Source organism: Rhodococcus sp. P3_B8 (assembly GCF_056402775.1).
The window spans coordinates 1-57,671 of sequence record NZ_JBFUGT010000026.1 but is presented as its reverse complement, the minus strand read 5'-3'; the positions used below and the strand labels follow the sequence as shown (position 1 = coordinate 57,671).

At 64.5% G+C, this 57,671-nt stretch carries 47 protein-coding genes and 3 pseudogenes (1 of these 50 running past the window's edge); 24 read left to right on the top strand and 26 right to left on the bottom strand.

The window, feature by feature from the left end:
• The 5 genes from AC1D1G_RS12885 to AC1D1G_RS12865 form a co-directional block, all read right to left on the bottom strand.
• Positions 1-14: the 5' portion of an aldehyde dehydrogenase gene (locus AC1D1G_RS12885; protein ID WP_283351263.1), read on the bottom strand. 1,468 nt of this gene lie to the left of the window's left edge; the window shows 14 of its 1,482 coding nt (coding positions 1-14); it begins with the start codon at positions 12-14; its stop codon lies beyond the left edge, outside the window.
• A 48-nt stretch (positions 15-62) separates the two neighbouring features.
• Positions 63-1,505, bottom strand: a complete 1,443-nt coding sequence (locus AC1D1G_RS12880; protein WP_317568724.1) for an MFS transporter — start codon at positions 1,503-1,505, stop codon at positions 63-65.
• A gap of 899 nt (positions 1,506-2,404) precedes the next feature.
• Complete coding sequence (locus AC1D1G_RS12875; RefSeq protein WP_477952386.1) at positions 2,405-3,904, bottom strand: aldehyde dehydrogenase family protein; 1,500 nt, start codon at positions 3,902-3,904, stop codon at positions 2,405-2,407.
• Between the two features lie 32 nt (positions 3,905-3,936).
• Positions 3,937-4,965, bottom strand: coding sequence for a zinc-dependent alcohol dehydrogenase family protein (locus tag AC1D1G_RS12870; protein WP_283351260.1), 1,029 nt, complete (start codon positions 4,963-4,965; stop codon positions 3,937-3,939).
• Between the two features lie 18 nt (positions 4,966-4,983).
• The gene (locus AC1D1G_RS12865; RefSeq protein ID WP_477952384.1) at positions 4,984-6,441 is read right to left on the bottom strand and encodes an MFS transporter; all 1,458 of its coding nucleotides are present in this window, start codon (positions 6,439-6,441) and stop codon (positions 4,984-4,986) included.
• A gap of 850 nt (positions 6,442-7,291) precedes the next feature.
• Between AC1D1G_RS12865 and AC1D1G_RS12860 the strand changes: the two genes are divergently transcribed.
• Positions 7,292-7,525, top strand: coding sequence for a LysR substrate-binding domain-containing protein (locus AC1D1G_RS12860; protein ID WP_411194585.1), 234 nt, complete (start codon positions 7,292-7,294; stop codon positions 7,523-7,525).
• A gap of 64 nt (positions 7,526-7,589) precedes the next feature.
• Here AC1D1G_RS12860 and AC1D1G_RS12855 read toward each other — a convergent pair whose 3' ends face one another.
• Complete coding sequence (locus tag AC1D1G_RS12855; protein WP_283351257.1) at positions 7,590-8,009, bottom strand: roadblock/LC7 domain-containing protein; 420 nt, start codon at positions 8,007-8,009, stop codon at positions 7,590-7,592.
• A gap of 967 nt (positions 8,010-8,976) precedes the next feature.
• Positions 8,977-9,754 (bottom strand): annotated as a pseudogene (locus AC1D1G_RS12850) (IS4 family transposase); the annotation flags it as partial.
• Between the two features lie 103 nt (positions 9,755-9,857).
• Here AC1D1G_RS12850 and AC1D1G_RS12845 point away from each other — a divergent pair.
• The gene (locus AC1D1G_RS12845; protein WP_477952382.1) at positions 9,858-10,568 is read left to right on the top strand and encodes a LysR family substrate-binding domain-containing protein; all 711 of its coding nucleotides are present in this window, start codon (positions 9,858-9,860) and stop codon (positions 10,566-10,568) included.
• Between the two features lie 324 nt (positions 10,569-10,892).
• Here the strand turns inward: AC1D1G_RS12845 and AC1D1G_RS12840 are convergent, their stop codons facing one another.
• From AC1D1G_RS12840 to AC1D1G_RS12830, 3 genes are all read right to left on the bottom strand, one after another.
• Positions 10,893-12,020: an alkene reductase gene (locus tag AC1D1G_RS12840; RefSeq protein ID WP_477952380.1), complete on the bottom strand. Its 1,128-nt coding sequence runs from the start codon at positions 12,018-12,020 to the stop codon at positions 10,893-10,895.
• Entirely contained in the window at positions 12,017-13,012 is a 996-nt protein-coding gene (locus AC1D1G_RS12835; RefSeq protein WP_477952378.1) for an LLM class flavin-dependent oxidoreductase, read from the bottom strand. Before AC1D1G_RS12835 ends, AC1D1G_RS12840 begins: the two co-directional genes overlap by 4 nt.
• 101 nt (positions 13,013-13,113) lie before the next feature.
• Positions 13,114-14,358, bottom strand: a complete 1,245-nt coding sequence (locus tag AC1D1G_RS12830; protein ID WP_477952376.1) for an MFS transporter — start codon at positions 14,356-14,358, stop codon at positions 13,114-13,116.
• A 62-nt stretch (positions 14,359-14,420) separates the two neighbouring features.
• On the opposite strand from AC1D1G_RS12830, the gene AC1D1G_RS12825 reads away from it, so the two are divergent.
• From AC1D1G_RS12825 to AC1D1G_RS12810, 4 genes are all read left to right on the top strand, one after another.
• Entirely contained in the window at positions 14,421-14,798 is a 378-nt protein-coding gene (locus tag AC1D1G_RS12825; protein WP_442971705.1) for a MerR family transcriptional regulator, read from the top strand.
• Between the two features lie 126 nt (positions 14,799-14,924).
• Positions 14,925-15,956 carry a nuclear transport factor 2 family protein gene (locus tag AC1D1G_RS12820; RefSeq protein WP_477952375.1) on the top strand — a complete coding sequence of 344 codons (1,032 nt, stop codon included), beginning with the start codon at positions 14,925-14,927 and terminating at the stop codon, positions 15,954-15,956.
• Between the two features lie 297 nt (positions 15,957-16,253).
• The gene (locus AC1D1G_RS12815) at positions 16,254-17,270 is read left to right on the top strand and encodes an LLM class flavin-dependent oxidoreductase (protein WP_283351251.1); all 1,017 of its coding nucleotides are present in this window, start codon (positions 16,254-16,256) and stop codon (positions 17,268-17,270) included.
• 989 nt (positions 17,271-18,259) lie between these two features.
• A complete protein-coding gene (locus AC1D1G_RS12810) occupies positions 18,260-21,760 on the top strand; it encodes a protein kinase domain-containing protein (RefSeq protein WP_477952373.1) in 3,501 nt (1,166 codons plus the stop codon).
• A 261-nt stretch (positions 21,761-22,021) separates the two neighbouring features.
• Here AC1D1G_RS12810 and AC1D1G_RS12805 read toward each other — a convergent pair whose 3' ends face one another.
• The 7 genes and pseudogenes from AC1D1G_RS12805 to AC1D1G_RS12775 all read right to left on the bottom strand — a co-directional run bounded on the left by AC1D1G_RS12805 (position 22,022) and on the right by AC1D1G_RS12775 (position 29,858).
• A complete protein-coding gene (locus AC1D1G_RS12805; RefSeq protein WP_477952372.1) occupies positions 22,022-23,251 on the bottom strand; it encodes an MFS transporter in 1,230 nt (409 codons plus the stop codon).
• Positions 23,252-23,500: 249 nt separating this feature from the next.
• The gene (locus AC1D1G_RS12800) at positions 23,501-24,283 is read right to left on the bottom strand and encodes an SDR family NAD(P)-dependent oxidoreductase (protein WP_317568717.1); all 783 of its coding nucleotides are present in this window, start codon (positions 24,281-24,283) and stop codon (positions 23,501-23,503) included.
• A gap of 73 nt (positions 24,284-24,356) precedes the next feature.
• Positions 24,357-25,385: pseudogene (locus AC1D1G_RS12795) on the bottom strand (ABC transporter permease).
• Positions 25,385-26,287 carry an ABC transporter permease gene (locus AC1D1G_RS12790; RefSeq protein ID WP_477952371.1) on the bottom strand — a complete coding sequence of 301 codons (903 nt, stop codon included), beginning with the start codon at positions 26,285-26,287 and terminating at the stop codon, positions 25,385-25,387. The pseudogene AC1D1G_RS12795 and the gene AC1D1G_RS12790 overlap by 1 nt, the downstream one beginning before the upstream one ends.
• A 95-nt stretch (positions 26,288-26,382) precedes the next feature.
• Positions 26,383-27,906: a sugar ABC transporter ATP-binding protein gene (locus AC1D1G_RS12785; RefSeq protein ID WP_317568714.1), complete on the bottom strand. Its 1,524-nt coding sequence runs from the start codon at positions 27,904-27,906 to the stop codon at positions 26,383-26,385.
• Between the two features lie 66 nt (positions 27,907-27,972).
• Positions 27,973-29,103: a sugar ABC transporter substrate-binding protein gene (locus AC1D1G_RS12780; RefSeq protein WP_477952369.1), complete on the bottom strand. Its 1,131-nt coding sequence runs from the start codon at positions 29,101-29,103 to the stop codon at positions 27,973-27,975.
• A gap of 227 nt (positions 29,104-29,330) precedes the next feature.
• Positions 29,331-29,858, bottom strand: coding sequence for a nuclear transport factor 2 family protein (locus tag AC1D1G_RS12775; protein WP_317568711.1), 528 nt, complete (start codon positions 29,856-29,858; stop codon positions 29,331-29,333).
• A 786-nt stretch (positions 29,859-30,644) separates the two neighbouring features.
• On the opposite strand from AC1D1G_RS12775, the gene AC1D1G_RS12770 reads away from it, so the two are divergent.
• The gene (locus AC1D1G_RS12770; RefSeq protein ID WP_317568710.1) at positions 30,645-31,718 is read left to right on the top strand and encodes an alkene reductase; all 1,074 of its coding nucleotides are present in this window, start codon (positions 30,645-30,647) and stop codon (positions 31,716-31,718) included.
• A gap of 264 nt (positions 31,719-31,982) precedes the next feature.
• On the opposite strand, the gene AC1D1G_RS12765 is transcribed toward AC1D1G_RS12770, so the two are convergent.
• On the bottom strand, positions 31,983-34,178 hold the full coding sequence (locus tag AC1D1G_RS12765) for an ATP-binding protein (RefSeq protein WP_317568709.1): 2,196 nt from the start codon (positions 34,176-34,178) through the stop codon (positions 31,983-31,985).
• A 341-nt stretch (positions 34,179-34,519) separates the two neighbouring features.
• Here AC1D1G_RS12765 and AC1D1G_RS12760 point away from each other — a divergent pair, with 341 nt between their 5' ends.
• Positions 34,520-34,903: a helix-turn-helix domain-containing protein gene (locus AC1D1G_RS12760; RefSeq protein WP_317568708.1), complete on the top strand. Its 384-nt coding sequence runs from the start codon at positions 34,520-34,522 to the stop codon at positions 34,901-34,903.
• Between the two features lie 156 nt (positions 34,904-35,059).
• On the opposite strand, the gene AC1D1G_RS12755 is transcribed toward AC1D1G_RS12760, so the two are convergent.
• A complete protein-coding gene (locus AC1D1G_RS12755) occupies positions 35,060-35,506 on the bottom strand; it encodes a cupin domain-containing protein (protein ID WP_317568707.1) in 447 nt (148 codons plus the stop codon).
• 105 nt (positions 35,507-35,611) lie between these two features.
• On the bottom strand, positions 35,612-36,109 hold the full coding sequence (locus AC1D1G_RS12750) for a MaoC/PaaZ C-terminal domain-containing protein (protein WP_317568706.1): 498 nt from the start codon (positions 36,107-36,109) through the stop codon (positions 35,612-35,614).
• Between the two features lie 282 nt (positions 36,110-36,391).
• Here AC1D1G_RS12750 and AC1D1G_RS12745 point away from each other — a divergent pair, with 282 nt between their 5' ends.
• The 13 genes and pseudogenes from AC1D1G_RS12745 (at position 36,392) to AC1D1G_RS12685 (ending at position 47,907) form a co-directional block, all read left to right on the top strand.
• Positions 36,392-37,282: an HpcH/HpaI aldolase/citrate lyase family protein gene (locus AC1D1G_RS12745; protein ID WP_317568705.1), complete on the top strand. Its 891-nt coding sequence runs from the start codon at positions 36,392-36,394 to the stop codon at positions 37,280-37,282.
• Positions 37,283-37,309: 27 nt separating this feature from the next.
• Positions 37,310-37,777 carry a MaoC family dehydratase gene (locus AC1D1G_RS12740; RefSeq protein WP_005250675.1) on the top strand — a complete coding sequence of 156 codons (468 nt, stop codon included), beginning with the start codon at positions 37,310-37,312 and terminating at the stop codon, positions 37,775-37,777.
• Entirely contained in the window at positions 37,774-38,610 is an 837-nt protein-coding gene (locus AC1D1G_RS12735) for a fumarylacetoacetate hydrolase family protein (protein ID WP_317568704.1), read from the top strand. Before AC1D1G_RS12740 ends, AC1D1G_RS12735 begins: the two co-directional genes overlap by 4 nt.
• A gap of 393 nt (positions 38,611-39,003) precedes the next feature.
• Positions 39,004-40,128, top strand: coding sequence for a substrate-binding domain-containing protein (locus AC1D1G_RS12730; RefSeq protein ID WP_317568703.1), 1,125 nt, complete (start codon positions 39,004-39,006; stop codon positions 40,126-40,128).
• 62 nt (positions 40,129-40,190) lie between these two features.
• Positions 40,191-42,731: an ATP-binding cassette domain-containing protein gene (locus tag AC1D1G_RS12725; protein ID WP_411194587.1), complete on the top strand. Its 2,541-nt coding sequence runs from the start codon at positions 40,191-40,193 to the stop codon at positions 42,729-42,731.
• Positions 42,732-42,744: 13 nt separating this feature from the next.
• The gene (locus tag AC1D1G_RS12720; protein ID WP_317568773.1) at positions 42,745-43,761 is read left to right on the top strand and encodes an ABC transporter permease; all 1,017 of its coding nucleotides are present in this window, start codon (positions 42,745-42,747) and stop codon (positions 43,759-43,761) included.
• Positions 43,758-44,609 carry a mycofactocin-coupled SDR family oxidoreductase gene (locus tag AC1D1G_RS12715; protein ID WP_477952366.1) on the top strand — a complete coding sequence of 284 codons (852 nt, stop codon included), beginning with the start codon at positions 43,758-43,760 and terminating at the stop codon, positions 44,607-44,609. Before AC1D1G_RS12720 ends, AC1D1G_RS12715 begins: the two co-directional genes overlap by 4 nt.
• Positions 44,610-44,652: 43 nt before the next feature.
• Positions 44,653-45,006, top strand: a complete 354-nt coding sequence (locus tag AC1D1G_RS12710; RefSeq protein ID WP_283351247.1) for an EthD family reductase — start codon at positions 44,653-44,655, stop codon at positions 45,004-45,006.
• Positions 45,007-45,051: 45 nt separating this feature from the next.
• Complete coding sequence (locus AC1D1G_RS12705; RefSeq protein ID WP_025433368.1) at positions 45,052-45,912, top strand: LLM class F420-dependent oxidoreductase; 861 nt, start codon at positions 45,052-45,054, stop codon at positions 45,910-45,912.
• 42 nt (positions 45,913-45,954) lie between these two features.
• Positions 45,955-46,467: a nuclear transport factor 2 family protein gene (locus AC1D1G_RS12700; RefSeq protein WP_283351245.1), complete on the top strand. Its 513-nt coding sequence runs from the start codon at positions 45,955-45,957 to the stop codon at positions 46,465-46,467.
• 376 nt (positions 46,468-46,843) lie between these two features.
• Positions 46,844-47,029 (top strand): hypothetical protein, encoded by a 186-nt coding sequence (locus tag AC1D1G_RS12695; protein WP_283351244.1) that lies wholly within the window; start codon positions 46,844-46,846, stop codon positions 47,027-47,029.
• Positions 46,983-47,390, top strand: a pseudogene (locus tag AC1D1G_RS12690) (SDR family NAD(P)-dependent oxidoreductase); the annotation flags it as partial. The gene AC1D1G_RS12695 and the pseudogene AC1D1G_RS12690, both read left to right, overlap by 47 nt.
• Positions 47,391-47,424: 34 nt before the next feature.
• Positions 47,425-47,907: an SDR family oxidoreductase gene (locus AC1D1G_RS12685; RefSeq protein ID WP_477952364.1), complete on the top strand. Its 483-nt coding sequence runs from the start codon at positions 47,425-47,427 to the stop codon at positions 47,905-47,907.
• A 264-nt stretch (positions 47,908-48,171) separates the two neighbouring features.
• On the opposite strand, the gene AC1D1G_RS12680 is transcribed toward AC1D1G_RS12685, so the two are convergent.
• The 5 genes from AC1D1G_RS12680 to AC1D1G_RS12660 form a co-directional block, all read right to left on the bottom strand.
• Positions 48,172-49,455, bottom strand: a complete 1,284-nt coding sequence (locus AC1D1G_RS12680) for an MFS transporter (protein WP_477952362.1) — start codon at positions 49,453-49,455, stop codon at positions 48,172-48,174.
• A 337-nt stretch (positions 49,456-49,792) separates the two neighbouring features.
• On the bottom strand, positions 49,793-51,256 hold the full coding sequence (locus AC1D1G_RS12675) for an aldehyde dehydrogenase family protein (protein WP_317568699.1): 1,464 nt from the start codon (positions 51,254-51,256) through the stop codon (positions 49,793-49,795).
• Positions 51,257-51,443: 187 nt separating this feature from the next.
• Positions 51,444-52,547 (bottom strand): NADH:flavin oxidoreductase/NADH oxidase, encoded by a 1,104-nt coding sequence (locus tag AC1D1G_RS12670; RefSeq protein ID WP_283351241.1) that lies wholly within the window; start codon positions 52,545-52,547, stop codon positions 51,444-51,446.
• A 28-nt stretch (positions 52,548-52,575) separates the two neighbouring features.
• The gene (locus AC1D1G_RS12665; RefSeq protein ID WP_477952360.1) at positions 52,576-52,977 is read right to left on the bottom strand and encodes a cupin domain-containing protein; all 402 of its coding nucleotides are present in this window, start codon (positions 52,975-52,977) and stop codon (positions 52,576-52,578) included.
• Between the two features lie 41 nt (positions 52,978-53,018).
• Positions 53,019-54,191, bottom strand: coding sequence for an acyl-CoA dehydrogenase family protein (locus AC1D1G_RS12660; RefSeq protein WP_477952359.1), 1,173 nt, complete (start codon positions 54,189-54,191; stop codon positions 53,019-53,021).
• Positions 54,192-54,486: 295 nt separating this feature from the next.
• Between AC1D1G_RS12660 and AC1D1G_RS12655 the strand changes: the two genes are divergently transcribed.
• From AC1D1G_RS12655 to AC1D1G_RS12645, 3 genes are all read left to right on the top strand, one after another.
• Complete coding sequence (locus AC1D1G_RS12655) at positions 54,487-54,828, top strand: DUF485 domain-containing protein (protein ID WP_477952389.1); 342 nt, start codon at positions 54,487-54,489, stop codon at positions 54,826-54,828.
• A complete protein-coding gene (locus AC1D1G_RS12650; RefSeq protein ID WP_025433374.1) occupies positions 54,821-56,407 on the top strand; it encodes a solute symporter family protein in 1,587 nt (528 codons plus the stop codon). Before AC1D1G_RS12655 ends, AC1D1G_RS12650 begins: the two co-directional genes overlap by 8 nt.
• A 114-nt stretch (positions 56,408-56,521) precedes the next feature.
• Positions 56,522-56,839 (top strand): EthD family reductase, encoded by a 318-nt coding sequence (locus AC1D1G_RS12645; protein ID WP_005565859.1) that lies wholly within the window; start codon positions 56,522-56,524, stop codon positions 56,837-56,839.
• 15 nt (positions 56,840-56,854) lie between these two features.
• Here the strand turns inward: AC1D1G_RS12645 and AC1D1G_RS12640 are convergent, their stop codons facing one another.
• Positions 56,855-57,670 carry an acyl-CoA thioesterase gene (locus tag AC1D1G_RS12640; RefSeq protein WP_477952357.1) on the bottom strand — a complete coding sequence of 272 codons (816 nt, stop codon included), beginning with the start codon at positions 57,668-57,670 and terminating at the stop codon, positions 56,855-56,857.
• Position 57,671 lies beyond the last annotated feature (1 nt).

Genomic DNA, 57,671 nt, shown 5'->3' with positions numbered 1-57,671 from the left:
TGGTACTTCGTCACTAGACGTCCTTCTTCGTTCGTTTACGTTGTGCTGTAGTGAAAGCGGATCTATCGAGCGAGTGCTGCACCGGGCTTCTTCGTTGCGGGCAGAGCCTCGGTCGTGAAGTCGGCGAGGTCGAGGTGTCGCCCTTCCTGCATCGTGGAGACCGCGTAGGCGGAACCGATGATCACGACCAGGGTGAACACCAGAACCAAATTGGTACCTCCGACAGCAGCTAACGCTGCTGCGATGAACGGCGCAGGCGCAGAGAAGATCAGGTTCGCGAAGGTGTGTGACATGGCAGCACCCGAGAACCGAACCTCCGTCGGGAACTGCTCTGCGAACATCGCCGGCTGTGCGCCACTGAGGAACTGGATCGAGGACAGTACGAGAGTGATGATCGATCCGGTGAGCACGGGGTTGGGCCCGGGCAGGGTGAAGAACAGCAGCATGCCGGTGAAGCACCCAGCGAGCCCCAGGAGGAAGACCGGCTTGCGACCAATCCGGTCGCACACCACGCCTCCGGCAATGGCGAAGAATACCGATACTCCGTTAGCGACCATCAGGATCACCAGCGCTGTCTGAGACGACATGCCCGTCTCACGGGGCAGGTAGCTCAGTCCATATACCGCGACCAGGTAGAAGCTCAGCGACGAACCGCCCCATGCAAGGGTCAGCAAGGCAACTTTGCGAGGATGCGTGGCCAGGACTCGCAGGCCTGTGCTGCGAGGCTTCACGACGCGCTCTTCGATATCCTTGTTGACGACGAAGGCGGGTGTCTCCTCCAGCTTCAGCCGGATGAACACGGCGACAACGACAATGATGACGCTTCCGAGGAACGGCACACGCCAACCCCAGGATTCGAACTGGTCTTGCGTCAAAGTCGCACCCAGCACCACCAGCGCAAGATTCGCGAGAACCTGGCTGACGGGCGAGCCCATGACGATGAACGAACCCAGCAAACCTCGACGGCTCTTGTCGCCGTGTTCCATCGTCATCAGCTGATTGCCGATCGCCTCACCACCGAGTGAAAAGCCCTGTACAAAACGTAATCCGACGAGCAGAGCGGCGATACCGAAACCTTGTCCAGTCGGTAGTACGCCAATCAGAATCGACGAGCCACCCATCAGGACGAGCGTGGTGAACAGGATCGGTTTACGCCCGATGCGGTCACCGAGATGCCCGAACACGATGGCGCCCACGGGTCGAGCGACGAACCCGACTCCGAACGTGGCGAAGGATGCCAATAACGCACCAGTCGAACCCAACTCATGGAAGAAGAGGATCGGGAACAACGTGGCGGCAAGCGCCCCGTACACCGCGAAGTCGAAGTACTCCAGCGCCGACCCCAGCGCACCGCTCACAACGGCACGGATTTCCATGGGGCGGGAAGGCTTGCGCTTAGCGGCTTCCGCCGACTGCTCCGGCGGTAAGGCTGAGGTCATGTGGTGCTCCCAGATCTGTGTCGTCGAACCGAGGGACGGTGCAGTTTCAGATGCGACCAATTTCACAATATCTCGCAGTATGAGACTTGGTCAACAGCAAAAGGGATGGTTGCCGCGCAAAAGATCGACCCGGATCCGATATTCGGATCTGAGAGGCGAGACGAGGTTGGGTGTGGGGATTCGCAATTCGGAGCCGAGGCAGTCTGATCAGTTTGAATCGACGGAAACCGACGCGTCGAGGCGTCGATACCGCGTGTCTAGCACCCAACAGCTCAGGCCACAGTGGCGAACTGCCCTGCAAGTTGCTTCTCCACGAGGCGATCGGAAATAGTCGGGGCGTCTGCCTGACCACGGCGATCGCGAGTTCGACCTCGACATCCCGTCGAACATTTCGTCCCATGCGACGCCGACGCTGCCCAGTGCGGCCTTTTGATTTGGTGAGGATCGGAGCACTGTAGACGCGAGGGTTGAACTCCCCTGGGTCAGCACGTAGCCGTCTTCGCGTCGACGCGGGTAGACCGGCAGATGAGCCAGAATCAAGAGATCGGTCGACGAATCTGCACATTCATTTCGATGACTCGCGATCTCACCGAGTACTGTCCGGTGCGCACGGCTGTGAGCAAAGCATCATGCAGGGACTCGATGTTGCGATACCGGACGATCGTGAGGCCTCGAGCGCCTCCAGCGTCGCAGCTGTCGACCAGACAGGCTCGATCTCGGTGACCAGCTCGAGGAGAAGAGCATTTTGGACAGGCTGCTCGCTCCGGAGGCATTCTCACGTCGTCGACACCATTCGGTGAATGGGATCCTCCACATCCTTCTGTTCGCGACCGGCCGGGCCGACCTCTCGACGACGGGACGGTAACGACGTCCCGGCCGAGCACTTACGAGGTGGTCCCATCACGAAATGCAGACCGGCCCCGCGTGCGTGACGCACCCGGGGCCGGTCTGTATTTGTCTGATCGTCACAGTTCGATGTAGACGCTCTTGCTGTAGAGGTAGGTGTCCATATGTGCAGCACTCCCCTTGGAGCCGTACCCACTCAGCCTCGTTCCACCGAATCCGACCAACGGATCGATGTAGCCGTAACAGTTCACCCACATCGTGCCTGTGTGCACGCCGTGGACCACCCGAAGCGCAGAGGACAGATTTTGTGACCACACCGCTCCTCCGAGACCGTATTCGCTGTCGTTAGCGATGGCGATGGCCTCGTCCACGTCGTCGAACGGCAGAATCGACAGAACTGGGCCGAAGATCTCTTCGCGAGCGATTCGCATCTCGTTGGTCACGCCACCGAAGACGCTCGGCTCCAGGAAGTATCCGTTCTCGAGCTCCCCCTCGAGCCGTTGGCCGCCGCAGAGCAGTTCGGCCCCTTCGTCTCGGCCGACGTCGATGTAGGACAGGACCTTGTCCAGCTGGGGTTGGGAGATGACCGGGCCCAGCGTGGCGGCGGCGTCCAGGCTGTGCCCGACCCGCAAGGTTTTCATGAACGCCAGCAGCCGCTCGGTGAACTCGTCAACGATGGGCCGCTGAACCAGCACCCGAGTGCCGGCGAAACAGATCTGGCCGGAGTTGGCGAAGACCCCCATCGCGGCTCCCGGTACCGCTTTGTCCAGGTCCGCGTCCGCACACACGATGTCCGCCGACTTGCCGCCCAGTTCCAGCTGCAATTTCTTTATGTTGACGGTGGACGCCTCGATGATGCGGCGGCCGGTCTCGGTCGATCCGGTGAACGCGATGCGGTCGACGTCGGGGTGAGCCGCCAGCGCATGGCCGGCTTCCTTGCCCAGGCCGGTGACCACATTGACTACTCCCGCCGGCGTCCCGGCCTCGTGCAGGATCTCGGCGACCCGCAGCACCGACAGCGAAGCATCCTCGGACGGCTTCAGCACGGCGGTACACCCGCTGGCCAGAACCGCGCCGATGATCCAGAACTGACTGTTGAGTGGACCATTCCAGGGAATGATTCCGCCGATGACCCCGACCGGGGCCTTCAACGTCATCGTGGTGACATTGCCGGGGATGCCGTTCATCAGGGTCTCACCTGAGATGTTGGCTGCCTGTGAGGCGAAGAACGACAGCATCTTCATCAAGGCGGGCTTGGTGTTACGCAACCGCGAGACCGGCGCACCCATGTCCATGGCTTCGATGTGGATCAGTTCCTCGAATTTCTCGTCGAGGACCTGGGCGATACGCGTCAGTAAGGCCTGCCGCTGGTAGGGGGTCCAGGTGCTCCATGGACCATGGAATGCCTTGCGTGCAGCGAGGACCGCGCGATCGACGTCGGCTTGCTCGCCGGCAGCAAGCCGCGCCAAGACCTCACCGGTCGACGGATTGACGGTGGTCAGCGTCTGCCCGGACGCGGCCGGGACGCGCTGGCCGTCGATGACGAACTGCTGCACGTCGCGGGACAAAAAACCTTGGGCCTGCTCGCACAGCGCGAAGTTCTGCTGGGATATGGTCACTGCTTTCCTCTCACCTGACCTTCGACGATCCGTCAATCGAAGATGAAGACGCCTTTGCCGATCTGGCGTCGATCGAACAGCTCGTAGGCCCGCTCCGCCTCGTCCAGCCGGAACTCATTTGTGAACAGCGACTCCACGTCCAGGCCACGCTCGGCCACGAAGAGGGCACACTCCTCCTGCAGGTTCTTGCTGAAGGTGAGCGACCCGAGGACGGTCTTCTGCAATTGGATGAGTTCCTCGCTGTCCAACTCGATCGTGCCGAAGACTCCGACCATGCATGCGGTTCCCCAGCGGCGGAGTGCCTGGACCGCCTGACGACGTACGGTGGCGTTGGCGCTGCATTCGATGGACTTGTCTGCGCCTTCGCCGTTGCGGGTCAGCTCACGAACAGCGACCACGGGGTCCTGCTCTCGTGAGTTGACGATGTAGTCGGCGCCGAACTGTTGGGCCATCTGCAGCCGCGAGGGTTCGACGTCAAGGGCGATGACCCGAGCACCGAAGGCCTTGGCCAACATGGTGCAGCTCAGGCCTACGGGCCCCTGCCCAAAGATCGCCACGGTTTCGTCGGCGGACACACCGGCCCTCTTGATCGCCCCGAAGGCTGTCCCGGTGCCACACGAGATGGCCGCACCGGTCTTGAACGAGAGTGCGTCGGGCAATTTGATGAGCGTGTGGGCGGGAACCATCATGAAGTCCGCATGTCCACCGTCGCCATCCAGCCCGCCGTATACCGTGCGTGCGTTCGGACAGTACTGGGTCCAGCCTGAACGGCAGTACTGGCAGGTTCGGCACCCGTCGTAATGGTGGACCATGACCCGGTCTCCGACCTTGGCCTCACTGGGTCGTACGGCGTCACCGATATTTTCGACGACTCCACACGGCTCATGACCTTCGATCACCAGCTGGGATCCGGTGCGCAGCGGGCCGTGGAGGTGATTGAGGTCGCTTCCGCACATGCCGGAGGCCTTCATGCGGATCACCACTTCGTCCGGCCCGGGCTTCGGGTCGGGGTACTCCTGGATATCGAGCTTGCCTTCGCCCAGAAATACAACAGCTTTCATGTCAACGCTCCTCGGTGGTCAAGAGATGGACGGGCCAGAGAGCGACGGACCGGAGGACGAATCTAACTCTCGCTGCGGATTATTCGTCTCTCCGGGACCCTTCGGCCCATCATCGGTGTCACCGTTCGGGGCGATCTGCTCCAGAGCCTCACGGGAGGTGTCCACACGGGCGAGGGCGTAGAGCAGGGTGACGGCGACGTACATGCCCGAGACGGCCAGGATGACCCCGACGATGCCATAGTTGGAGAACAGCCACAGAACGATGAAGGGCGAGGCGATCAAGCCGACTCGACCGACGGTCTGAGCGAAGCCGCCGCCACGGAAGCGGAAGGCGGTGGGAAAGAACTCCGGCGCCGTTCCCGAACACAAGGTCAGGAACGATGCAGCCATAGCGACCAGGATGAAGCCGACGGCCATGATCAGAACAGGTTCTTTCATGAACGGATAGATGCCAGCGAAGATCGCCGCGAGCGTTCCGAACATCACGATGCTGTTGCGGCGTCCGAGGCGATCGGTGATGAACACGCACAGCAGCGGTCCCGCGACATAACCGGACATGATGGCCGCGTTGAACCCCAGGGACTTCGACACCGTCAGCCCCTGCTGCACGAAGAAGGTGGGCATCCAGCCGGTGACGGTGTAGGAACCGAACAGGCAAGTCACGGTCAAGATCAGAGCCATTAACGTCCGCCGAATGACCGGGCGCGAGAACAGCACCGTGATCGGCACCCACTCGGCCTTCTCGTCTGCGGTGCCGGCCGCCGGGTGCGCGTTCGGGGTCGGGGTGTCCTCCTGGCTCGAGACGCCGGACTCTCTTTCGATTCTTTGCAGGACTGCCTCGGCTTCCTCGTACCGCCCGCGCGACTCCAGCCACCGCGGCGACTCCGGCATTTTCCGGCGCAGCCACCAGGTGATCAGCGCGCCCACGCCCCCGATGATGAACATCGCGCGCCAGGACCACACTGGAATGACCACCCAGCCGATGAGCGAGGACAGCGAAACCCCGAGCCCGGCGAATATTCCGAGCAGACCCAGGTAACGGCCTCGGTGCCCACGCGGAATGAACTCGCTGATAATTCCCCAGCATATGACGTACTCGGCCCCCATCCCGATGCTCATCACAAATCGCAGGGTGATGAGCACCTCCATATTCGGTGCCACCGCCGCACACAGAGCGAGGACCCCGAAGAGCGCCAGATTGAATTGGAAGGCAAAGCCCCGTCCGAACCTATCGCTGAGCCAGCCAGCGAAGGCCGCTCCGATCGCGAGACCGGCGAACGTGAGCGAGAGAAAGAGCGAGTTCAACTCGAGCGTCGAGAAGCCGATCGGCAGCATCGATGCCAGCACGGCGGAGGACAGCGTGTTGTCGAACGAGTCGAAGAACATGCCGAGACCGACCAGCACCACCAACCGCCGGTGAAACTTGCCGATCGGGAGATCGTCAAGCCGCAGGCCCGCATTGACGTGCGTGTTCATCGGCCGACACCTCCCGCTTGTGCCGGGCCCGAGGCCTGACAGGAACTCGTGACGTCCGGGGTGCCGAGGGCGGGCAGGGCCCGTTCCGGGGTGCGGTCGGCCACGCTGCGTGTACGAGTTTCATACGCGTTCGATCGGCATTGTTCGGTCATGCGTCTTACTACCTTTGGGCTTGGTGTTCGGTGCGTAGTGGTGTGAACACGACGATGTATTGGGTGAATCGCTCCTTCTCCACGGGAGTGGACAGCTTCGATCAAGACGAACCACGCGGTCCGCTTTGACACGTCGGCGCGATAGGCCGGCGGTTAAACAGAGCCAGTGCCCAATCACTCGAAGTGATATTGACCATATCCCGCAATGTGAGACTTAGTCAACAGTCGGGTTTGTGAGTCGGGCAAGTCACCCAGGCCATCTTTTGATCCACTCATGACCATCGCTATCAGTCATATGAGTGTCGCCCTCGCCTACAACATCGCGTGCGGCGATCAAACCGGGGCGGGCGCGGTAGCACCGGTGTAGCCGCGGTCATTGAAATCAGACTGGGTCGATTCCGTGACGTTTAAGGGCTACGCTCGGCTCGTTAGTCGGCAGACGTCCGCTCTACTGCCTCGTCGGGAACGCAATAAAGCGGTGCGGCTTTCCGGGGGCCTACCCAGCCAAGGATCCGAACCCGGACAATTGCCCAACCCGGGAAAGGGGAGCGTCGCTGTAGGGCGCTTTGGTTCACTGGCACCTTTCGTGGTGCCAACACTGTTCGACGCGTTCGCTGCACGCCGTCCTTTTGATGTCATGATGCGTGCCTACACCGAGCCCGAGGAACGGCCCATGCAATTGCTGTCCTTCGGGTGAGATGGAGATCGCGATCGGGTACAACGCCCACCTAGACCGAGCTCTAAAGACCGCGGCCCTCTACGACACACGCATGCACGTGATCTTGTCAGTCAGTCATCCGCTGGCCCAGCAAGCATCGGTGTCGATCGAGGAACTCGTCGACGAACCGCTCATCCTTCTCGATACCCACCCAGGCCCGAGTCCGCGCTCGACTATTTCGTTCGGGACTGCCCCGTCATTGGTTGACATCTGATCGGTGAAAATTGCTCCTCACGGTGGAAGGATGTTCCCCTTCGCAGTCATCTACGTTATCTGAATCAATAATTGGATTGCAGCGCCTCGGGCCGCGACCTTGGCAGGGCCTGTATCTCTGGGACCGTCCGCTCGACGAGTAACGCCATTTCGTATCCGACCTGTCGTGAGTCGCAGTCGGCGACTGCAAGGACCGCGAGTTGCGAGCCGTCTCCGACACTCATGAGTAGCAGGTACCCGTTCGGCATTTCAACTACCGATTGGGCGACCATGCCGCGGTCGAACAGATCGGCTGCTCCAGCGGCCGGACTCGCGAGCCCCGCTGCCACGGCGGCGAGTTGGGTCGCCCGAGCGTCGGGAAGTCGGTCGTTTGCTGCCATGAGCAGACCGTCCGTCGATACCAGCACTGCGTGCACGACTCGAGGAACGTCGCGAACGAAGTTCGACACGAGCCAGTCCAGGGCACGATCTGGTGCTGGATGCATATGATCCGATCCTTTCAAATTTCATTCGGGAATGGCGTGTTTGGAGGTTTGGAGCGCAATCCGTCCAGCCTGGATACCTCTGTGGTGGGCGTCGAGATTCGCGCGGATCGAGTCAGGATTGCGTGATTTCTTCCCGGAAGGCGCCGGGCTGGGTATCGCGCCGGGAACCAGCCTTGCTCCCGGGACACGCTGTGGAAGTCCGACTTCGGTGACGCCGGTGACCGAACTCTCGGCGGCGTGGCGTGCTGCGGACCAGCCAAGGTCCGCTGTCGAGATCCACTCGCTGCTGTTATTTTCTGCGGGTGTGGTGGGGTCCGTCAGCCATTCCGACACCATCCCTAGGTCGATTGGGGTGGTTTCTGTGCCGTCCGGATCGGCGGGAAGAACTGGCGTTGCAGATGGAATCGGGTGTCTAGAAAGCAGGTGCTGTGCTGGCAGCGACAGCAGCGGATGTCCGATATCGTCGGATCCACGAGCAGGGGTATGCCAGGCTTCAAATAGAACTCTGCGTCGATTCCGGCTGCGTCGATGCCACCATCGTTCCAGCAATAGGGCCGAGGGATCGGACTGCGAGGATGAAGAAGCCTGCCCCGAAAAGCGATTGAATTCGGTTGTTCACTTGCGCAATTGATCGGCGTTCCCGAATGCGTCGCACAACTCGGTCCGGAACGGAAGCAACGCCGGGGTCTGTAGCAAAAGTATCGACCGCTCGGATGGCACGCTCGACACGCTTGATCGKCGTACTCGATCTACTTTAAGGGCAATACCGTTCAGTGAGTGAACAACGATGTTGCATTTCGGCGGTTGGGTAGGTTGTGGATGGTGTTGGTGGTGGGCGCGTTTGGCTGCCCATTTGAGAACTTTGCGTTTGACGACGCGGGGGTTGGCGCGGTGTCGGCGTACCGGGTTGATACGGCGCAGTAGTTTGGCGATGCCCTGATTCCACAATCTGGTGGCGGCGTTGTGGTTATGAGGGGGAAAAAGAGCTGTGGGACAGGGATCGTCGGGTGATCCGCAGGGCGGCGACGAAGGACATCCGGTCTTCGGTCGTGACTGCCGGCGGTCGCGGCGTCGCGCATCAGGGTGCGGATGGCGTAGTGGCAGCACAGGTGCCCCCAGATTTCCTGCTCGACCAGCGGTGGGGATTTCGACCGCAGGACCGCTCGCGGCCCGCGTTGGTGGGTTTTGAGTTCGTCGAAGGTGTTCTCGATCTCCCAGCGTTGGGCGTAGGTGAGGGCGAGTTCTTCCGCGGATGCGTCGGCGGGGTCGAGGATGGTGGTCAGCAGCCGGTACTGCTCGGGGTTTCCCCGCCCGTCGTCGAGGGTGTAGTCGATCACGCGCACCGTCAGTGGTGTGCGCTGCTGCCGATTCTTCCCGGAGGTGGGGACGATCTGTGCCAGCCAGGATCCGTCGTCGAGGGTCTCGAGGTGGCGAGGTGAGAGCGTCGATGTGACCCGCCACAGCAGGTCGGCGCCGGTGGCGGCGGCCCGGGTCCACATGTCGAATCCGTACAGGCCGCGGTCGGCGAGCAGCAGCATTCCCGGTTCGAGGGTGTCGAACAGATCGTGCGCGCGCTCCCGCTCGGAGGTGCTGCACGATCCGATCGCGGCGTCGAAGACCGCGTGGGTGCCGCATTCGGCGACCGCCACCAACCGTGCCTGCGGGAACGCGGACTTCTCGCCGCGACTCGATCCGGGCCGCCCGAAGTGCTCGGCGTTGGCCGGGGTGTCGGGCAGGTCGAGGCAGGGAAGCTCGAAAGGCTCATCGGTGGGCCGGGTGGAACGGACGACGCGGCGGAGCCGACTCACGACGGCCGGTGAGACCCTGGTCGAAGGATCCCGGCAGCTATTGGCAGATCTGATCCGCCTCGAGCAGGTCACCCGCGACGCGGCCGCCGGGCGTACCGCGGCGTTACGAATCGGTGCGGTCCACCCAGCAATGAGGCTGCTCATGCCTCGAATCCTGTCATCCGTTCGCGCCGGGGTCCCCGACGTTCGAATGACATTGCACCCCATAAACAGTCACACTCGACTCCGCCAGCTGATCGACGGACAACTCGAAGCCGGAATCCTCCGCAGCCGCAGCACCCCACCAGGTCTCGCGGTCGACACCCTCATGGACGAGCCGCTCTACGCGGCCGTCGCCAGCTCGCACCCGCTGGCAACTCGCGGCCTCGCCTCCATTGCAGACCTCAACGACGAGGACTTCATCATGGCTCCACGCGACCGGAACCCAGTCTTCTACGACGAACTACTGCGCCTCGTCACCGACAATCAGTGCTCCCCGAGAAGAATCGTCGAAGCTGACGATATGTGGGCTCAACTCCCGATGGTCGGCGCAGGTGCCGGGGTGGCTGTACTGCCACTACTGTTCGTCGATCACGCGCGGGACGACATCGTATTCCTCACCCTCGACAGGAAACTGGGACTAGGGCTCCCTCTGGTACTCGTCTACGCACCCAACTCACCGACGGCCGCACTCACCGCAGTTCGCCGGGCCGCTCGAGCAGAAGCAGAACACCTCCTCGAAGCCAGTTCGCGGCAGTCAACCGAACCGTAGGCCCGGCCTATGGCTTGCTCGGTAGCCGGGCGGCGTCATTGAGAGCAGGGTCGCGCCGCGTTGATCAAACACCACGCCTCACAGGTCGCAATCGCGAATAGGCCCTGTTCACAAGGGACCTCGCATTACACCAGAGAGAATGCGTTGTTTTCACAGCGTCGGGATACACCTCGAAGGCCCTTGGAGTGGGCCAAGAAGCACACGGCGGAGTGCTACTCCTACCTGCCGCGGACACTGCGAACTCACCGAAGTACCAAGCCTGAGAGAACTGCAGATGCTCCAGCAGAACACTGCGTTCCACGCAAACACCTGCGGCTTGCCGCGTCACGTACGAACCGTGTGTGCCTGTTCCAGGGTCGGGTAGTCCGTGTATCCGCGGTGGTCGCCGCCGTAGATCCCGATCGGTTCCGGGGCATTGAGCGGGGCGCCTCGGCGGATACGCTCCACGAAATCCGGGTTGGCAAGGAAGCCGCGGCCGAAGGCAATCAGGTCGGCCCCGCGTCGGAGCCAGGCATCTGCGGCACCGACCTTCGTGACATCGTCAGGCCGGCTGAGTGTCGGCGACACCACGAGAGCACTCGGCCACAGACCCCGGATTCGGTCGTCGAGGTCGGCGTTACCTGCCTCGACGAGGTGCAGGTAGGCCAGCTCCTCCTGTGCCAGCTCCTGAACCAGCGATGGGTAGGTGGTGTGCGGGTCGTGATCGATGACGTCACCGAATCGGTTGCCGGGGGAGATCCGCAGCCCCACTCGATGCGGGCCTATGGCCGCGGCGACCGCTCGTACGACGTCGACCGTCAGCCGGATGCGGCCCTCGTTGGATCCGCCCCAGTTGTCGTTGCGCAGATTGGTGTTCTCGGCGAGGAACTGGTGCAGAAGATAGCCGTTGGCGGCGTGGATCTCGACACCATCCAGTCCCGCTGCCATCGCCCGCTCGGCTGAGCGGGCGAAGTCCTCGACAATGGTCAGGGTCTGGGCTCCGGTGAGCTGCTGCGGGCGGACGGCCAGTCTCCTGCCGTCTGCGGTGTACACCTCCGCCCGGGCGGCGATGGCCGAGGGCGCCACGGGATACACCCCATCAGGCAGGAAGGAGGGGTGGGCGAGACGTCCCGCATGCATCAGCTGCACGAAGATCCGGCCCCCAGCGTCGTGCACCGCATCAGCTACACGAGACCAGCCGCGCCGGTGGGCGTCACTGTGCAGGCCTGGCACGCCGGGTACGAGTCGGCCGGCCGCGGTGGGGTGGGTGCCCTCGGCGATGATCAGTCCGGCGCTGGCGCGCTGTGCGTAGTAGGTGCTCATCAACGCGCTGGGCGTGCCATCCGAGGCGGCGCGGGATCGAGTCATCGGAGCCATCACGATGCGATTGGGCACGGTAAGGGCGCCCACTGTTGCGCTGTCGAAAAGCGGGGAGTTCACAGTGCCGGGCGCCGAGAGGGAGCCGGATGTCATGCGGTCTTCAGCTCGGCGAGGAGTTCGTAGCTGCGGATGCGGTCCTTGAACTCCCACGTCTCGGTGAGAACGATGAGTTCGTCGGCCTGCGTGTGCTTGACCAGTTCGTTGAGGCCGTCGCGGACCGTGGCGGGCGAGCCGACGCAGGACGCGCGGAGCATGGCCCCGACAGCTGAGGCTTCTTGCGGGGACCACAGCTGGTCGATGTCGTCGACGGGTGGCAGGTTCTGCAGTTCGCCGCGGATCAGGGTGAGGAACTTGCGCTGGAGGGTCGTGAAGATGTGCTCGGCGCTGCGGTCGGTGTCGGCTGCGATGACGTTCACGCCGACGACGGCATGCGGCTTGTCCAGGTTCTCGGAGGGGCGGAAGTTCGCACGGTAGATGTCCAGAGCAGCGGACAGCTGATTGGGAGCGAAGTGCGAGGCGAAGACGAAGGGCAGGCCTTCCTTCGCGGCCAGGGCCGCGCCGAAGGTGGAAGAACCGAGGATGTACAGCGGGACGTTGGTGCCCTCGCCGGGGATGGCGCGGACCCGTCGGGTGGTTTTGCCCGGCGCGAGGTAGCGGCGAACGTCGGCCACCTGGGCCGGAAAGTCATCGGCGGTGGCGTCACCGCGGCGCAGTGCCTGGGCGGTCCACGGGTCGGTGCCCGGTGCGCGTCCCAGACCGAGGTCGATGCGTCCTGGGTAGAGGGAGGCGAGGGTGCCGAACTGTTCTGCGACGACGTATGGGGCGTGGTTGGGGAGCATGATGCCGCCGGAGCCGACCTTGATCCGCTCGGTGGCAGCGGCCACCTGTCCGATCAGGACGGAGGTCGCCGCTGAGGCCACGGCGGCCATGTTGTGGTGCTCGGCGATCCAGTAGCGGTGGTAGCCGAACTCCTCTGCCTTGCGGGCAAGTTCGATGGTCTCGTGCAGCGCCTCGGTGGCGGTGCCGCCGTGCCGGATGGGGGCGAGGTTGAGAAGGGAGAGCGGGATATCGCGGAGGTGGTTCATGACTGTGCGAGATTGCCTTTCGCGTGCTGCGGGGAATGCATGGATTGATCGGCGCGGATGCGTGATCACGCCTGGATATGTGCGGGTGACGGTGGTGCAGGTCAGTGGTGCTGACTGAGCTCGGCGAGTTGGTGAGCAGGGGTGGGCTCGTCCTCGTTGCCGGGGCGGGCGATGACGGCCGACGTCGGGCGGCGGGGGAAGGCGGACGTGCGAGCGAATAGGGCGATGAGCAAGGCGACCGCGGTGAGTGCAGCGGCCGCACCGGGCACGGCGGCTACGCCGATGTGATCGAGGACCTGACCGCCGACCAAGGAACCGCCGCCGATGCCGAGGTTGAAGCCGATTATGAACAGCGCGGAGGCGGCGGCCGGCGCCGCGGGCGCTGCTTTGAGTGCGGCGGACTGCAGGAAGGTCGGTAGTGCCGCGTAGGCCAGTCCCCACAGCACAATCAGTGCGATCGTCGCAGGAGTGAACCAGCCGACTGCCCCCAATCCGGTCAGGGCCAGAACGACGATGCCCACGGCGCTCAGCAGGGCGCCCCGCGGGCGCCGGTCCACCAGCATTCCGGCGCACCACACCCCGGCGATGCCCGCGACGCCGAAGGCGAAAAGGACAGGGCTGACCGCGCTCTCGGAGATGCCGGCATCCTGCAGGAAGGGGGCGACATAGGTGTAGAGCGTGAAGTGACCCAGCATGACCACGGTGGTCGTGACGGCGATGGCCAGTACTCCGGGGATCCTGAATGCCTTGGCGGCCGACGAGTCGGCGGAGCGCGTGCCGGGAACCTGAGGCAACAGGGCGGGAGCCGCGGCCATCACGAGGACCGCCACCCCGGCCAGGACGACGAAGGCCGCTCGCCAGCTCAGGGCGTTACCCAGTGCCGTACCCAGGGGGACGCCCAGGGACAGGGCTGCGCTGTTACCGGCGTAGACCGTGGCGACGGCGCGGCCGGCGCGGCCGGGAGCGACCATCTGGGTGGCGTAAGCAGCCATCATCGACCAGAGCACACCGTGCACCAGCGCCGCGATGAGCCGGCCGATAATGGCCACGGGAAAGGTGGGGGCGAGGGCCATCAACAGGTTGCTCACGGCGAAGGCCGCCATGATCACCAGGAAGAGTCGACGGCGTGGCCAGTTGGCGGTCCTCGCGGTGACCGGCAAGGTCACGAGCATGACCACGAGGGCGTAGATCGCGACCAACAGTCCGACCTGCGACTCTGATGCCCCCAGGCCTTGGCCCATCTGCGGCAGCAGACCCATGGGCAGGGTCTCGGTGGTGATGGTCATGAAGGCGGCCACGAACAGGACGCCGAGGCCGCCCCGTTTTGTTCTGGAGGAGTCGTTCATTACGTCGGTCACGCCATTGACGCTAAACTTGTACATTGATGTCAAGGTCAAGCCGAAATGGAGTGAAGCACATCACCATGAAGATCGGTGAACTTTCCCATCGCACCGGAGTCGCCACTCGACTCCTGCGCTACTACGAACAGCAGGACTTGCTGCACCCCGACCGTCTGGCCAACGGTTACCGGGATTACCCCGAGAGCGCAGTGCAGCGCGTCCAGCAGATTCGTGATCTGCTCCAGGCGGGGCTGAGCACCGGGGTCATTCGCGAGATCGTGCCCTGCTTCCTCGGCGCCGGCGCCGCCTTGCGCCCGATGGTCGACGCGGAGTTGGCCGCCAATCTCGCCCGCGAGCTCGGCGAGATCGAGCGGCGCATCGACACTCTGACGCGCAATCGGGACGCCATCCGCGCCTACCTTACGGTCGCCAGCCCGGCCGCCTGAGAGGCGAGAGGGATGGCCCCCCGCCGCCGCCGACAGGGTGTGGATCTCAGGTTTCGAGTTCGGTCGAATTCCGTTCTGCGCGTTTGCGCCGCGCGTGGGTGGTGACGTGCTTCACTCCGGATTCGCTTGACCTTGACATCAATGTCATTGATTAGCGTCGACAACATGACCCGCAACAATGGATTGATCAAATCGGAGCGAGGCCGCCTCGACCCAGTATCAGGACAAAGGCCGATGACCCCGACGGCCGAGGGGGCACTCGCGGCGTTGGACACCTTCGTGGCAGGTTGGGCCTGCAGCGACCAGGACGCCCTGACTGCCGTCTTCGCCGACTCGAGCGTCCTGCACTCCAGTGCGCATGGCGAGGCCCGCGGAGCCAGAGACATCACGGCTCTGTTCAGCGCCGATTTCGATCCCGCCATGCCCCTAGACATAGTCACCACGAACCACTTCGTCGGCGGCGACGACGAGCGGGCCGTCCTTACCTCCTACCTGTACGGTTTCACACCGCAAACAGAACCGGCGCTTTCGACGTTCGGCGCGACACTCGTGGCCGACCTCGTCCGGACTGAGTCCGGTTGGCAATTCGAGGTCCTGCGGCTGTCCATCCCATGGATCGACGGGGACGAGGCTCGGTTCGCGAAATGGAGCATCCCCTCCCCCGAAGGATGGAAGATCGGCGACGCGACGCCCAGCATCGTGAGCGAATTGGACTCACCCTGGGCCCGCGGCATCCACGATCTCGACCCCCACGATGCCGTGCGGCAGGTCGCCGACTTCTACTCGCGCTATTCGTGGGCCATTGACCAAGGGGACATCACGCTCCTGCATGGCTGCTTCACCGAGGATGTCTTCGGGGCGTTCCCCCCGATGGGTGACCTCCAAGGACGCCATGAAGTTATCGGACAGATGAAGTCCTTCCGTCGCCTGTGGCCGTGGATGCAACATTTCGGCCGTCCGCTGCAGATCACGGTCGACGAAGCTCGCAACACCGCTCACCTTGTCGTCGGCCGCATCATCCCTCAGCGGCCGGCTACACCGAATGGGCAGGATCTCTACGGAGCCCACTATCAGTTCGATCTCCGCCGCGAAGACGACACCTGGAAGATCTCGCGTTTCGAATACATACCCGGCTGGATCACCGCGACGGGACGGTAGACCGCCCGTCGCCCGGCTCGACGGCCGCATCGAGATTGGGTGCAGCCGTCACGGCACCCGCCAGCGCATCCTCGGCCCGCCGTAGGAGGCCGTGGTAACACCGGCCGGGACTGCGGCCACCGCACCGCATCCCAGGTTTCTGTCCCCCGTCCCAGGCACCCSGGGTCCGGGCGCACCGCTGGAGCCGACTCTCGGGTGAGCAGGGGCGGCCGCTCTCGCCCTCCACATGGCGGCCCGGGTTCGCCGGCACCCCTGACGCACTCACTACCCACTCATAGACAAGAAACGGCACATGCGATGGATACCCTTTCCGCTCCTCAGGATCGTCCGGCACTCTCGCTTCTCGATCTCGCACCGATCCGTCACGGCCACACTGTCGGTGACGCATTGCACCGCACTGTCGAACTCGCCGCCCATGCCGAGCTCCTGGGCTTCCACCGGTACTGGCTTGCCGAGCACCACAACATGGCGCCGATGGCGAGCTCGGCCAACATCGTCCTGGCCGGCGCCGTCGCCGCCGGGACCCGAACCATTCGGGTCGGCACCGGCAGTCTCAATCTGTCCAACTACGCGCCGCTCGTCGTGGCCGAGCAGGTCGGCACGCTGACAGCCCTGCATCCCGGCCGCTTCGATCTCGGGCTGGGGCGCGCACCGGGAGCGGACCCGTGGACAGCGGCCGAAATCCGTCGCGGACGACCGGCGGATCAGGAGTTCACCGCGCAGTTCGCCGAACTCCTCGCCTACCTCCACGGCACACGACCCCGGGTGCGGGCCATCCCGGGAGAAGGCGCCCACATACCCATCTACCTGCTCGGTTCCGGTGTCTATAGCGCGGCCTTCGCAGCGCGTCTCGGGCTGCCGTTCGTCTTTGCCGCACATTTCGCCCCGACTCGGTTGCAGGAAGCGACGGATCTCTACCACTCCACATTCCGTCCTTCACAGATTCTTTCCGAGCCGTATGCGATGGTCTCCGTGAACGCGGTCCTCGCCGATGATGACCGAGAGGCGGCCCGGCTGTTCACCTCCGTCCAACAGCGGTTCCTCGCAACGGTGCGCGGCCGGATGCAGCCGCTGGCTCCACCGGTGGACGACATACATCGACTGTGGACCCGGGACGAAGCCGCAGCAGTGGCAGAGCAGCTGAGCCAGTCCTACATCGGTACGCCTGAGACCGTCCGTCCCCGACTCGAAGCGCTCGTGGCTCGGACGGGCGCCCGCGAGCTCATCTTCATGTCGGAGACCTACGACCAAGCAGCACGAATGCGCTCGTATGAGCTCATCGCCAGCCTCTGGAACCCAGTGACGGCACCGTAGCCGCACGCGCGAGGGCTGCCGCCTGGGCTGTTCGACGCAGTACCCTGGGTTGCCGCGATGGACGGCCCGCTGGACAGGGACATTCGCGTACGTGGTCCGGTGGAAGCGCACCCGAGATCGGACTTCGGCGGCAGCTGCGAGAAGCCACTCCATCTCGCAAACGAAATGCTTCTCGAAGTGCGCGCAAGATTGGACCCTGTCGATGTTTACCAGTGGTCGAAATGATTCGTCAGCTTTGCGTCCCGAACAGATCCTACTGTGGTGGCCACAAGTCCGAGAGTCCGTTTAACCTTTGCCCACGCCCACGCTCGGAGTGCACGACTAGATACACCTGATACCTCATTCGACGCACTTGATGCAGACAAATGATACGAATACCGTTGCGCGAAACGCCAATAAGCCCGGAAATCCGCATGCAGCGCTGGAGGTCTACACGATACGATTCCCGCGATGCCGCCAATAGTGTCAACCGAACGCGATTGGGCACAACGGCTCCCGAGTCTCGTGGTCCGGTCGGGAATAGCTCGGCCGCCCTGGTCTGCGTCACCGAGGATGACGGCGTCGCGGTCCGCGGGACCGACGAGGTAGTGTCTTCCCGCGAGCATTCGTGTCTACGACAACGAGACGGTCGTTCCGCGCGGGCCGGAAGCTTTGCTGCACTGCGGGTACGGGAAAATTTCAGTCGACGGCCGCAAGGTTTGGAGTGGCACTCGCCCGCAATCAGTTGCTCGTCGTGCTGCCGTGCCACAGCTGAGTCGTCTGGGCTGGCGCACTCACCGGATATCCGGGAGCTGGGAGCGCTACTCGATCTTGACCCAACGGACGACCGACCGTCGACCACGACCTCAGCTGATCACGCGAGCCGCTCGAACTGTTTACCTACCGACGATTCGAGCGTTCGGATTGGGGTTATGCTCGCATTGATGCTCGAGAGGTGATTTGCATGACACAGGGATTGTGGACACCGAGGCACGAGATCGAGGTCGGCCGTGGCCGAATACGATCCACTGGCGACGCAGCGTGATTTGACCTCGGGTATCGCCACGGAGTTGGCCGTGGCGGGGTTCGACGATGCCCAGGAGATCGGGCGGGGTGGCTTTGGTGTCGTCTACCGCTGCCTACAGCCATCCCTCGACCGCATCGTCGCGGTCAAGGTCCTCAGCGCCGATCTGGATCCGGACAATCTCGAGCGGTTCATTCGTGAGCAACGGGCCATGGGCCGGCTGTCCGGGCATCCGAACATCGCCAACATTTTGCAGGTCGGTGCCACGGCCAGCGGGCAGCCGTACATTGTGATGCACTACCACGCGCACGGTTCGCTGGCTTCCCGGATCCACCGCTCGGGGCCGATAGGTTGGGAGGAGGCGGTTCGACTCGGAGTAAAGGTCGCGGGCGCGCTCGAGACTGCGCACCGGGTCGGCACCGTGCATCGGGACGTCAAGCCCGCGAACATCCTGCTCACGGACTACGGTGAGCCGCAGCTGACCGATTTCGGAATCGCACGCATCGCGGGTGGCTTCGAGACCTCGACGCGCGCAGTGGTCGGCTCACCGGCGTTCACCGCACCCGAGGTGCTCAAAGGCCAGCCCCCCACCCCGGCATCGGACGTGTACGGCCTCGGGGCGACGCTGTTTTGCGCGATCACTGGGCATGCCGCGTTCGAGCGGCGCAGCGGCGAGCAGGTGGTGGCCCAATTCCTGCGGATCACCTCCCACCCGGTCCCGGAACTGCGTGGGGAGGACATCCCCGCCGACGTATGTGCCGCGATCGAGAAGGCGATGTCCCGGGAGCCAGACGATCGTGCGTCGACTGCGGCCGAGTTCGGGGAGGAACTGCGCGAAGCCCAGCTCCGGAACGGCCTGCCCGCCGACGAGATGGCCCTACCCGCCGACCTCGGCACGCAGACCCCCGATGAACCTCGCCGAGGCGCCTCGACCAGGACCGCGTCGGGCAGGTCCGGCCCGATGACGACGGCAGGCCGGAACGATGCAGCGACGACAGGGACGCCGCCCGCCCCCTCCACCCGATTCCGCCCGCCGACGCCGACCCGGCAACTGGTCGAGCGTAGACATCTGATCGACTTCCTACGCGCTGGACAGCGGCGCCGGTTGACGGTCATTCACGCTCCTGCCGGATTCGGCAAGAGCACCCTCGCCGCTCAATGGGGTGAAGTGCTGACCGAGGAGGGTGTGGCGGTCGCGTGGCTGACGGTCGATCACGATGACAACAACATGGTGTGGTTTCTCTCGCATCTGGTCGAGGCGATCCGGCGGGTCCGCCCGGCCTTGGCGCGCGACCTGGGGCAGGCGCTCGACGAGCACGGCGACGAGGCCGAGCAGTACGTCCTGTCGTCGCTGATCAACGAGATCCACGCCCGCGGTGAGCGGGTGGCGATCGTGATCGACGACTGGCACCGGGTCACCGACGCCGGGACACGCGGAGCCATGGGATTCCTTCTCGACAACGGCTGCCACCACATCCAGGTCGTCGTGGCAAGCCGCACCCGGGCCGGCCTTCCGATGAGTAGAATGCGCGTGCGTGATGAGCTTGTCGAAATCGATTACACAGCATTACGTTTCGATGACAATGAGGCACGCTCCTTCCTGGTCGACCTGGGCGGACTGGAGCTGGAGCAGGAGGATGTCGCGGACCTGCGGAACTCGACCGACGGGTGGGTGGCGGCGTTGCAATTGGCGTACCTGTCACTGCGTGGACGCGACGACCCCACCGAGCTGATCGGGCACCTGTCGGGTCGGCATCACGCCATCGGCGAGTTCCTCGCCGAGAACGTGCTCGACACGTTGGAACCGGAGATCCTCGATTTTCTTCTGGCAACGTCGGTTACCGAACGGATCAGCGGGAGCCTTGCGGGCGCGCTGGCGCACGTGTCGCGCGGGCAGGCGCTACTCGAAATAGTCGAGGAGCGGGATCTGTTCCTGCGACGGGTGGACGAGGACGGAGTCTGGTTCCGGTACAACCACGTGTTCGCCGAGTTCCTGCAACGACGACTCGAGCGTGATCAGCCCGAGCGGATCGACGAACTTCACCGCACGGCATCGACCTGGTTCGCCGATCATGAGCTGCTCGGCGAGGCCGTCGATCACGCGCTCATGGCTGGGGATCAGGTCCGGGCGGTCGAGCTCGTCGAGCGCGATGGGATGCACCTGATCGAGTACTCACACATGACAACCCTCCTCGGTATGGTCGCGAAACTCCCTCCCTCGCTGACAGATTCACGTCCGTGGTTGCAACTCGCCGTAGCCTGGGCCAACATCATGCTGCACCGAGCCGAACCTGCTCAGCGGGCGCTCGACCGCGTCGAATCAACGCTCGATCGTGTTCCCCCCACCGACGAGGTCGCCGACCTGCGGGTCGAGGCGGCTGTGATGCGAGGTGTTATCCGGTTCCGCGCGGACCGAGTCGACGGCGCGGACGAGTTGGTCCAGGCATGCTTGCCACGACTGGACACGTTGCGGCCGTGGGTCGTGTCGAGTGCCGCGAACATGGCAACCTATCGCGCGACATACCAGTTCGATTTCGACGAAGCGCGCCGACTGCAGGAATGGGCGTCCGCATTTCATGCGCGAACCAACGGCCCGTACCTGGTGATGCACGGGCACTGTTTCGCCGGCCTTGCCGCCTACGAACAACTCGATGTCGCCGCGGCGGAAAGCAGTTTTCGGGCGGGGGTGCGTGTGGCGAGGAAGTTGGGTGGTAAGCACTCAGAGGCCGCGCGCCTGGCCGATTCTCTCCTCGGCGTGTTGTTGTACGAACGGGGCGAGATCGACCAGGCCGAAATCTTGCTCGACGAAGGCTACGAGCTTGGGGGCGAGGGCGGTCTCGTGGAATTCAAAATCCCTCGGTATGTCCTCGGGGCGCGTATCAAGGCCCTGCGGGGCGACCGAATAACGGCAGCGCAGCGACTGGATGAGGGTGCGAGGATCGCTGTGACACTGTCTCTTCCGCGGTTGCGCGCCAACGTCGAGAACGAACGGATCAGGCTGGGACTTCCCCTGAGTCCCGCCATCCCGGTCTCTCGGCCCGCAGAATATTCCTCTCGTCGTCGACCGGTCGACGGTATCGAGGCACTGACGGCACAGATCGAGGAGGCAACAGCCATCAGACTGCTGCTCGACGAGCATTCACCGGACCAGGCCGAGCTCGCGTGCACATGGGCAAAGGAGTGGACGAACCGACTCGAGGGCCGCGGTGCACACCGACTGTTGATGCAGGCCAGAAGGTTGCTCACAGCCTGTCTGTCTGCCTCGGGTCGTATCGACGAAGCCAAGGAACTGCTCACCGCGATCGCGGCACAATGCGCCGAGCTGGGCATGATGCGTCACCTTCCCGATGGTGGACCACACATCGTCTCGCTCATCGCGGCGCTGCGGGAGGATCAGGTCGCCGGGACGTGGCGCAGCGATTGGGCGCAAGTCCCGGCCACATTCCTCGCGGACCTGGCGACTGCCGACGCGCCCCAAAGGATCTGAACCGTCACTGCACTCGGCTCCAGCAGCCGGCCAGCACGACAATCCTTGCGAAGACGACGCAATGTGAACTCGCCACATGTCATGTTGAAGCTCGGTGCCTGTCTCCTTCATATGGACTCGCCCACAAACCTGTTCAGCGACGATGTTATGTACATCGGGCGCAACGCAAACCATCCAACACACTTGGCCTACCAAACCGACCCGTGATGGTCGCGACCTGCATAAGGGCGGCGCCGCGTTTGACGTGGCGCATTGAGTAGCCTAAGGAGCACTGTGACAGTAGATTTCGCAGTGCCGATCGGTGAGGAAGTACGCGAGGGCGAGGGCGGATAGGACTACACCGGTGAGTGCGGCGGCACTCCATCCACTATGGGCGTATACGAAGCCCCCAACGGCGGACCCGAGCGCGCCGCCGGCGAAGAATGTGGCCATGTACAGGCCGTTGAGGCGGGAGCGCAGCTGAGGGCCGAGGGCGTAAATGGCGCGTTGTCCCAGGACCACGTTGGTCATGACGCCGAAGTCGAGCAGGATTGCCGCACCAACCAGGATGCCGACGCCGAGAGCGGTTCCGGTGGGGACGAATGCGGCAGCTAACAGGGAAATAAGTACAGCGAGGATGGCGATACATGTCCACGGTCGGGTCAGTCCGCGGTCGGCTAATCGGCCGGCGAGAGGTGATGCTGCGGCGCCGACGGCGCCGACTAGAGCGAACACGGCAAGTCCCAATTGGGACAGACCCAACGCCTCGCTGGTCAGAAGCAGGGGAACGGTTGTCCAGAAGACACTGAAGGATCCGAACAGACAGGCATGGTAGAGCGCGCGGCGCCGCAGCACCGGGGTTTCGCGCATGATGCCCGGAAGCGACCCCAGCAGCGCGCGGTAGCTCACCGTGTAGTCCGGGCGCCGAGTCGGCAACGTACATCGGATTGCGATGGCAATTGCCATGACGAGGAGCGCGGACATTGTGTAGACGGCTCGCCAGGACCAAACACTCGCGATGAGACTGGCGACCGGTCTGGCCAGCATGATTCCAAGGGTGAGTCCACTCATGACGGTGCCGATGACGCGGCCGCGCCGATGCTCGGGGGCATAGTGCGAAGTGAAGGGCACCAGCACTTGAACGGCTACCGCGGCGAGTCCGATCAGTCCCGAAATCATCAGGAACGGGATCGGCGCCCCACCGATGGCGGCAGCGACGAGGACCAGGGCTTCGATCGTCAGCAGAACCGAGATCAGGGCTCGGTTCTCGAACACATCGCCCAACGGTACGACGAGGAGAAGACCGAGACCGTAACCGATCTGGGTGAAGGTGACGATCAGCCCGGCGGTCTGCGGCGACATCCCGAGGGATGCGCCGATCTCGCCGAGAAGTGGCTGCGAGTAGTAGAGGTTGGCGACGACCACGCCGCAGGCCGTCGTGATCAGCACCATAAGCCATGCTGGCATTGCAGTGTTGGCGTTGTGAGCCGGGAGGTCGGTGACGCGGCTCATCGGATCTCCTCTCCACAATGAGCAGGTGGGCATCGCTTCGTGCGTCCGCACGCGGTGCACTCGGCACGGCCCGCACGTGAGCCCCGGCTACCTGAAATCGTCGTTCTGGCAAGGCCGAAGTCCGACTCGGACGCCGGTTGATGGGTATGGGCTCGTTGCGTCGCCCCGCAGGGTGGGGCCGTGGTGTCGGCGACTGAATCAGGCGCGGCGGCAGACCCCACCAAGTCGATTCTTAGGCGGCCGCACCGCCTACTGAATAGTCCAACCCCCGTCTGCCATGTATACCGCTCCGTGTACGAAGCTGGCTTCGTCGCTGGCCAGGAAGAGCGCTACGTTGGCTAGTTCCGAGGGTTGGGCGTGGCGTCCGGCGGGCGCCTTGCGCAGTGCCTCGACCACAGGCAACTCTTCATTGTTGAGGATGTCCTTCGTCATTTCGGTCTCCACCGCGCCGGGGGCAATGGCGTTGACCCGCACGTTTTGGTGGGCGTAGTCGAACGCCATTTGCTTGGTGAATCCGATAACCCCATGCTTGGAGGTGGTGTAAGCGATCCCGCCGCCACCTGCGATGAGCGCTGAGACGGAGGCGGTGTTGACGATCGCTCCGCCCCCGGCGGCCAACATCGAGGGCAGCAGAGCCCTGCTGACCAAGAACATTCCCTTCAGGTTTACTCCGACCACTTTGTCCCACAACGCGTCGTCCGTCTCGAGTGCGGTGGCGTAGCCATCGAGGATCCCGGCATTGTTCATGATCACGGTGACTTCACCGAGGATCCGGATCGACTCTTCGGCCGCCGCCTCTACGCTGGCCGTGTCAGAGATATCGACCTGTACACCGGCTGCATCGCCTCCGGAGTTCCGAATGAACTCGACAGTTTCGTCGATGCGCTCCTTGTTCAGATCCCAGATGACGACGCGTGCACCTTCCATCGCGAATCGGAGCGCGCTCGCGCGGCCGATCCCCGACGCCCCGCCGGTGACGACCGCCTTACGGTTGGCCAAACGTGTGCCCTGGACGAAGCCGGTTTCACTCATGAGTCATCTTCCTTCGATATATCGGTAGCGGACAGCATTCTCGAGGTGTAGTGGTCAACCCAGCTAAGGGAAGCTAGGGCACAGGGGTGGATGCAGATACCGTCGTCTGCGTGCGTGGTATGCGCGAGGACCGCCGTGCAATATGGAATCTGCGGAGCGACTGGCCGATCGGAGAGGATCCGTTCGCGATGTCCAGGACCAGAAATACGAGCAGGACCGCTCCGGTCGCAAGGCTTGCCGCCCAGAATGCGGCGCCGTGCAATGTCAGACCGGAGAGAAGGAACTGCAGGGTCAAAACGCCGACGAAGATGCCCGACATGCTTCCCCGGCCGCCGTACAGGCTGATCCCGCCGATCAAGGCTGCCGTGACGGCGGCGACAAGCAGCGTTTCGTGTCCACTTGGAGTGGCACTACCGGACCGCAGGGATGACAGCGAGCCCGCCAGAGCAGCCAGCCCCGCCGAGAGAGCGAAGGCCAGAATGAGGGGCTTTGAGGGTGAGATACCGGCCGCGCGGGATTCCTTGCGCGCACCACCTATTGCGTAGATCTCGCGGCCGATGCGGGTGTACCGGAGGACGTACCCGACCGCCACCACGAGGGCGATCATTGTCAGACTGAACGGGGAGAAGATGACGAACCGCTCGCGCAAGGCGGTTGTGATCGCAAGGTTGGACAGGTCCATCGTCACGGTCTGCTCGTGTGAGAGTACTTATGCCACACCGCGCAAGGCGATGAAAGTACCGAGTGTGAACACCAGTGAGGAGATGTTCAATCGGGCGATGAGGGCGCCTTGAACGACGCCGAAGGCGACCCCCGCGATAGTCGCCGCGGCAACCGCGACCACGACCCCGGATCCGGACATCTGGACTGCGACGATTCCGGCGCAGGCGGCGATCGAGCCCACCGACAGATCGAGTTCACCGGCCAGCATGGTGACACCGAGTCCGGCGGCGACGATGCCGACGAGGGCACAGGATTCCAAGATCGCATAGATGTTGCCGCTGCTTGCATAGCCTCCGGTGGTGAGGGCGAAGAAAAGAAACACCAGCACCGCCAACGCGATGCGCAGTATGAGGTCATGGTGAAGAATTCGAGACCGCATCATTTAGCTCCCGCTCTGCCACGAACCAGGTGGAAGGACACCACAACAACCAGGATGAAGGCACCCATGATGGTCGTCCTTATTCCGAAGGACCAGCCCAGCAACAACATGTAGTTTTGAAGCATCGCGATGAAGACCGCGCCCAGCGCCGTTCGAGTCGGCGAACCCTGCCCACCCTGAATCGCGGTGCCACCGATGAGAATCGCTGCGACAACGTCGAAGTCTAGGCCGCCGAACTCGCTGATCCGGGCCTGGCTGAACTGCGCGGCGCCGAATATCCCCACGATGCCCGCCGCTACGCTCGCGACGACGAAGACTACGGTCGTGACCTTCCAGACCGCGATTCCGGAACTGAGCGCAGTGGCCCGGTTGGCACCGGTGACCACCGTTTCCCGCCCGAATCGTGTCTTGCTCATCACGAACCACGCAACGACGATCAGGATCAGGAACGCCCAGGTCTGCGTCGGCACCCCGAGCGGACGAGCGTTCCCCCACCACTCAACTGAGGTGCTTTCGATACGGACGTTCTTACCGCCGGTCGCGAGACCAGCGAGACCCGCGAGTAGTGCCCCGGCCCCCAAGGTGGTGACGATCGGGTTGGCACCCATCGAGACCAAAGCGCCCTGCACGGCACCGAGTATCAGGGTTACGATCAGCGTCGCGACGACAGCGAGGGCAAACGGCGCACCGTGTGACATCAGCAGAGCAAAGGTCACTCCGCCGAATACCGCTGTCTGCCCAAGCGCCAGTGAGAAGAATCGGCCGGCGACGGTGATGAACGTGGCACCGAGGGCAACGATTCCGGTCAGGGCCGCGGACCTGAGGATGGCCAGCGCGTTCGCTGTGGTGAGGAATGCCTCGTTGGTCAGCCCCGCGACGATGATCGCCGTAGCCAGCGCCACGGCGGCCCCCGCCAGCGGGAGATATCTTCTCGCTGCCGGGGCGTCTGCCGACTTGGGCGGATCTGAGGATGTTACCGTAGTTGTGCCGACCGCGCTCATATCTGTGCCTCCTCGGGGTGAGTGATGTCCCGCAGCACTTCATGTGTGCTGATGGACGTGGCAGGAACCGTGCGAATGAGACGACCACGGAACATCGTGACGATGGTGTCGGCGAGGCCGTGAACCTCCTCGAGGTCTGACGAGGCGAACACGATCGCCAGGCCCTGCTCGGCGAGCGTCCGCAAGTGCTGGTAAATCTCGGCACGCGCACCGATGTCCACGCCGCGGGTCGGTTCCTGCACCAGCAGCACTTTCGGTGAGATACCCAGCCACTTTCCTAACGCGACCTTCTGCTGGTTTCCACCGCTGAGAGTGCCGGTCTTGTGGGGCATCCGGGTCGGGCTCAGAGCGACTTGCCCTGCGATCGCGTGGGTCAGTTCCCGGACCCGGCGTCGGCTGACGAGTCCGTTCGGCGAGATCGACTTGATGGCAGGAACCATCAAGTTGGTCGAGACGGTCAGGTCGGCGAAGATGCCATCCAGTTTCCGGTCACTCGAGCAGTACGCAATCCCGGACTTGATGGCGTCGGTGAGGGTGTGCGCCGGTGGTAGTAGCGCACCGTCGATCACGATTGACCCGGACTCGACCACGTCCACACCCGAAATCGCGCGCACCAACGCACCTGAGCCGGAGCCTAGCTGACCGGCCACCCCGATGATCTCCCCTGCGTGCAGTTGCATCGACACGGGATTGGGAAGCTCTCGGGTCGTGATGCCGGCAACGTCGAGGATGGCAGCTCTGAATGATTGGGCGCGTCTCGGGAACATGTCTTCGAGGGGACGACCGATCATCTTTTCGATGACCTTCTCGAGGGTGACGTCACTGACGTTGCAGGGAGGGTTGCTCCGGCCGCTGCGGAATATGGTGATGCGGTCGGCGATCTCGAAGACCTCACCGAGCCGGTGGGTCACGTACACGATGCTGTGCCCGGCGGCCGCGAGCCGCAGTACCGTACTTTTTACTCGTTCGATGTCGCTATCCGACAGTGCCGCAGTGGGTTCGTCGAGAATGAGGATCTTTGCATCACGAGCGAGCAGACGGCCGATTTCGATGAGTTGGCGCTCTGCCACCGACAGCGTCTCCACCGGGGTGCGTGGATCGATGTGCTCTAGACCCACGGCATCGAGATGCTTGCGCGCTTCCTTCGCGAGCCTCGCGGAGGTCCACGCGCCCTTGAACGGTACGCCGCCGAGGAAGATGTTCTCCGCGGCGCTCAGGGGGCCGATCACGCTCAGCTCCTGCTCGGCGACGGCGATACCGGCAGATCGTGAGCGCCGGGTGCTGCCGAGTTGAGTCGGTTCGCCGTCGACCAGGATCGTTCCCTCGTCCGCGGATTCGAGGCCTGCGAGAATTTTCACCAGGGTGCTCTTGCCCGCGCCGTTTTCGCCGAGGAGCGCCATCACTTCGCCCCTGCGCAGATTGAAGTCCACTCCGCGAAGGGCGTGCACCGACCCGTAGGACTTCTTGATGCTTCTCATTTCGAGGACCGGCGGCGCGGCGCCGTTGTCGACAGAACCCATCGTTCGCTCTTCCGTCTCTGATTGTGAGGCTCGAATAGTTACACCGCTGATCTGCGGGGGGGTAGTTCAGCTGTAGTTGCAGAGCTCCGATGCCGGCCTGCCCCAGATGGTCGTGCTGTCGAACGATGCTGCGGTGCCGTCGAGTTTGGTGTTGGGCATGAAGTTGCGCTTGTGCGGCGGGGTGTCGATCGACGGCGGTGCGTCCGCGGACAGGTCTGCATCGCCGTCGAGGACCGAGCCGTTGTTCAGGTAGGCCGCCAGCGCGTAGATCGCGGACTGCCCCTCGACGAGCGGAGATTGGATCGCCGAGCCGACGAGTTCACCATTTATTACCGCAGCATTGGTGTTGGCGTTCATGCAGGTGCCTCCGACGAAGAGCGCGTCTTTGCCGGGAAGGATGCCGTTCTCTTTTGCTGCGCGGATGGCGCCGAGCGCCAGGGCATCGTTGACTCCGTACACCCAGGTGAATTTTCCCTTGTTGGCTGGGATAACCTGGGAGCCGATGCTGTAGCCCTCGGCTTCGAGGAATCCGCCGGATGTCACATCGCTGAGAACCGCTGACGAGGGAGAGCTCTGCTTCAACTCGTCGGTGAATCCGGCGACTCGTTGCTGGGCGGCCGTGTGGCCGGCAACTGTGTTGACGATCAGACCGTCGCCGAGGGGGACGCCGGCCTTTTGGGCGCCAGCGATGAGCAACTGCGCTGCTGTTCGACCGCTGCCGTAGTCGTTGACGCCGGCGTACGCGTCGAACAAGGAGTCCTGCTCCTCGGTGGGAACCTGGTTGAGAATGACGAGCGGAATCCCTGCTGCTTTGATGACTTGTTCGGACGCTACTGCCGCTTCTCCGGAAATGGGGTTCAGCACAACGCCGACGGGCTTGGCGCCCTGAGCCAGCATCTGCTGGATTGCAGAGTCCTGTTCTTCCTGCGTCGACGCCTCGACATAGGAGACATCCCAGCCGTACGACTCTGCAACTTCACGTGCGCCGATCTCGTTCTGTCCGAAGTACGGATTCTCGCGGGACTGACCGAAGAACATCACCTCACCGGATGAGGGCATGCCGTCGGGCGCCGATGACGTGCTGCTTTGAGCGTTGCCGCACGCGGTGAGTACGAGTGTGGCGGCTGTGCAACCGGCGACGGCGGTGAGGTAGGCCCGTTTGCGCTGACGGTCTGCGCGAGGTGGGAATTTCGACATGTTGACTCCTGTTTGGGGACTTGCCGGGGGCACTGCCGGTGGGATGGATGGGGTGAGTACGCGATCCCGCCGAGCTGCGGCCTGGGGACCCTGCGATGTGCGCGAAGGATCGGACTTCGAGCAGCAATATCCGGCCGCCGGTATGACCGGATCGCCATGGGCAAGCGGGCCTCGATTTGTCCGGGGATCATCGTCACCCGGTCAGACAGGGCGCCGAATTACCGTGCCTATTTGTCGGACCAGACGACTCGAAGCCGGGTCAAGGTAAGCGCGGAGAACTTCCATTCCCCGTTCACGCGCTCATACTTCTCGTGGTAGTGACCGTAGCCGTGCATGACCTCGTCGCCGTACTCCAGACGGTCGTACATCGACCAGCGCCCCACAGCGCGATTCGGGCTGATCAGCTCAATTTGTGGGTCGTGTCCTTGATGAACCGAGATGACCTCGGAGACTGCACCCGCGATGACCCGCGCCGTCGCTTCGCCGCCACTGACGATCCAATCGTCAGGGTTGATGTCGGCTGCAGTCACCCCGTGATGCCCGATGTGATACTGACCTTCACCACCGAAATCGACGCGTGCGTCCGGGGTGAAGAGCCCCTCGATGCCTGCCCAGTCCTTCTCGTCGACGACCTGGAAGTATCGTGACTTCAGCTGGCGGATCTCCTCGATGGCGCACAACTTGTCGATAGGGCCTGGAACATAGCGACTCTTCACTTCTCGCGTGTCCGCAGTTGATGACTCTGAAACGATCACGGATCCTCCTCGCCTAGGGATACCTATCCGGTCCAATGGGAGCGCTTAGCTGGATCTGCCGCGGGCCGTCCGTGTTTTGCTGCGGATACGTCGCGCAGCCGGAAGGTCGGCCGACGATTCGAACGGCGCGTCAGGAACGACAAGTAGATGTAACGAACGGGGTAATGCCTACAAACGCTCGTTCGTTGGATGTAACGTAGATCATAGTTCGCGGGGGCGCAAGAGACTGCGCACACCGATCAAGCACCCCGCCGGCACCGTTCCGCTGCCGGACATCCGCGCCCTCACTGCGAGTGCGGCCGTTCGAGATGAACGACCCCCCCACCACAGCAGCCACATCAGGCCTGATTGCCACAGCCTGTGACACGCACCCGGCCATGCGTCCCCCTGTGAGGGTTGACACATCGACCGATACCACCAATACTTACGAACGTCCGTACGTTTTTGCACGGGAGAGGCACTTCGACCAATCATCGATCGCACACGGGTCAACCAAGACATCATGCGAGACACCAACCCCACCTGAGCATTACCGGATCCGACGATTCGTCCTACGACACCGTTCGATGAGTCCCGGACAGGGCTCTTTCGTCGCAACCTCGGGTCTCGCTGCGCCAACGAGACTGCGCTCTTGGGCTCGGCCGACGACGGCACCACCAAATTCACGCGCACCAGACACCGAAAGCGCGGTCGACAACCAACCGTGCAAATGGCAGTGCTTAGTACTGATGCAAGCCAAGCGATAACCGGCGGACAAACATCCCCACAGTAAGGAGATCTCAGGTCATGTTGTTCGAGACATACAAATTGGGTTCACTCGAGCTGTCGAATCGAGTCGTCATGGCGCCCATGACGCGGGTTCGCGCCTCCGAGACGGGACTGCCGTCCCAGAGTGCCGCGCTCTACTATGCGCAACGTGCCAGCGCAGGGCTCATCGTGAGCGAGGGCATTTCGCCGTCGAAGCAGGGACAGTCCGAGCCGAATATTCCCGGTCTCTACAACGATGAGCAGGAGGCTGCCTGGCGCCCGATCACCCAGTCTGTTCACGATGCCGGCGGCCGGATCTTCGCCCAGCTCATGCACGGCGGCCGCGTGGGGCACCCGGAGATCAACGGAATGCAGCCGCTCGGAGCCTCGCCCATCGCCGCCCAGGGCACGATCTTCAACTCCGGTGGTCGGCTCGCGTTCGTCACGCCCGTCGAGATGCCCGTCGAGCAGATTCGAGAGCAGGTCAACGTGTTTGTCGCGGCGGCGGAGCGTGCGATCGCCGCCGGCTTCGACGGTGTCGAGATCCACGGCGCCAACGGCTACCTGATTCAGCAGTTCCTGTCGGACAACAGCAATCATCGCACCGACCAGTACGGCGGGTCGCATGAGAACCGGGCACGCTTCGCGGTCGAGGTCGCTACCGCCGTCAGCGCCGCCATCGGCGCCGACCGGGTGGGGATCAGGTTCTCACCCGGCGGGAAGTTCCACGATATGAACGAGAGCGATCCCGAGGGCCTCTACACCACGCTTCTCAACGCTCTGAATCCGCTGGGGTTGGCGTACCTTCACATCCTCGAGACTGCGTCGGACGATATCAACGACCGGATCCGGGAGATCTGGACTGGTCCGCTGATCGTGAACCCTGCGATTGTCGGAAGTGCAGACTTCGTCGACAAGGCGAATGCCGATCGGTGGTTGTCGCGCGGCGGCGACCTGATCGCATTCGGCCGGTACTTCATCTCCAATCCGGACTTGGTACGTCGCCTGCGCGATGGCCTCGAACTGACCATGCCCGATCTCGACACCTTCTACTCGGGCGGGGACAAGGGCTACATCGACTACCCGGAGTGGTCGGACAGCGCCGTCAGCTGACAATGGTTGGGCGTGGCCGGGCCGGAGTTATTCCGGCCCGGCATGGCTTGCTGTGTTGAACTACCAATGGTAGTTGCACCGCCACAGATGCTGTCGGCGGTCATGTTGGGCCTCCAACGAGCGATGCCGGAGGGCGCGTGCGTTCGAGTTGCCTGCCGGTGTGCGCGATTCCACGACTCTGTAGGCCCCTCAAGACCCCGCCGCCCCGCGTTGTTGTGGCTCGAAAGCTTATCGTTCACCCGACGAACATCCACGTGATTGGGTCTACCGCCCGCGCCAGCCGACTTCCAAGACGGCCTCGGGGTCGACGGCTTCGCGCTCTGTCATCCAGGCGGCAACGTGGACTCGGGAGGTGAATCCGAGTTTGTTTAGTATCCGCTCGACGTGGCCTTGGGCTGTGCGCTGCGAAATGACCAGCGTCTCGGCGATCACCTTGTTGGTCGACCCCTGCCTGATCAGCTGGGCGACCTGCCACTCACGCGGGGTCAATAGATCACCGGATCGGGTGCAGCGCTCATCTCGGTCGGGTTGTTCACCGAGTGCGTACGCCACGGCCTGGTCGAGGCTGAAGCGTCGCCCTCGCTGCTGCGCTTGGGATTGCTCCCGCTCGCCGAGTCTCAGCGTGGTCCGTGCGCGCACATTGTCGAGGTTTGCCGGTGCGCCGGTGGGGATGCGGCCGACACGGTGTTGCCATGCAGCTGCGGCTTCGAACAACACAGCGGCGCGTTCGGCGTGGCGGTCGGCGGTGAGGGTCGCGGCGATATGCAGGAGGTCGGCTGCAAGGACAGGACTTCGCAGCTGCCGCGTCAGATGTAGAGCAACGTCGAGGTGATGAGCTGCCCGTGTGGGTGCACCCGTCTTGGAGATAGCAGCGAGGGCCGTATGAGCAACGGCCCGGTTCACCGATTCGCCGTGTGCGTCGGAGATTACGAGGGCTTCTTGGAGGTAAGTGGCTGCGCTCTCGAGGTCGCCGTTGTGACCGAGAGCGCGACCGAGTCCGGTCAGTGCTTCCAAGCGTGCGGTGTCGTCCCCGGACGCATCAATCGCCTCGAGCGTGATTTCAAAGAGCGCGGCCGCCGTCGTGGCATCGTCAGTCGCGAGCGAAACTTCGGCTTCCGCACGTAGAACGAGTTGCCCTACGCCCGGATCCAAGTTCAGGGCGGCGAATCGACGCGCCTCGGCGAGCAGATCGAAGGCCTCGCGAGATCGCCCCTGTAGGCCGGCGAGTGTGCTTTCGGCGCACAGCGCGGTGACCTGCACGAATGAGCGTCCCGGGAGTTGGTGGGCCCGGGCGTGGCTCAGCCAGTGTCGGCCCTCGTCGAGGAGACCGCGTGTCACCCAAAAACGCCGGAGAGCGATCGCGATGCGAAGTCCGCATGGTGCGTCGCGCGGCTCGTCGAGGCAGGCCGACATCACGGCATAGAGGTTGGCCCGTTCTCGGTCGAGGCGATCGATGAGTTCGACCTGCCGAGAGCCTAGCCAACAGGCGTCCGCGTGGAGGGCGAGTTTGATGAACCAGTCTCGATGCCTGTGGAGGACGGTCGTGTGCCGGTCGGTTGCCCGCAGCTTGTCGAGGCCGTAGTGGCGCACCGTCGCGAGCATGCGATATCGCACTAGACCGCGGGTCTGTTCGGGGGTGATGATCGACTTGTTGATCAGCGAGGTCAACACGTCGAGTAACTCGCCTGAGGTGGCGTAGCCGGCGCATACTGCTTCGGCGGCGTCGAGGTCGAATCCGTCTTCGAATATCGACAGCACCTCCCACAGACATCGCTCGGCCGCGGAGCACAGGTCGTAACTCCAGTCCAGGCTCGAGCGCAGGCTCTGCTGGCGGGCGGGCGCTCCCCGGCTGCCGAGGGTGAGGAAACAGCACGGGTCGTCGAGGTGTTCGAGGATCTGCTGTGCGGACAAGGCCCGCAGCCGCCGAGCCGCTAGCTCGATGGGTAGGGGAAGCCCCTCGAGACGCTGGCAAATCTTCGCGATGGCGAACTGATTGTCCTCGGTGATCCCGAACCCGGGCACGGCGGCGCTGGCGCGATCGGCGAACAGGGCGACCGCCTCGTAGCTGGGGAGCCCGCTCGGTGAACTCGGGCAGTGGCAGTCGGGGGTCGCCAACGGTCGCAGCGCCAGGGTGGCTTCGCCGCCGATGCCCAGACATTCCCGACTGGTGGCCAGGATGCGCAGATCCGGGCAGACCCGAAGCAGTTTGCCGACCACTACCGCAACGTCGTCGACCAGGTGCTCGCAGTTGTCGAACACGAGTAGTGCGCGTTGTGTCGCCAGGTATTCGGTCAGATCGTCGAGAGAGGGCGCTGTGATCTCGGGTGCCAGTGACGCGGCGAGGGTGCCGATCAGTTTCCTGGCGTCGTGCACGTCGCCGAGTTCGACGAGCCGGACACCGCCTGTGAACGTGTGCGCGACGTCTGCCGCCGCGCGCAACGCCAGACGTGTTTTCCCCACTCCCCCTATTCCGGTCACGGTGACCAACCGGTGAGTACCGAGGAGTCGTTTGGCGTCAGCGAGTTCGGTGCGCCTCCCGACAAAGCTGGTTAACTCGAGCGGGAGGTGCACTGTTCGATCCCCAATGGCAAGCGACATGGAACCGCTTCTTTCAGTGGAGTTGCTTCGGTACCCGACACTCGCTTAAGCTTACGAGTGTTTGTTTGCTTTAGCCTACGACTCTACCCGGCGGATGACAAGGATCTCCCTGTCGGCCAACCATTTCAGGCCGAGTTTCAGCAGGTCTCGAAATCCGCGTCGGAGCGTCCATGGCTCGGTTGGACCCGGAGGTTGCGGAATCGATGACGATGTATGCCGAGCTGAGCCTGATCCTCGACTTGCTTCACTCTCAGCACGTGGATGACCGGGCGGCACGCCTTCGTGCCGCATCGGCACTGGAGAGGGTCCTGCTCTCCGGCGGCCGCGCCGATTCGTGTGTTCACGCCGGACTCCCGGCCCGCGGCGATACCGCGCGCCCTTCCGATCACGATGAGCCGTTGACCGGTCGCGAGCACGAGATTCTGGGAATGATGGCCGATGGTGCGTCGAACGCCGAAATTGGTCGCGACCTGTACATTTCGAGGAATACGGTCCGCTTCCACGTCAGCAATATTCTGCGCAAGATGTCGGTGAACAATCGCACCGCGGCGGTGGCGAGAATGACAACCGGAATCGGCGCGCGCTGAACCTCTCCCCTGATTCGGCGAACCGAACAGCCGATGTGTGCTCCGCCGCCCGACACACGGAAGTCCTCCGGCCGTGATTCGGCCGGAGGACTTCCGTGGATGGAAACTATCGAGCCGCAGGAGAGGATTTCCTGCGATGAAACGGTGGCGGGAAAGTCAGTGCGCCTCGGCGTGGGTTCCGACACGGACGTATCCGGCGAGAGTGCTGTCGTCTACCTCGGGCAGATTGACGACGATGTTCTCGGGCGTGCGGGTGGTGAGCCAGATGAGTTCCTCGGTGGTGCTCATGTTGGCTTCGACGTGCGGCATGAAGGGCGGGACGAAGACGAAGTCCCCTTCCGACATGTCGATGTACTCGCTGAAGTTCTCGCCGAAGTAGATTCGCGCCTTGCCGGTGAGAACGTACCCGCCGGTCTCGGCCTCACCGTGATGATGCGGCAGGGACCTATATCCCGGCTCGTTGAAGACCTTCCCGAACCAAATCTTCGTCGCCGGCGTGTGCTGGACACTGACTCCGGACACACGCACCGCGCCACCCGATTGGCCCGTATTCTGCGCTTCCTCTCCTTGACGAGTGACTACCGGCTTGTCATGTTCGGCCATGCTCAATTCCTTTCAAGAACAAACGTTCGCTTGCGACGCAGCGTACGAGTGCGCCCGTGATCACACAAGAGTGCGCGAGGGTCGCAATCCGTCACCCGCATGTCGTCAGCAAAGCGCCTCGGGACGTCGGCGGATCATGAAGCTGCTCCGGAAGGTCATCACGGCTTCACCCCGCTGATTGAGCGCGCTGTAGGCGAAAGACCAGATGCCCTGGTCGGGCTTCTTGGTGGGGCGGGAGGCAATGAGTTCGGCTTCGGGATGCAGGGTGTCGCCGATGAGCACGGGACGCAAGGCGCGCACCTCGTCGAGGCCGAGCCAGGCGACGACGTTGTTGAAGTAGCCGGTCTGAGTCGTCAGTCCCAGGGCGAGCGAGAGCGTGAACGGCCCGTGCGCGATCCGCTGTCCGAACTGGGTGCCGGCGGCATACTCCTCGTCGAGGTGCAGCGAGACGATGTCGCAGGTCAGCCCTGCCCAGTGCACCAGGTGCGCGTCGGTGACGGTCATGCCGGGCCCGCGGAGCACGTCCCCGAGGTCGAGGTCTTCCCACCAGCGATCAGGCTGCCCGATCACTCGCGTGGCAGTGCTGACGTCGTTGATTGTCATCGAAACTCCTCATAGCGCCGGTGCCGCCGGCCGTGTTAACGTACGAGCGATTGTTCGTTTAACAGTACGGGCCACCAACCCGCTGGTCAATCATTTGGTCAAAGCCTGCACCACGATGTCTGGATGTGACGCGATGCCGCACACCACAAGGTCCCGCGCCTCCTTCGCGGTGGGCGCGGATTTCTCCGGATGGCCGGTCCGGCGATCGGCGGTATCACCCGGGACCGTGTGGGGAATCAGTGACGTCCCCGCACCGGCGGTGCCCTATCGAGTGAGGAAGTAATGCGACCCCTACGTTCCCTCCAGTTCGTGCCAGCCCATCGTGAGGGCTGGGCGCAGAAGGCAGTGCGTGCCGGCGCCGACGCCGTGATCCTCGATCTCGAGGATTCAGTCCCCGAGCCGAGTAAAGCCGATGCCCGTGCGCTGGCAGCCGAGACGATCGACACCCTGCGACGCGAGCACCCCGAGGTGACGGTGCTGGTGCGCCCGAACCCACTCGACACGGACCATTTCGGCCGAGATCTCGCGGCTGTGGTGCGCGCAGGACTCGACGGGTTGCTGTTGCCGAAGGTGTACGGAGCCCGTGAGGTCCTCGACTTCGCTGCGTTGCTCGAGCACTTCGAGATCGAGGCCGCCCTGATCCGGGGCAGCGTCGAGGTGATCCCCACCCTCGAGACCGCGAAGTCGCTGGTGAACTGCGAGGCGATCGCCGCCGCGCATCCGCGGGTCGCGTCGCTGATGGTGGCCGCCGCCCGCGATGCCGACGTCTCGCGCGAGGTCGGTTTCGAGTGGACCGCTGAGGGCCTCGAGACCTTGCATTACCGCAGCAAGGCGGTGCTCGCCTGCCGTGCCGCCGGATTGGCCCACCCCATCGTGGGGTTGTGGCAGGAGATCGCCGATCTGGACGGTTTGCGCCGATTCGCCGAGGGCAACCGTCGGCTCGGCTTTACCGGCCAGGTCCTCATCCACCCCTCGCACATCGAGACAGTCAACGACGTCTACGCCCCGGACCCGAAGGTCGTCGACCGCTTCCGGCGCATGATCGAGGCTTTCGAACAGGCCCAGGCGAAGGGCCAGGCCGCCGCCCTCTTCGAGGGCGAACACGTCGATATCGCGCACGTCAAGACCGCCCGCGGCGTGGTCGCCCTCGCCGAATCCATCAGTTCGCATTAACCGCAACAACCTCGTAAGGAATCGACAATGAGTGGACTGTACTTCGAAGAACTCGAGCCCGAGCTCGTCATCAAGCACGCGGTGACCAGAACTGTCACCGAGACCGACAATCTGCTGTTCACGACGCTCACCTTGAACGTCCAGCCCCTGCATCTCGACGCCGAGTTCGCCAAGAACAGCATGTACGGCGAGCGTATCGTCAATAGCGTCTTCACCCTCGGCGTCGTGGTCGGCATCCCGGTGCAGGAAACCACCCTCGGAACCACCCTGGGCAATCTCGGATTCGAGGAGATCGCCTTCCCGGCACCGGTGCTGATCGGTGACACCCTTCGGGTCGAGACCCAGATCCTGTCGCGACGTGAGTCGAAGTCGCGCCCGGACACCGGCATCGTCCGGTTTGAGCACCGCGGCTTCAACCAGAAGGACAAGTTGGTTTGCCGCGTGCAGCGGTCCGGTCTGATGCTCAAGAAGCCCGCCGAGGTCGCTGTCTCATGAGGCTGGCCACGCTGCGTGTGGGGGGATCGACCGCCGCCGCACGGATCGACGGCGGAACCGCGGTGCTGATCGAGCCCTATCCCAGCCTCTCGGATCTGCTGCGCGACCCGCACTGGCAGCGCATCGCCACCGAGGCCTCCGGGCAGGTTGTCGACCTTGGTGCCGTGGAGTACGCGCCCGTGGTTCCGCATCCGACGAAGATCGTGTGCGTGGGCCTGAACTATGCGAATCACATCGAGGAGATGGGACGCGAACTCCCCCGCTACCCGACCTTGTTCGCCAAGTTCCCCGAAGCACTCATCGGCGCCTACGACGACATCCACGTCCCGGCCTACGCCGATCAACAGGTCGACTGGGAGGGGGAGCTCGCCGTAGTCATCGGCAAGACGGCAAGAACGGTACTGGCCGACGACGCCGGCGAGTACATCGCCGGCTTCGCGGTCGCGAACGATGTCACCATGCGCGACTACCAGTATCGAACGCAGCAGTGGCTGCAGGGCAAGACCTTCGAAGGAACCTGTCCGCTCGGTCCAATGCTGGTGACCCCGGACGAGTTTTCGCTCGGCGCCCCACTGACCACCCACGTCGACGGCGCCGCCGTCCAGTCGGACTCGACCGGCGACCTGGTGTTCACCCCCGCCCGGTTGATCGAGTACATCTCCAACATCGTCACCCTGCAGGCCGGGGACGTGATCTTGACCGGAACTCCCGGCGGGGTGGGCCACCCGACCGGAACACATCTGTCCGACGGCCAGGCGCTCACCACGGAGATCACCGGCCTGGGCACACTGCACAACACTGTGCGCGTTGCCGCTCCGGTCGCGATCGGCTGACAGCCGCTCTGCACTCCACAATCGAATACGACACGGCCACTAGCCCTCCCCGTCCGCCACGGACCGGGAGGGCTAGTGGCCGTGCTCCCCTCGCGTCCTCCGATCCCTGCTGCACAGATCGCGCACGTTGGTTTCGGGTGTTTGCACGCGACAGCGAACTCCACGGCCGCAAGGTCCACGAGCGGTTATTCACCGACGCAACAGGGTTGGTGAATCGACGATGGGGCGGGCCAGGCGCGGCACAGTCCCATTGACGTGTGACGGCTACGAAGTAGCCAATCTCCCCTGGTAGCAGCATGCCGTAGATCACCCGTTGACGAATGATGTGCTCTACGCCACAATACAAAGAAACGAGCAAACGTTCGTCAGTATCTGGCAGAAGAAGGAAAATCCATGAACGCTCTTTCTTGTCGTCGCGCAGCCCTTGCCGGAGTTGCCCTCAGCGCAGTCCTCAGCGTCGCGGCGTGCACGGCTAGCGCCCCGGCCGAATCGAGCGGTACTTCCGGGGGTTCGACGAGCGACGGCGGCCAGGCCCTGCCGGTCGAACAACTCTGCGGCGATCGCCCGCTGAAGATCGCGCATGTCGCTGGCTTCGGCGCCAACTCCTGGCGCAAGATCACGCAGGCCGAACTCACCGACGAGCTCTCCGCGTGCCCGAACGTGACCCTCGAGTACACCCAGGCCGACAACGACCTGCAGAAGTACATCACCGCGATCAACTCGTACACCGCACAGGGCTTCGATGCGATTGTCACCTACGACGACTTCGGCAGCCAGGCGCTGAGCGCCCTGAAGAACGCTCATGACTCCGGTGTCGTCGTCGTGCCCTATATCGCCGATCCCGGTGGGGAGGTCGGTGTCGACTACGACGGATACGTCCAGTACAACTTCGATGTCGAGGGCGACGCGATGGCCAAGTGGCTGGGCGGCCAGGTCCAGCCGGGCAGCAAGATGCTCTTCAGCGGCGGCCTGCCGGGTGGCAGCCCCTCGACCGTGGCGCTGTGGGACGGAATCAACGAGACCTCCAAGGAGCTCGGTGATCCCTTCACCCCGCTGACCAACGAGCCGCAGCCGTCGAGCTGGGACGCGGCATACGAGCAGCGCGCGATGGCCGGGGCGCTGACCAAGTACCCCGAGATCGACGCTCTGGCATCGGATTACGGTGTCGCGTCGAAGGGCGGGCTGCGAGCGTTCATCAACGCCGGCCGGCCAATCCCGCCGCTGGCGACGTCGGCGACCGACAACGAGCTCGGCTGCATGTGGTTGCAGTACCACCAGGCCAACCCGGATTTCCAGTTGCTGACCCTCGACGGCACCACGACCGTCGTGCGCATCGCAGCCCGCAAGGCATTGGCCGCGCTCAACGGACAGCCCGATAACGAGCCGGAGAACTTCAAACTTCCGACATTCGTCGACACCCTGGGCGGCAAGCTCCCGACCTGCCGCGAGGACCTGCCGCCGGACGCCGACCTGTCCTCGGCGCTCTCGCCCGAGCAGCTCTCGGCCGTCTTCCAGTAGCGGCTGGCGCGAGGGACGAGGAGTGGTCAACAATGACTCAGCAAGAGATCGTCGAGGATGTGATGTACGTGAGTGACGTACAGGTTCAGGAAGATCCGGTCCACGAGATCGCCGATCAGGACGTCGTCCTGCGGCTGGACGCGGTGGACAAGAAGTACCCGGGCGTCCACGCGATCAAGGGTGTCTCGCTCACCGTGCGGCGCGGCGAGATCCATGCGCTGGTCGGCCAGAACGGGGCGGGGAAGTCCACCCTCGTCGGCATTGCGGCCGGTTCGATCACCGCCGATTCGGGGACGGTGGAGATCGGTGGCGTCGCCGCCACCGACCCGTCCCCGGCCTGGTGCCGGGAGCAGGGGCTCGCCATCGTCTACCAGGAGCCGGCGCTTCTTCCGGATCTGACGGTGGCCGAGAACATGCGCCTGAGCATGCCCGAGGACCGCCGCCCTTCGGTCGGCGAGCAGGTCGGCTGGGCGGAAGGCATCCTCTCGCGGTGGAGCAGCGTGGCCTCGATCGATCCGCGCACTCCGGTGCGCGAGTTGCAGCCCGACGCGCGGTTCGTCGTCGAGATTGCGAAGGCCATGGCGGAAGAGCCCAAGGTCATCGTCCTGGACGAACCCACCGAGCATCTGCTGCCGCCCGCGGTGGCGGAGTTGTTCCGCCTGGTGTCGGAGTTGATCGACGCCGGTGGGGCCGTCGTGTACATCTCGCATCGGCTCAACGAGGTCAAGCAGATCGCCCACACCGTGTCCGTGCTCCGGGACGGCGCGCTGGTCGGGACGTTCGATGGCGCCGAGGTGACCGAGCAGGACGTGGTCAACCTCGTCGTCGGCCGTGAGCTCACCCGCGCGCACACCCGGGCCGAGACCCGCACGACCGCACTCGGTGACACCTTGCTCGAGGTCACCGGATTCTCCGGTACAGGGTTCGACGACCTGGACCTAACGGTCCATGTCGGCGAGATCGTCGGGTTCGCCGGTGTCGAGGGTCAAGGACAGCGCGAGGTCCTGCGTGCGCTCGGCGGCTTGGTCGCCGGGCGCGGCACCATCGAACTCGGCGGTCGGGCGGTCAAGACGTCGAGTCCGACCGCCGCGTTGGCCGGAGGAATCGCCTACCTTCCGCAYGACCGGCACCACGAGGGCATTCTTCCGGGCCTGAGTCTGCGGGAGAACGCCTCGCTGTCGTCGCTGGGGCGGTTGTCTCGCCTCGGCGTGCTCTCGCGCCTGCGCGAGCGCAAGGCCACGTCCGAGACGTTCGCGTCGATGCGGGTCAAGGCGCCCTCCGCCGAGGTCGATGTCGCCACTCTCTCGGGCGGAAACCAGCAGAAGGTCGTGCTCAGCCGAGTTCTGATGACCGAGTCGAAGCTTATTCTGGCCGACGAGCCCACCCAGGGTGTCGACATCGGCGCCCGCGAGGAGATCTACACCATCCTGCGGGAGGCGGCGACCCGCGGCGCGGCGATCATCGTGCTTTCCTCCTCTGCTGCTGAACTCGAGCAGCTCTGCGATCGGGTCATCGTCTTCTCCCGTGGCAAGGCCGCGAAGGAACTCGTCGGCGACGACCTGTCCGAGCACGGCATCGCCCAGGCCGCACTCAGTGCCACCGGCAGTCGCAGTCGCGTCGGTACCGCGCTGCGGAAAGTTACTTTCGGTCGGAAGCTGGCCCGCAACGACCTCACTCCCGCGGCGATTCTCGCGATCGCGACCATCCTGCTCGCGGGTGTGGCGATCAGCCAGAGCGAGTTCTATCTCACCGCACGCAATTTCGGGCTGATCTTGCCACTGCTGGCCACCTTGGCGTTCTTCGCGATGGCCCAGCAGGTGGTGATGATGGTCGGGGGCATCGACCTGTCGGTCGGGCCGCTGGCGGGCCTGCTGGTCGTGGTCGGCTCGTTCGTCCTGTCTGCGTACAAGACGCCGATCGGGATGATCATCGGCCTGATCGTGCTCGCACTCGTGGCCGCGGTCGTCGGTCTGGTCAACTGGACCTTGGCGGTGGTCGTCAAGATCAACCCTCTGATCGCCACCCTGGTGACCTATACCGCGATCCAGGGCATCGCATACCTGCTACGACCACTGCCGGCGGGCAAGATCGACCCGATCTTCCTTTCGTACGCGTCCACCAAACTCGGATTCATCCCGATCATGATCGTCTTGGCGATCGTCGTCGCGGTGCTGCTCGAGTTCGCGATGTACCGGACTCTATTCGGTATCCGCCTGCGCGCCACCGGATCCGCGCATGCAACCGCAGATCGAATCGGTGTGCGCACCAAGCGGATCACTCTCATCGCATATGTAGGATGCTCGGTGCTGGTCGTCCCGGCGGCCGTGCTGCTGATGGCGCAGGCCGGTACCGGAAATGCCAGCATCGGTGACAGCTACACCCTCGCCAGCATCGGTGCCGCGGTACTCGGTGGCGCCTCGATCTTCGGCGGCCGTGGCTCGTTCATCGGTGCCTGTCTCGGCGCGGTGCTCGTGATCCAGATCAATACGGTTGTGCAGTTCATCGGCTTGCCGCTGTACTGGCAGCAGTGGCTGCTCGGCGGTCTGACCATCGCCGCGGCCGCCTTCTACTCCAAGTCCCGAACCCTCGCAGAGCGGAGCTGACGCCGTGAGCGCAATGCACGCACCACAAGCACTCCCGGACACCGAACCGAAGGACTCCGGTTCTCGCCGCTGGACGCCGACCTGGAACAGCACCAGCTCGGTCATCGCGATCACCGTGGCCCTGTTCGGTTTCAGCTGGCTCATCGCACCCGGCAGCGTCTCCGGCAGCGCGATCGACTCGCTGCTGCCCTTCGCCGGGATCCTGGCGATCGCCGCGATCGGGCAGACCATCGTGGTCATGCTCAAGGGCATCGACCTGTCACTGCCCGGCATGATGACGATGGCCGCCCTGGTCAGCAGCCAGTACGCCCAGGACCACGGCAGCATCCTCACCGCGTTGCTCATCGTCGCCGCCATCGCCGTCGTCGTCGGCCTGGTCAACGGCATCGTCGTCTCGGCCTTCTCGGTGACCCCGCTGGTGGCCACCCTCGCAGTCAACGCCGTCCTGATGGGCGCCGCCCTCGCGTACTCCGGAGGAACCCCGACCCGCGCCCCTCAGAGCGTGTCCGACTTCGCACTGGAAAAGACGATCGGTGTCTCCAATACGGTGTGGCTCGCGATCGCGCTGATGATCGTGACCGTCTTCGCGACTGGCCGCACCGCCTGGGGACGCCGGGTGATCGCCGTCGGGTCGAACGAGCGCACCGCCCACGCCGCGGGCGTGCGCACCGCGCGGATCAAGATCAGCGGGTACGTCGCCGCGGCGCTGTGCTACAGCGGTGCCGGGGTATTGCTGGCCGGGTACGTGAGCACACCGAACACCAACGCCGGCACCAGCTACCTTCTGCCGGCCATCGCGGCAGTCGTCGTCGGCGGCACCGCGCTGACCGGTGGCCGCGGCAACATCATCGGCACGGCTGTCGGGGCCCTGTTCCTGAGCCAGCTCACCCAGCTGGTGCTCTCCCTCGGCGCACCGTCCTCCACCCAGTTCCTCGTCCAGGCCGTGGTCATCGCCGTCGCGGTGGGAGCACAGCAATTGGACCTGCGCCACATCCTCCACCGTCTGATTCCCGGAAAGGAACATTCATGACACACATCGGTCAGCGACTGAACAGCAAGGTGGCGTTCGTGACCGGCGCCGCCCGCGGCCAAGGCCGGTCGCACGCTCTCACCCTCGCGGACGAAGGCGCGGACCTCATCCTGCTCGACTCGGTACGCCCGATCGACCAGGTCAGCTACGCAATGCCCGAGCATGCCGACCTGAAGGAAACCGCACGCCTGGTCGAGGAACGGGGGCGCAAGGCGGTCGTGATCGAAGCCGACGTCCGCGACGAGTCGATGATCGACGCGGTCGCCGACGCCGCCACCCAACTCGGTCGACTCGACATCGTCGTCGCCAACGCCGGCGTGCTCGGAGCAGCCAAACCCTCCTGGGAGCTCACTCGCGTCGAATGGGACACCCTGATCGACATCAACCTCACCGGTGTCTGGCAGACGATGAAGGCGGCGTTGCCGCACATCATTGCCGGTGGCCATGGCGGTTCAATCATCGCGATCAGTTCCATCGCCGGTATACGCGGAGTCCCGCACGTGGCGCACTACAGCGCCGCCAAGCACGCCCTGGTCGGACTGGTCGGCTCGGTCGCGAACGAGGTTGCTCCGCACAACATCCGCGTCAACACAGTGCATCCGACCAACGTTCGCACCGACATGATCGACAACCCGACGGCGGCGAAGATCTTCCGGCCGGACCTCGAGGACCCGACCCTCGACGACGGGATCGACGTTCTCGGGCGGATCAACMTGCTTCCGGTGCCGTGGGTGGACTCCTCCGACATCTCCGAGGCCGTCCTGTGGCTGGCCAGCGACGAGTCCCGGTACGTGACCGGCACCGCGCTTCCCGTCGATGCCGGAATGCTCGCAAAGTACCCCGGCTGACAACACACTTCCCTCCAAAGACCCCAACAGAGAGAGAAAATCAATGACAGTCAATGGTGGACCGGTCCGCACGATCGCACTGATCGGACGCAAGCCGGGTATGTCGTTCGCCCAGTTCGACGAGTACTGGCGAGAAAAGCACGCCCCGCTCGCCGCGCAGGTGCCCGGCGTGATCCGCTACGTGCAGCGGCACGTCGTTCCGCAGGAAGGTGCCACCGAACCCGACAACGGATTCGGGATCGACGGTCTGGCCGTTCTCGACTACGAGAGCGCCGAGGCGATGGAGGCCGGTTGGGCATCCGAGGACGGTCAGGCGGCACTCGCGGATGTCGAGAACTTCATCGGCAAGCACTACGTCGTGGTCCTCGAGGACCACGTCGTCGTCGACGACGCCTGAAGCCGTCGGCGTCCCTTACACGCAGACACTAGTTAGGAGCCCGTCATGGATGTGGGCGTCGTTTACTTCTTCACCGATCAGGGTCCGGACCCCATTGAGTTCGGGCAGGCCGCGGAAGGGTACGGATTCGAGTCCCTGTTCGTGCCCGAACACACACATTTCCCGGTGTCCCGTAAAACCGACTACCCGATCCCCTATGGCGGGCCCGAACTACCCGGGTTCTACCTACGCACCTACGACCAAATCGTCACGATGTCGATGATCGCCGCACACACGCAGACGATCATGCTCGGGACCGGCATCTGCCTCCTCGCCCAACACGATCCGATCGCCAAAGCCAAGCAGATCGCCACCCTCGACCACCTCTCCGGCGGCCGCGTCATCTGCGGCGTCGGCATGGGGTGGAACGTCGAGGAGGCCGAGGCACACGGCGTCGTGTGGAAGCAGCGCTATTCGACCGTCCGCGACAAGCTCAAGGTCATGCAGGCACTGTGGACCCAGGAGGAGGCGAGTTACGACGGGCAGCGGGCGTCCCTCGCCCCCTCCTGGGCGTGGCCCAAACCCGCGCAACCGAATGGTCCACGCACCTACCTCGGCGGCGCCGGTCCGACCACGATGCGGCACGCCGCCGAGTGGGCCGACGCCTGGTACGTCGTGCCCTCGGCGGAGGATCCGACTCTGTCGAAGACGGTGCCCGAGTTTCGTAGGGTCGTCGAGGAGTCCGGTCGTGATCCCGAGTCCGTGGGTATCGCGGTGGCCTCGGCGCCGCCGGATCCTGCAGCACTCGAGAGCTATCGAGAATTGGGGATCGAACGGGCAGTGCTGTGGGTCGATCCGGCAGATGACCCGGGCGAGGGCATGCGCAACCTCGAGACGGTCTCCAAGGTCCTCGCACAGATCTCCTGACAAACCTTCCAGAACTCACCCCTCACAGGAGGACTCGAAACCATGAACACCACTACCGCGGATGTGAGCATCGCCGAGGTCGCCGAGCGACTGATACGACTCGAAGACGTCCGCGCAATCGAACAGCTCAAGTACCGCTACGCCGGCTTCTGCGACAACGGCTACGACCCGGAGGGCATCGCCGGCCTGTTCGTCGACGACGGCCGGTGGGTCGTGGACGGCGAGGGTGGATCCATGACCGGCCACGAGGAGATCAAGGCGCACTTCCGGGCGTTGTCGGACAAGATCACCTGGGCTCTGCACTACATGATCGCCCCACGTGTGGAGCTCGCCGACGACGGCCAGAGCGCAACCGGATACTTCTACCTGCTGTGCCTGTGCACCATCGAGAACAGCCAGGACGCCACCAAGAAGGACCCGGTCATCCTGACGATCAACTACACCGATCAGTTCGTCAAGCGCGACGGCACCTGGTATTTCCAGGAACTGCGCGGACGCACCCACCAGGTGTCCAATTGGGACCAGGGCTGGGTCAAGCAGCCCTTCCGCGACTGAGGCTGCGGCAGCACCCATTCGGCCGCTCCGGCCATCCCGAGCGAGGCCGAGTTGTCAACTGCGGGGCTACGGGGTCACCTCCGTCGCCCCGCACAGCGGGGCATCCCATCCGCGACGGAAGTGGCACAACACCTATCCGCCGGTCCGCTCCTTTCAATTGTTCGACGGGTGGGCCTCACGCTTTGCTGTGGGCCGCGATCCAGGAATCACGCAGTGCAGCGCATTTGGAAGTTATCGCCATGCAGCCCAGCCGATTCGGAAAGATAGCGTCTACTGATGTAGACGCTCATGTCGAGCGTTATAAGCGACTGCGGCGCAAGAAGCGGGACGGCGCAGTAGGAGGTCGCGTCCTCCGGCGGAGACCGATGCGCACGCGATGGTTCGTGTGGCGCTGGCCTGGCTGCCCTACGGCGGCGTTCCGTCCGACGAACTGCTGGTGCACTTCGCACTGACGGAAGATCAGTTCGTCGCCGCACTCTGGCAGATCGTGGCCGACGGTCACTGTGCTCGAGAGGATGCGCGGGACATTGCCGAGCATTACCCGCGGTCGACGAACAACTGAGGAGCGCCGAGTTCGCACCGATCCGGTGCGTGGCGGCATGGGCGGCCGGTGCGATAAGTGGCCGTGTATTCATCATCAACGTTTCAGGGAGGAAATTGTGATCGAAACTGCCAGTGGAACCGGGACTCGTCTTGCCGATCGGACGGCGGTGATCACCGGCGGCGCGTCGGGGATCGGCCGGGCCAGCGCTCTACGATTCGCGTCCGAAGGCGCTGAGGTCGTCGTATGGGACCTCGATCCGGTCGGGATCGATGCGGTGGTCACCGAGATCCGCCGGGCGGGCGGCCGGGCTCACGGGGTGGCGGTCGATATCTCCGACGCGTCGGCGGTGGCAGCGGCGGCCGCCGAGACCGCGGGTGTGGCGGGTGAGGTGACGGTGCTGATGAACAACGCCGGTGTGCTCCGATTATGCCCCGCTCCTCGACACCGACGAGGCGCTGTGGGACCGCATCATCGGCGTCAATCTCAAGGGCATGTTCTTGGTGACCCGCGCGGTGTTGCCGTCGATGATTGCTGCTGGCGGTGGGTCGATCGTTAACACCGCCTCGGTCGCCGCGTTCATCGCCGGTGGGGGCGGTGCTGCGTACACCAGTTCCAAGCATGGTGTGGTCGGGTTCACCCGGCAGATGTCGTTCGACTACGCGCACCAGAATGTGCGGGTGAACGCGATCGCGCCCGGTGCGGTGGAAACCGGGATGTCCAAGGATATCTTGTACAACGAGGATCTGCCGGTCGTGGAGGCGCTGCGTAGTGCACCGGCGGGCCGGCACGCGCAGCCAGAGGAGTTGGCGAACGTCGCGCTGTTCCTGGTCAGCGACGAGGCGAGCTTTGTGCACGGCGCGGTCTACGTCGCGGACGGCGGTTGGACCATCCGCTGACTTCCCTACTTCGACGACAAAGGGGGCTCGGACCGGATCGCGGTCCGAGCCCCCTTTGTCAGTGCTCGTCCCGTCATGCAAGGCATCTCGGGTGTTGTCGAGCACGACCCGCAGAGTGCGCGGGAGTGCTCTCCGGCTCCGGACTCGCGACGCCGTCGTGTGAACCGCCCGGAACCGGAGAGCGTTTGGGAGCCGACCCGCAAGGATGACGCAACGGCTGGTATGCGGTCTCGCGGTCGGCGATCAGGGGGGTTGAGTGTGGGTCTACAGCCGGGAGCGGCGGGCGCACTCCACGCTCAGCAGGCCGAGGACTCCGATAGTGACCATGGCGTAGGTGGCGCTGCCGGTGGCGTCGATGATCAACCCCAGCATCGGGGCGGCCAGGACTGCTCCGACGTTGCTGRCGGTGACAATGAGTCCGCTCGTCTGGTAGTTCGCCTGCGGCTGAGACAGTTCCGCCRCCCATGCCCAGTAGGTGCCACCGTAGAGCGATGCTGCCAGGAACATCATGCACAGGTAGATCCCGAGAGTGCTCGCGGGAATCCCGGGCAGGGCGACCACCATGATGCCGGCCAGACCGGCACCGATCATGTTCGTCTGGAATCGCTCGCCGCGGAAGAGCCGGTCCGACATCAGCCCGCCGACGGGAGCCGCGACGAGTTTGAACATGAAGGTGACGCCGATGATCGCCGAGGCTTCGAGCAGCGTCATGCCGCGGTCTTGTTCGAGGAACAAAGGCAGGGCGTAGGAAAGCCCGTAAAGGGTGATCGCCGTGCCTGCCCCGTACAGCGAGGACCACCACACACGGGAGCTGCGCAGCGCCTCGGCGAGTGATCCCGGTTTGGGGAGCGCGTCGAAACGGGTCGAGTGCGGGCGCCGGCGTCCGACAGGTTCGGCAACGAGGGCGTCCATCGAGGGCACACCGGGGTGGGCCTTATGGAAGTCCTTGACAGTGAGCACGAACAACGCACCGCAGGCGACGCTCGGGACCACGGTCAGCCACATCGAGGCGACCTCCCACGACATGCCGCTGTCGGTCAGCAGCGGTCCGGCGAACGAGGTGATCGAGAAGCCGACACCCAGGAAGCCCATCAGCAGACCGGTCGCGAAACCGCGACGGTTCTTCGGGAACCACAAGGATGCATGGGTGGCCAGGGACGCATTCATCACGCCGCCGCAGCAGCCCAGGAGCAGACGCAGCACGAGCATCCCGGTATAGGACTCACCGACCACCGGGATCAAAAGCGCCGAAACGGCGTTGCACAGCAGGCCGATGACGACGATCTTCTTCACCCCGATACGGGCGGCCCACTTGCCGGCGAAGACCGGAACCACGCAGAACGTGAGCATCGATGCGGTGGTGAGCAACGACAGTTGGGTGGCGTTGATTCCCCAGTCGTCCTGGATGACCGTGCCGAACACGGCGACGGTGTTCAGGCCGATGAAGCAGCACATGAAGCACAGCAGGCTGACCAGCAGGACCCACCAACTGTAGAGGGGTGCACGTGTGTAGGTCACACGCGCGCCGGTGAGCGTCGAGGTTGTCATGACGTGCTCCTGTGTCTGGGGCGCCGCCGACGAGGCAGGAGGCGCAGTCGGGACGAGCGCGACGGACCGGAGTGCACACGGCGCGTTGTGAATTCGACCGTGAATCGCATCCGGAATGGAAGGCATGCGGTAGCTCGGAATAGAACCGCCACAGAAAAACGAACGTACGTATGCTAGTGCGGCATCGCTTGTCGTGTCAACGGTCACAACGAGGATGCCGGACCGGCCGCGCGCACAGCGTTCGAGTGGTGAGTGACCACCGGGATTCGGTCGCGGAACGCGCAAAACGCCCGGCTGGTGCACCAGCCGGGCGTTTACGGGGGGTCGACGAACAGTGTCAGGCGAGCGAGACGGTGACCGCCTTGCTCTGCAGGTAGCCGTCGAGGGCTTCGCCGCCCATCTCCTTGCCCCAGCCGGACTGCTTGAAGCCGCCGAACGGCAGCGCGGCGTCGAAGACGTTGTAGCAGTTGACCCATACCGCGCCGGCGTTGACCGCCTCGGCGAAGCGGTGAGCGCGACCGACGTTGCTCGTCCACACACCGGCCGCCAGACCGTAGGTGGTGTCGTTCGCGCGGCGCAACACTTCGGCTTCGTCGTCGAACGGCATCAGCGAAACCACCGGGCCGAAGATCTCCTCCCGGGCGATGGTCATGTCGTCGACGACTCCGCCGAGCACGGTCGGCTCGAGGTAGTAGCCGGGCTCGCGGGTCTGGGCACCACCGGCGATGATCTCCGCCCCGTCACTGAGCGCGCCCTCGACGAAGGTCTTGACCTTGGAGCGGTGCTGGTCGGAGATCATCGGGCCGACCAGGACGCCGCGCTCGGCACTGGGGCCGATCTTGATCTCCGGCACCCTGGCGGCGATACGAGTCTGAACCTCGTCGTAGACGTTGCGCTGCACATACAGTCGCGACCCGGCAGTGCAGGCCTCACCCTGGGCATAGAGGACGGCACCGAGCACTCCGTCGACGGCGATGTCGAGATCGGCGTCGTCGTAGATGACATTGGGGGATTTGCCGCCGAGTTCGAGCGTCAGCTTGCTCAGGTTCGATGCCGCCGCGACGACGATCCTCTTGCCGGTCTCGACCGAGCCGGTGAACGCGACCTTGTCGACCTGCGGGTGACCGGCCAACGGAGCACCGGCGTCCGCACCTGTTCCGGTGATCACGTTGACCACTCCGTCGGGCACACCGGCTTCGACGGCCAACTCTGCCAGGCGCAGCGGGGCCAGGGAGGCGAGTTCGGCGGGTTTGAGCACCACGGTGCATCCGGCGGCGAGCGCCGGAGCCAGCTTCCAGACCGCGGCGAGCGCAGCTCCGTTCCAGGGGATGATCTGCGCGACGACGCCGACCGGCTGCCGCCGGGTGTAGGAGAAGAAGTCTCCGGGGTTCTGCCGCGACAGCGGGATGGTGCGTCCCTCGAGCTTGGTGGTCCACCCGGCCATGTAGCGCAGCAGGTCGGCCATGTTCGGCAGGTCGATGTCGCGGATGAACGCGTAGGGCTTTCCGCAGTCCTGGGTGTCGATGAGGGCGATCTCGTCCGCGTTGGCCTCGACGAGGTCCGCGAAGCGGTGCAGGATCCGGGCGCGGGCCTCGGCCGGCAGCCGCCGCCACGGGCCGTCGTCGAATGCGCGGCGGGCAGCCTGCACCGCCAATTCGACATCGCGCGGGCCGCCTGCGGCGATCTCGGCGAGCTTTTCTCCGGTCGACGGGTTGAAGACGTCGACAGTGCCGCCTTCGACCGGATCCACCCACTTACCGTCGATCAGCAGTTGATGACGGCTGGGGCTGGTCTCGGACATCTTTTCTCCTTCAGGTAGAGCTGCTCGGCGAACACACGAACGCTGGCGGCGATGATGCGGCCGTGGGTGCCGCCCGGCGCGCGCGGAAGTCCTCGGGACCCGGCACGCTTACCACATACGAACGATTGTTTTCTTACGGTACCGGGTGGGCACCCATCCATGTCAACGATCGGCGCCCACCGGGAGATCAGGGGATGTTGCCGCGGTAGCGGGCCGACCGGTACGGGATCGGCCAGTCGAGCGTGTCCTCGACGCCGAGTTCCTTTGCCGCCTTGAGCGGCCACATCGGCTCGCGCAGCAGGTTCCGTCCGACGAAAACAGCGTCCGCGGCTCCGTCGACGAGGACTTGCTCGGCCTGGGAGGAGTCGGTGATCAGCCCGACGGCCGCGACCGGCAGGGATGTGTCGTTGCGAATCCGGCGAGCGAACGGCACCTGGTATCCCGGTCCCACGGTGATCTTCTGCTCCGGGGTTAGGCCACCGCTGGAGACGTCGACGAGGTCGATCCCGGAACCCTCGAGCGAGCGAATCAGTGCGACGCTGTCGTCGACGTCCCAGCCGTCCTCGGCCCAGTCGGTGGCGGAGATCCGCAGCAACAGCGGCAACTCCTCCGGCCAGACCGCGCGAACAGCGGCGATGATCTCCCGCAGCAGCCGGGCGCGGCGGTGGGGGTCTCCGCCGTAGTCGTCGGTGCGCCGGTTGGTGATCGGCGACAGGAACTGGTGGAGCAGGTATCCGTGTGCGGCGTGGATCTCGACGACCCGGAATCCTGCGGCCAGGGCACGGGTGGCGGCGTCGGCGAAGTCGGTGACCACCTTCGCGATGTCGGCGACGGTCATCTCGCGTGGCACCGCCTGGTCTCCCCAGGCGGTCGCCGAGGGACCGACCGTCTCCCAGCCGCCCTCGCTGATCGGGACGGTGCCGTCGCCCTCCCAGGGAACCTGCGCGGAGGCCTTGCGGCCGGCGTGCGCGAGTTGGATACCGGGGATCGATCCGTGCTCCGTGACGAACCGATTGATGCGGGCGAACGCCTCGAGCTGCGTGTCGTTCCACAGCCCGGTGCACTTGGGGCTGATCCGCCCTTCCGGGCTGACCCCGGTCGCCTCGGTGAGAACCAGGCCGGCCTTGCCCTTGGCGAACGAGCCGAGGTGCACGAGATGCCAGTCGTCGGGTACGCCGTCGTCGGCGGAGAATTGACACATCGGCGCCACCCAGAGACGGTTTCGGAAGGTCACACCGCGCAGGGTCAGCGGTGAGAACAGCCGCGTTCGATGAATAGTGGGTTGAGACAACACGAACTCCTAGGTCGGGGTGGTGCGGCTATTCCAGCGTCGAGCCGGCCTTCGGGCCCTCGAGGAACTTGTTGGGGGTCAGGAAGAAACACAGCACCAGTGCCCCGTTCGGCGCAGAGGCGCGGTGCTGGTTGCCCTGCGGGCGCCACGAGAAGTTCCCGACGGTGGTCTCGCCTTCCTCGTCGACGATGCTTCCTTCGAGCACCCAGGTCTGCTCGATCCGGACGTGCTCGTGCAGCGGCAGGACCGATCCGGGCTGCCAGCGGAACAGGGCGGTGAGCAGACCGCTCTCCTCATCCTTGAGCAGCACCTTGATATCGATGCCTTCGTACCCGGAAGGGCGCCAGGGCAGGGCGTCGACGTCGACGTAGCGCGAGGCCATCGGCGGAAGTGCGTTGAGTTCGTCGGCGAAGGGGGTGATCGCGGGCATGATGGTGTTTCTTTCTGTGTTGTGGTGTGCGGGTGAGCGAGTCAGAACGACCGCGGCAATCCCAGGTACTTCTCACCGATGTGGTTGCGGAGCATCTCGTTGGTCAGTGGGGCGAAGGTGTAGAGGCGGGCGTCGCGGAACAACCGCTCCATCGGGTACTCCTTGCTGAACCCGGATCCGCCCATCAGACGCATGCCGGCGTCGGTGACGGCGACCGCCGCATCGGAGGCGGCGACCTTGGCCATGGCGCTGAGAATGTCGGCGCGTTTCCCGGTGGCGGTGGCCTCGGCGGCCTGGAGCATCAGGGCCCGGGCCGACTCGATCGCGATGGCGCCGTCGACGAGCCGGTGCTGGCCGGCTTGGAAGCTGCCGACCGGACGCCCGAACACCTGACGCTGGCGGCCGTAGTCGACGGCGGCTTCCAGCGCGCCCCGCGCGATCCCGAGTGCGGCGGCGGCGGCGTTGAGTCGTTCCCCGTTGAGAGTGCCCAGCACCTGCCGGAACCCCTGGTCGACGTGCCCGAGGACGGCGGAGGCATCGATTTCGACGTTGTCGAAGGTGACCTCGCAGGTGTCCAGGCTGTGGATGGCGAAGGTATCGAGTTCCCGCACGGTGATGCCGGGAGTGTCGGTCGGGACAACGAACATGGTGATGCCGTCGATCGGCGAAGACTCAGGCGTCGAGGTCCGGGCCAGGACGATGAGATTCCTCGCGTGCTGCGGACCCGAGATCCAGGTTTTGGCGCCGTTGAGTACCCACCGGCCGCCATCGGACTTCTTTGCCCGGGTGCGCATGACGCGAGCGACGTCGGTGCCGCCGTCGGGTTCGGTCAGCGCGAAGGCGACCCGCTCGCTGCCGTCGAGGAGTGGGGCCAGGACGGTGCTGCGCTGCTGGTCGCTGCCGTACTCGGTGAGCAGTCCGACGCCCATGTACTGCACGACGAGGCACACCGCCATCGAGGTCGGGCCGGCGGCGAGCTCTTCGAGGACGATGATCTGGAGTCTCGGGTCGGCGCCGCTCGTGYCGTCGGCCTGGGCATCGAGTCCGATCAGCCCGGCCTCCCCTAGCGCCCGGTACAGCTCGAGGTCGAACGCGTTGGCATCATCGAGTTCCCTGACCCGCTGCGGGGGTGCACATCGTTCGATGATCTCTCGCACCATCTCGCGCAGATCCGCTTGCTCCGTGGTGTCCGGCAGGGTGCCGCTTCCGATCATGAGACTCCTCCGACTCGGGGTGACCGCGCCCTTCGGGATACAAAGGTGCGGCCGTCGCGCTGTGACCAGGTCACCCATCCCACAATACAAACGAACGCACGTTTTTCCAAGGGGCCGGAAGGCCATTCCGTCCACCTAGACAAACAAACACCCGTTCGTATAGCGTGTGTGATGCCCATTACAGAGGGCGTGCAGGCCGCACGGTCCCACAACGCAACCGGCCCCGCCCTCACTCGTCGTGAACTCGCGTTTCACCCGCGAAAGACGGCACCGACCATCACGAGAAAGGGTGACCATGCCTCCCACCGAGACCGCTGTCGACTGGAGTCGGCTCTGGTCGGAACCGTCGATGCTCCGCCTGCGACGTGACCGCCGAAGTTTCTTCACCGTTGCCTGGAGCGTTTTCGCGGTGGCATTCTGCGCGCTCGTCGGCTTCGCCGCCTTCGCCCCGGAGATCATCGCCAAACGCCCCGTAGCGGGTCTGAGCGTCGGGCTGATCCTGTCCCTGGCCTACGTCGCGACGGTGATGAGCCTCGGCGCCTGGTACGTGCGCCGCGCACGCCACTGGGACATCCTGGCCGCGGCCGTGCTGAGCGTGCCCGCCACCCGGGAGCGAGAGGTCGCGGACAATGTCTGACGGATTCAACACCACCGCCGTCGTCGTCACCATCCTGCTGCTGGCGACCACCTTCGTGGCGACCTACTTCGCCTCGCGCCGCACGAAGACGTCGGCGGAGTTCTGGACGGCCGGCGGCGGTATGACCGGACGCAAGAACGGCACCGCCATCGCCGGCGACTTCCTGTCCTCGGCCTCCCTGCTGGGTTACGCCGGGCTGGCCTACCTCTACGGCATGGACGGCATCGTCTACGCGATCTTCGCGTGCGGGATCTTCCTGATGGTGATGTTCCTGATCGCCGAAAAGCTGCGCAATCTGGGGCGTTTCACGTTCGCCGACGCGCTCGCCACCCGACTGCGGTCCGGTCCGGTCCGCATCGTCTCGGCGATCTCGACGCTCTTCATCTGCGTCTTCTACCTCCTCGCCCAGATGGTTGCGGGCGGCGTGCTGATGGAGGCACTCGCCGGAATCGACTTCTCCTGGGGCGTGGTGATTGCCGCGGTCCTCATGCTGACCTATGTGCTCTTCGGCGGAATGCTCGCCACGACGTGGCTGCAGATCATCAAGGCCGTGGCCCTGATGAGCGTCGTCGCGCTGCTGGTGATCCTGGTTCTCATCCGGATCGATCCCAACCCGCTCAACATCATCGAGCAGGCGGTCTCGCAGAGTAAATTCGGCGATCACTACCTGGCCACCGGCAACTCCTTCAAGGGGCCCTGGAACATCATCTCCATGGCAGTGGCCGTGACGTTGTCCGCGGTGGGCCTGCCTCATGTGCTGATGCGGTTCTTCACCGTTCCCGACGCCATCGAGGCACGCAAGTCCGCGATCTGGGCGATCAGCCTGATCGGTGGATTCAACGTCCTCATCGCGTTCCTCGGCATCTCGGCACGCGCCGCCCTCGGCGCCGGCGGGGAGGAAATCGCCGGCAAGGGCGGCAATCTCGCCCTGCCCGCCTTGACCGTCTGGCTCGGCGGCGGGGACGGCTTCGCGTCCGACCTGCTGCTGGCGCTGGTGGTCGCGGTCTCGATCGCCACGCTGCTGGCGGTATCGGCCGGCTTGGTCCTCAGCGCGTCGAGCACGATCGCCCACGACCTGTGGGCCAAGACGTTCCACCGTCCCGAAACCGAGGAAATGACGGTCGGCCGGATCGCGGCGGTGGCGTTGGTGATCGTCACCGTCGGTGTCACCCTGGCCATCGGCGGCACCCAGAACGTGACCTTCCTGGCCACGCTGGCGACCTCCACCGCGGCCAGCGCGAACTTCCCCGTCCTGATCATGACATTGCTCTGGCGGCGGATGCGTACCCTCGGCGCCGTAGTCGGGGCGCTGTCGGGTCTGCTGACGGCGCTGGCGCTGATTCTGACCGGTCCGCTGGTGTGGCCGAGTCTGGCTCCGCTGCTGTCGGATTCACTGACGACCACCGCACCCTTCCCGCTGGCCTTCCCGATCCTGCTGTCGGTGCCCGCCGGATTCCTCGGGTGCATCGTGGGCAGCTACCTCAGTCGCGAGCCCGCAAATGACGCCGCCTTCGACGAACTTCAAGTGCGAGCCCTGACCGGGGCAGGTCTGGACAAGACGAAGACCCTCGCGCACTGATCCCCTCACGGCGGCGTTCGACCGGAAGCTGTCATCTCCGGGCGAACGCCGCCGTGCATTCCCGATTGGTCGCCGAACTTCTACCGTCGCCGACCCCGACTGAAGGAGAAATGTATGTCCGTCAAGATCGTTGCGCTGATCACCTCGAAGTCCGAGCTCTCTCGCGACGAGTTCCTCCGGTACTGGAACGTCGAGCACCCCCAGTACGTATGGAAGCTCCCGGAACTCGAGCGCTACGTGCAGAACCCGGCAATCGAGCATCGCACGGAATGGGCGTACGACGGGATGGCGGAGCTGTGGTTCCCCTCCGTCGCCGCGGTGGCCCAGGCGTTCTCCTCGCCGGAGGCGGACGCCGTCCGCGAGCACGAGGAAGAGTTCATCGGGAACATCACCTGGTTCCTCGCCTCCGAGTCGGAGATCGTGCCGGTCTGAACGGCGCCGTCGAGGTCAGGGTTCGCGCAGAACGCCCTCCTGGGAGGCCGACGCGATGCGCGCACCCGCCTCGGTGGTGAAGTCGCAGGTGCACAGGCACCGGCCACCGGTCGCGATCGGACTGACCTGCCGACACAGCATCCACTCGTTCACCGAGAACGGCCGGTGGAACCACATCGCGTGGTCGATGCTGGCACCGGCGATCACCCGGTTGCCGTACCAGGAGCGCCCGTGCGGCATCAGCGCCGGGTCGAGCAGGGTCAGGTCGCTGACATATGCCAACAGGGCAGTGTGCAGAAGCGGCTCGTCCGGGACCGTGGTGGCCGCGCGCACCCAGAATTGCTGCTCGGGATTCCGGGTGCCGGCCGCGGCCAGCGCCTCAGGATGTTCGAGAAAGCGGAAATCGAAGGGGTGGGGTTGCGACCACCACTCCGGCAGCATCGCACTCTCGCCCTCGAGTTGCTCGTGCAGCGGCAACAGTTCGTCCGGTGCAGTCCCGGTCAGGGGCGGGGACCATTCGTGCTCAGGGCCGTCCTGCTCGGTGGCGAACGAGAGCTGCAGTGTCGCCAGCACATCATCGCCCTGGGTGGCGGTGACGGCGCGAGCGCTGTAGGAGCGGCCGTCTCGCAGAATCGTCACCTGATAGGCGACGGGCGCACCAGGGTCTCCACCCCGCAGGAACAGCGTATGCAGCGAATGCGGATACCGGTCGGCGGGCACGGTCGCACCGGCCGCCATCACGGCCTGYGCGAGAACCTGTCCGCCGAAGAGCCGGGGAAGTTTGCGCACCGAGGTCGGACCATCGAACCGGCTCACCCCCGCGGGGGTCACT

Bases quoted from the DNA above. Each gene is read 5' to 3' on its own strand.
- AC1D1G_RS12755 (WP_317568707.1), bottom strand. From the start codon at position 35,506: ATGGCCGAACATGACAAGCCGGTAGTCACTCGTCAAGGAGAGGAAGCG.
- AC1D1G_RS12720 (WP_317568773.1), top strand. From the start codon at position 42,745: ATGCACGCACCACAAGCACTCCCGGACACCGAACCGAAGGACTCCGGT.
- AC1D1G_RS12860 (WP_411194585.1), top strand. From the start codon at position 7,292: ATGGAGATCGCGATCGGGTACAACGCCCACCTAGACCGAGCTCTAAAG.
- AC1D1G_RS12675 (WP_317568699.1), bottom strand. From the start codon at position 51,256: ATGTCCGAGACCAGCCCCAGCCGTCATCAACTGCTGATCGACGGTAAG.
- AC1D1G_RS12855 (WP_283351257.1), bottom strand. From the start codon at position 8,009: ATGCATCCAGCACCAGATCGTGCCCTGGACTGGCTCGTGTCGAACTTC.
- AC1D1G_RS12785 (WP_317568714.1), bottom strand. From the start codon at position 27,906: ATGGGTTCTGTCGACAACGGCGCCGCGCCGCCGGTCCTCGAAATGAGA.
- AC1D1G_RS12840 (WP_477952380.1), bottom strand. From the start codon at position 12,020: ATGACATCCGGCTCCCTCTCGGCGCCCGGCACTGTGAACTCCCCGCTT.
- AC1D1G_RS12665 (WP_477952360.1), bottom strand. From the start codon at position 52,977: ATGCCCGCGATCACCCCCTTCGCCGACGAACTCAACGCACTTCCGCCG.
- AC1D1G_RS12865 (WP_477952384.1), bottom strand. From the start codon at position 6,441: ATGAACACGCACGTCAATGCGGGCCTGCGGCTTGACGATCTCCCGATC.
- AC1D1G_RS12770 (WP_317568710.1), top strand. From the start codon at position 30,645: ATGTTGTTCGAGACATACAAATTGGGTTCACTCGAGCTGTCGAATCGA.
- AC1D1G_RS12815 (WP_283351251.1), top strand. From the start codon at position 16,254: ATGGATACCCTTTCCGCTCCTCAGGATCGTCCGGCACTCTCGCTTCTC.
- AC1D1G_RS12730 (WP_317568703.1), top strand. From the start codon at position 39,004: ATGAACGCTCTTTCTTGTCGTCGCGCAGCCCTTGCCGGAGTTGCCCTC.
- AC1D1G_RS12780 (WP_477952369.1), bottom strand. From the start codon at position 29,103: ATGTCGAAATTCCCACCTCGCGCAGACCGTCAGCGCAAACGGGCCTAC.
- AC1D1G_RS12740 (WP_005250675.1), top strand. From the start codon at position 37,310: ATGAGTGGACTGTACTTCGAAGAACTCGAGCCCGAGCTCGTCATCAAG.
- AC1D1G_RS12830 (WP_477952376.1), bottom strand. From the start codon at position 14,358: ATGAACGACTCCTCCAGAACAAAACGGGGCGGCCTCGGCGTCCTGTTC.
- AC1D1G_RS12735 (WP_317568704.1), top strand. From the start codon at position 37,774: ATGAGGCTGGCCACGCTGCGTGTGGGGGGATCGACCGCCGCCGCACGG.
- AC1D1G_RS12805 (WP_477952372.1), bottom strand. From the start codon at position 23,251: ATGAGCCGCGTCACCGACCTCCCGGCTCACAACGCCAACACTGCAATG.
- AC1D1G_RS12745 (WP_317568705.1), top strand. From the start codon at position 36,392: ATGCGACCCCTACGTTCCCTCCAGTTCGTGCCAGCCCATCGTGAGGGC.
- AC1D1G_RS12695 (WP_283351244.1), top strand. From the start codon at position 46,844: ATGGTTCGTGTGGCGCTGGCCTGGCTGCCCTACGGCGGCGTTCCGTCC.
- AC1D1G_RS12700 (WP_283351245.1), top strand. From the start codon at position 45,955: ATGAACACCACTACCGCGGATGTGAGCATCGCCGAGGTCGCCGAGCGA.
- AC1D1G_RS12655 (WP_477952389.1), top strand. From the start codon at position 54,487: ATGCCTCCCACCGAGACCGCTGTCGACTGGAGTCGGCTCTGGTCGGAA.
- AC1D1G_RS12710 (WP_283351247.1), top strand. From the start codon at position 44,653: ATGACAGTCAATGGTGGACCGGTCCGCACGATCGCACTGATCGGACGC.
- AC1D1G_RS12835 (WP_477952378.1), bottom strand. From the start codon at position 13,012: ATGAACCACCTCCGCGATATCCCGCTCTCCCTTCTCAACCTCGCCCCC.
- AC1D1G_RS12650 (WP_025433374.1), top strand. From the start codon at position 54,821: ATGTCTGACGGATTCAACACCACCGCCGTCGTCGTCACCATCCTGCTG.
- AC1D1G_RS12870 (WP_283351260.1), bottom strand. From the start codon at position 4,965: ATGAAAGCTGTTGTATTTCTGGGCGAAGGCAAGCTCGATATCCAGGAG.
- AC1D1G_RS12750 (WP_317568706.1), bottom strand. From the start codon at position 36,109: ATGACAATCAACGACGTCAGCACTGCCACGCGAGTGATCGGGCAGCCT.
- AC1D1G_RS12705 (WP_025433368.1), top strand. From the start codon at position 45,052: ATGGATGTGGGCGTCGTTTACTTCTTCACCGATCAGGGTCCGGACCCC.
- AC1D1G_RS12645 (WP_005565859.1), top strand. From the start codon at position 56,522: ATGTCCGTCAAGATCGTTGCGCTGATCACCTCGAAGTCCGAGCTCTCT.
- AC1D1G_RS12760 (WP_317568708.1), top strand. From the start codon at position 34,520: ATGACGATGTATGCCGAGCTGAGCCTGATCCTCGACTTGCTTCACTCT.
- AC1D1G_RS12800 (WP_317568717.1), bottom strand. From the start codon at position 24,283: ATGAGTGAAACCGGCTTCGTCCAGGGCACACGTTTGGCCAACCGTAAG.